The sequence below is a fragment of the Opitutaceae bacterium genome, from assembly GCA_041395105.1.
Classification (GTDB): Bacteria; Verrucomicrobiota; Verrucomicrobiia; order Opitutales; family Opitutaceae; genus B12-G4.
In genome coordinates, this window is sequence record JAWLBB010000003.1 from 286,844 (window position 1) to 344,514 (window position 57,671).

A 57,671-nucleotide genomic window follows, 5' to 3' on the forward strand; every position below is an offset into this window, starting at 1 on the left:
CGGATGCAACCACGGCAGAATCGGGCCGTCTCGTCCTCTACAGCCTTCCCTACCGCAGCGTGGCCGGCGTTTCCGACCCGTTGCGACTCCACTGACTCCATCCGATGGGCACCACCTACCGTTCCATTCAGTGGAATCCCCGGAAACGACTTTACGATCTCGTTGCGGTCGGTGGATTGTGTCTTTATCTCGTCGGATTCATCACGGCCAGCCTGGTTCTTTCAGCCAATGCTGATCCCATGATCGTGACGATACGGGCCTTCGGCTCGGCGGCCTTCATCCTTCTTCATGTCGTTCTCTCCATCGGCCCGCTCTGCCGTCTCCGGCCGGGTCTGTTGCCGCTTCTCTACAATCGGCGCCATCTCGGCGTGATCACCTTCCTCACGGGTCTCATCCATGCGATGCTGGTGACATTCTACTACCATCTGGGAGGACCGACCCACCCCATCCTCAGCATCTTCCTCTCCAGTTCCTTCTCGGGGGACCCCGCCTGGTTGCCTTTTCAACCCTTCGGCTTCGTCGCCCTTGTCATCCTCTTTCTGATGGCGGCGACCAGTCATGATTTCTGGCTGAATCAGTTGAGCGCTCCGGTCTGGAAGTCGCTCCATATGCTCGTCTACGTCGCCTATGCGCTTCTCGTCGTCCACGTCGCCTTCGGCATTCTCCAGAGCGAGCAATCCCCGCTCTTTGTCTGGGCGACGGCGGCGGGCATGACCGGCTTGTTTTCCCTCCACCTGGTCGCCGGCCGGGGGAGCAGAGCGGAGACCGCCCCCAGAGCAGTCCTCCGGACGAGGAGGGTTTTTTCGAGGTGGCCCGTGTGGACGACATCCGGATGGGGCGGGCAAGGATCGTCAGCCTGGCAGGCGAGCGGGTCGCGGTTTTCAAATATCAGGATCCGCAAAGCGGCGCGATTCAGATCAATGCCGTATCCAACGTTTGCCGACATCAGAACGGGCCGCTGGGTGAAGGAAAGGTTGTCGACGGTTGCATCACCTGCCCCTGGCACGGTTATCAGTACTTGCCCCGCAACGGGTGCGCGCCTCCTCCGTTCACCGAGAAGATCCCGACCTTTCGCGTCCGCCTGATCGGGTCTCGCATCCTGGTCGAGGGCGTGCCCCAGCCCCCGGGCACGGATGTCGCGCCCGCTGTCCCATGAAAACCGAAACTCCCGAGGACTCTTTCTATATCGGCTGGCAGACCCGGCCGGCCGCCGGGAATCGGCGCCTCATGGTCGGTGTGGTCGGAGGATGGATCTCGCTCGGCGCCATTCTTTCCGTCGCTTTCGCCGTGGCGCAACGGACTCCGGACGTCGCCGCCTACGCATGGACCCATGTCAGGACCTACGAGGGCCTCCTGCGGGCCTCCCCCTATCCTCATCTTCTGGTCAACCGCCCCGGCAGTGACACATGGTCAGCCTATCCGTTGGTCGGCCCGGCAAAGTTCGGGATCGCCCCGGAATGGTGCGGGAGCGCCGACGGCGATACGGTCCGGATCAATGCCGGTATCATCTACCGAAGCGGCTCCACGGTCCTTGAGGTCGTCTCCGAGCGACCTGTCCCAATCGTCGACGGCCCTGCCCCTTTCGCGACCAAACCGGTCGATTCCGCCTTCGAAGCGGTCACCCTGGTGGGGGAGATCGTCGACCTCAAGTGCTACACCGGTTCCATGAACCCGGGCCGCTTCAAACCACACCGGGCCTGCGCAGCGCTCTGCATTTCCGGTGGAATCCCGCCTGTGCTCGTCGTCGAGACCGCCGACGGCCTCATCCTCACATTCCTCCTGGTCGGCCCTGACGGCGAGATGATCAACGAGGCAGTCCTGCCCCATCTGGCAAGGGCAGTCCGGATCAATGGTCGGGTCCGCGTCGAGAACGGTCTGTGGATCCTCTCAGCGAATCCCGCGAATATCGTTTCTCTCTGAATACCGGTTGCGGCTCTTTCCAAACCGACTTCCTTGCCCGATTCACCGCCATGCTCGTCATCCGCCGTCTCGAGACCCGCACACAGGGGTTCACCGTCATCATGCTGCCTCCGGATTACCACAAGGTGATCCCGACGGACGAACATCAGCACAATGAGATTCTCCGCATCTATAAACAGGACAAACGCTACCTCGATGTGGAAAACGATTTTACCGATTACGACCTGAATCCCGATGTGCCGGCGACTCTTCAGTAGACCCGAAGGCGTGAGCCGCCGGTGTTTCAGCACATCAGGATCGCAGGGTCCCGGTCCAGAACGGAGACGTCGGATTCCCTTCGCGGACTGCCTGGCCGTGATCCTGATCATGTCCGGCACCGCGGCGCACGCTCTCAGCGAAGACAACTGGCGACCATCGCCCGCCGAACAGGTGGCCCAGGGTCGAGCCGAGACGGAACGGGCCATTGAGGCAGATGGGCAGGGCGACCCTGCCCTGGCACTGATACACTGGCGCAATGCCCTCAGCTTCCGCCCGGACCACCCGTCCCTGATTCTCAATGCTGCTGCAGCGGCGGCACAGGCGGGTGAGGCCGAGGACGCCCTTGACGGTATCGACCGTTACGTCTCCATGGGTTTGACCGGGGCCATCGCCGAAGAGCCGGCCTTGGCCTCTCTTTCCGCAACGCGCCGTTTCCACGAGGCCCTCCGCCGACTGGAGTCGAACCGTCAGCCGATCGGCCGACCCGAGGTGGCGTGGACTGTCCCGTTACCGGGGTTTTTCACCGAAGCAATCGCTTTCGATCCAGCCCCGGATGATCTCTATCTTTCGGGTTTCCAGGACGGGAGAATCGTCCGCTTCCACGGCGGTGAAGCGTCCACCGTGCATCAGTCCGATTTGAGCGTTCTCGGCCTGGCCATCGATCTCCCGCGCCGGATTCTCTGGGCGACGGCCTCCGCTCTCCCGGAAGCCCGACCTGCGACCGCGGAAAGGAAAGGGACGTCCGAACTCATCCGCTACGAACTCGATACAGGTCAGGCAACCCGGTATGCCTGCACCCACGAGGGTGAAAACCAATTCGGAGATCTTGGCCTCCTTCCGGATGGAACCGTCCTCATTTCGGATGGACTCCAGAAGGGCATCCTCTCCTTCGATCCACGATCCGGCACCTTCCGGCGCTGGTCGCAGATCGAACTCCCCTCCCCGCAGGGAATCGCGATCTCCGAGGACGGGCAGACCGTCTTTGTCGCCGACTACGCCGCCGGCCTCTTCCGACTCTCCGTTGATGGCGGAGGCTGGGTCCGCCTGGTCGGGGACGATGACCTGACCACCCTCGGATTCGACGGACTCGCCTATCGGCACCCCTTCGTCATTGGCGTCCAGAACGGAGTCCGCCCGCAACGAATTGTCCGGCTTGAGCTCGACACCGACCGGCCCCGAATCATCTCCTGGAAAGTCCTCGCCTCCTCCCTTCCGGAGTTCGACGAACCCACCCAGGGATTCATTCGTGACGATTGCTTTGTCTTCATCGCCAACAGCCACTGGCCGCAACTCGGCCTGGATCCGGATTCCATTGCAGGCCTCTCCCCGCCCCTCATCCTGAGTGTCTCCATCGATTGAATCAGCTTTGGAATTGGACGTGACAACCGGCCCTTATACTTGGTTCGGATATTCCCGATGAGGCCCCCGTCATTCGACATCCGGCGGTCACTGGTTTAGGCTGAAGCCAGGGTGTGCATCGAGATTCCGGATAGGTTTTGACCTGAGAATCAGGCGCGACGCCAACACGTTGCTTCGCGGTTGTCTGGGCGTGACCGGCTCTCAAGGGGCCCTGTCCGGCGAACATGCCCGCGTTCGAAACCAAGAGGATCCCGGGACCATGAAAACCAATCTGTCTGCCGTTTGTTTCCTGGCACTGGCCGGCCTGGTCATGCCATCGATTGCCCATTGTGATACCTTCGTCGTCACGGACGGCGATTTCGCCGATGGCGTCTATGAATTCCGCTACTACTCGAAGAGCCAGACGACGACGGTCAATGGTGTTCAGATCAACCCATCCAGTCTCTTTCTGACCAACGACGGATGGGACCCTCCCCCGAGCACGTCCAAGTCCTTCTGGCATGCCAAGGGGGGATTCTATGATGCGCACGTCGCCGGCTCCTGCACCATGGGCTGGGACCTCCGGCCGGTGACCCGGACCATCGCGAAAGTCGAGATGATGGCCGATGCCCACCTGGCCCAATTCGATCCCTTCAAGGATGATGCCTGGTGCGATCGCCTCTACGGAAGAATTGCGCTCCCCGATACCACGTTCGGCGCGAACACCTATGTGTCGGTCTTCGAATTCGTGGGCGACAATGACCCCGGTCGAAACACCGTCGAAAACGCCGGGTTCGTGGACGACATCTCCGACGTGATCGAGCGGATCGCGCCGGACTGGATGGCGGATCCGAACCTGCTCGAACTCAAGTTCGGTTACCAGCAGCATCCCATCGACGCCAGCCACCCGTCCATCCCCCGTGAACACCTCCAGATTTTTCGCGACAATACGGGAGCCGGGGATGATTCCTTTCTCCTGCGGATAACCCTTGAGGCAAATCCGTCCGCCCTGGTCAATATTTCCACCCGGGGCACCGTCGGCATCGGACCTGAACGCCTGATTGCCGGATTTGTCATCGAAGGTGACACTCCCAAGACCGTGATCATCCGCGGCGTCGGACCCGCCCTGACCGCTTATGGCCTGACCGATGTGCTGCCGGATCCGCGAATTGATCTCTACCGCAAGGATCCCGGGGGCGATGTTCTCCATGAATCCAATGGAGACTGGGAACCCCTCGGGGATCTTGAAGCCAACTTTGCCAAGGTCGGAGCATTCCCGTTTCAGCCCAATTCAAAGGATGCCTGCCTCATGTTGACCCTGCCGCCGGGTGGTTATACGGCGAAGGTCGGTGGCGAAGGCGGTGTGACCGGCGTGGCGCTGGTCGAGGTCTATGAAGTCCCCTGATCTGGGAGGCAGGCAAGCGGGCAAGGCCACTCACCAGACCGAATCCACCCGGATCCGCAGGAAGACCGGATCGTCGGCCAGCGGAAATCTCCAGTGCATATCCTCCTGATCACTTCCCGCAAAGAGGATGGCGGCGTTCCGCCAGGATTTCAAATCCGTAGATGTCTCAACCGTATAGCGGAGCGACGGGCACGAAGTCTCCCAGTCCACGGCCAGCTCGCCATCCCGCGCGTGCAGATCAAACCAGCTGACTTCCTTTCCTGTCGGTACGGTCACCTCCACTACAGGAGGCTCGCTGTTCGCGGGCAGGTGCGGAAACTCGACGACACGTTCATGGGATGCCTCGCCAACGGAGACCCTGACCCGGTAGCTGCCGAAAAAAGCCCGGCAACTGAATACGCCATTTGTATCGGATAGACCCGTTTCCCGGGTATGCCAGTCCTCAAAGAGGAGCCTGCGATGGGCCAGGCCGTTCGGCTTGTATTCACCATCCGTCGCAATCAGCGCGCCGAGCGGCCTCCACATTTCAGGCTCATAAAACCCCCACCGGGTCATCCCGACAGTGGCCGGATGCGCGAAAACCGCTGTCGTGAAGTCCCGGTCATAAGCTGCCTGACCTTCCCGGTCCCGGGTTCCCAGATCGTATTCCGTGATACGGATGGGAAGCCCGAAAACGGCAAAGCGGTCGAGGATTTCCCAAAGAACCGCCGGTGGCGTGGTCGCTTCCGAAGAATGGCCCTGCATCCCAATTCCATCCAGGGGCGCGCCCTGGTCGAGGAGCCACTGGATCAGATTGAAGTAGTGGTCCTGCGCGGCGACATTCCGGCCACCATCGGTCAGGATGGTGTTTTCATTGATATAGAGCTTTGCCTCGGGATCCAGTTCACGGACCTTCCAGAACCAGCCCACCACCGCGTCCATGCCCACGATATCGGTGAAGTCCGACAATTGCCGGAGTTCATTGATGACGTCATATTCCCGGATCCCCCGCGCCTTCATCAGCGGGACGATCTCCTCAAGGTGAGACACGACCAACGCATTGAAGGCGACTGGATCGTCACTCAATGCTTCTAGTTCAGCCGGGGCGAATTGCCACCCCGGATAGATGAGCACATGCCCCCGGGCCGGCATGCCGATCGCCTGCAGCCAGGACGCCATGTCCAGGTATTCTCCACGCCTGACCGGGTCGGCCCATCCCCAGTCCGCCCAATAGACCGGCGTCGTCGCGTAGTTGAAGTTATCCCGCATCCATTCCCGGTACTGATCCCCGGGTGCCGTCTGCTCAAGGGCCAGGCGGCTGAAGAAGGTTCCAAATTGGTAATCGTGCTTCTCCATTTCAATCTCAACCGAAGCCCCTTCGATCGCCTTTCCCGCCAGATCGGTCACCCTCAGCTTGAGATCCCCCATCCGGTTCAAGGCGATCATTTCCGCCGCCCTTGCGCGCCAGGCGGCATTCGACGCCATCCCGTCGTAGGTGATGGTCGAATACGGCAACGCCTCCGGATCCACCTCACCTTCGAGGCGAAGCGCGGCAAAACCCGCGAGATCGAGGGATTGGACGCCGAATCCCAGATGAAGGGAAAGCCGGATCGCGCCCGTCGCCATTCCCTCGGTTGCCTGACCCAGGGCCACGTAGCGGTTCCACTCCCCTGAGGTCAGGCCGCTCACTTCTCCCAGGCTCAACCAGGTCGGCTGACTTCGCTCAATAAAGCCTTTGAAGATCCCGGTGGACTGTTCGGCTCCCGGCGAGGTCCGGGCAAAGAAACTGATCAGAACCCAGTCACCCTCGTTGATCGGCCAGGGATTCGACGCGCTGTGGAGCACAACCCCGTAGGGCTCTTCCGTGTCCGCGAGGACGCCCACCCGCAGGAAGGAGTCAAACTTGGGGTGGTCGATCTCCAGCCATTCCCGGGTATGGAGACCGGCCCCGCCGCTGACCGAGATCGACGCCGCGTTGCTCACCTCGAAAAACGGGGTCGCCGTCACTTCCGGCCCGACCTCGCCAAGAAGATCCGTCAGGTAAACCGGCGGCTCCGCCCGCCCGGCATGCACGGCGAAAAGAAAAAGGAACAGGGCGATCCGGTGTGGAGGACGCCGAATGACAGGAATGGAGGGTTCGTTGTTCATGGTTTGGATCGGGGACGAATTCTACACCGACAGGCGTCCGGAACGAGGTAAAACGAACGGGAACTGTCCAGGAAGAGACAAGGGCTCCGGAGACCATCGGAATCCCTTCCGCCGACTTTCCGCCCCGATGACCAATGCGCGTCCACCGGATTTCATGTTGATTCATGATGATTCCTGGACACTGATCAATGGGGTCCGGTCTTCTCGACGGGTTCGGACTCGAACCATTGGCCCCACTCCCTCCTCAGATTTCCGATTCTTCCAACTCCAGCCCCAATTCCACATGTCGCTTCTCACCGAACTCGCCGCCTTCGATTCCGCCACGGTCCAGAATGCCGCCATCCTTGTCCGCGGTTACGTCCATGCCGATGAGGATTACACCGGTCCCGATCTGCAGCAGTATGTGGCCATCGGCGGGCCCGTCACCGTTGGCTATGCCGTCACCTCGACCTGGACGCCGATCAGTGATCCAGCCGCGAGCGGCGTCCCGACCAACTACAGCGACTACGCCGCCTATTGGGATGCGCTGGCGGCCGTCGGTGCGCCCACCATCGCCGTCCTGCAGGATGTCGACGCGCCGGCCCGGCGCGGTGCCATGATCGGTGATTGCATGGCCACCACCATGAAAGCGATGGGATCCGTTGGCGCGGTGGTCGATGGCTGCGCCCGCGACATACCCGGAGTCACGGAAGCCGGCATCTCCCTCTGGGCGACCGGCCGGGTTCCCGGTCACGGCCCGTTCACCCTGCGCTCCATCAACGAGCCCGTCACGGTCGCCAGGCTGACCATTCGCCCCGGCGATATCCTGATCGGCGACGCCGACGGCATCACCCGCCTCTCACCTGAGATTGCCGCAGATGTTCTCAAGGCCTGCCATGAAGTCCGAGCCAAGGAGGACAAGGTGAAGCAGATCTTCCTTACCCCCGGATTCACAATCGAGTCCTGGCAGAAGAGCCGGTAGTCAATCGGAACCCCACCCGCCGGCCAATATCGGAATCCGGCACTGTTCAGATCGAGTGTCCCCTCTATGTCCAATTCAGTGAACTTCGGCCTGTTCGTCCTGCTCTCCCTTCTGGGCGCCTCCAAGACGATCGGAGACACCCAACCCGACCATCGATCCTATGAACTGCTCCGGGTCATCGAAGTGGAAGGGCGTCAGGGCGTGGCCACGAACGGGACAAACTACTTTGTCGGCGGAAACACCTCGCTCTTTATCTATTCAAAGTCTGGAGAACTGGTGGGCAAGAACGAGACGGCCTTGGATGACCTGCCCCATCCCGGCAATCATATTGGCGACATCTGTTTCCACAACGGAGAGCTCTTTGCCGTAGTGGAATGGTTCGAAGACTTTCAGGGCAAGGATATCCAGGTCGCCGTCTACGATGCCCGCACACTGCTCTACCTGCGGTCGATTCCCTGGGAGCCGGCTTCCGGCCAGATCGAGGTCAGCGGAGTCGCCATCGATGCCGGTGACAACAGCATCTGGCTGACGGATTGGTGAACGGACGCTATATCTACCGCTACGATCTGGATACGGGAGCCTATTCCGGACGGCTCCACCTGCGTGCCCCACCCCAATGGCAGCAGGGGGTGGCTTATCAGGGCGGCTTTCTCTACCTTACGGCCGACGACGGCGATGCCGAAGACGGGGAGGTCGATAATCTCTGGCGCGTTCCCGCCGGAGTCCGCGACACCGCCGCCTACGTCACTCATGAGAAGGCCTTTAGCGAGTTTCGCAAAGTCGGTGAGATCGAGGGAATCACCTTCGACGATGGAACGGGCGAAATGATCGTCCTGGCCAATCGCGGCAAACACATCGTTCTCGGCATGCCCAAGGGCCTCTATCCCGGCTACGATCGGGAAATCCACGAGCTCTATGTCTACGGGATCCGCGCAGCAAACCCGTAGAAACGGGATCTGGTCCTGTCTTTGTGACGTTAACGGCTGATAAGACCGGGATCAACCGCGAACCCCATGCCGAATCGTCGGCGCGGTCCCTGTGTCCCGCCGACTTCCGGACCCTTATCACCGGTATCCGTCGAACGAATAGCCCAAAAATACGATGATCAACCGCGCCTTCCAGGAAGAATGCGGTCGGTTGGAGCAGATCGCTGAACTCAGCGGTCAGATGGAGAAATCCGGTAAAAGCCTTCGGCCAAGTGTGGTTTGGCGGATCCGACGTCGAGATGCCCGATGGGTATCAGGTCATCAACCCGGGACGTCCCACGGAAGCACGCCACAACAGGAAGCCAAAGCGATCCCGAATTCTCTCACGGCAGCGGGTTGGCGTACCACCCTGATCCGGGGCGGCCGCCCGAGCCACCCCGGTCCTACTCGTTCAGGAAATCGTGCCCCGAGAATGTGCCGGCGGCTGCGCCTTCCGGGGAAACCGGTCGACCGTGATTCACTCCCCAGAGGTAATAACCCATGTGAACGACCGGTCCCTGTTCCTTCAGGAGTTCGTCCGGAAAGGCGTCGCGGAATCGACCCTGCCACCAACGCATGATCGGGAAGACCCTGCGGTCGTAGTCCTCGTATTCGTCGATTGCCGCAAAATCCGTCGGCGGCTCCGGATTCCAGGCATAATAGGCTCCGGCAAACAGGCTGATGAACTTCCTTTCCAGTTCGTTGGTGCCCCAGAAGGTGATGTTGATGCCGTCGCAATTCGGACTGCTCCGGGCCTGCTTGCACCAGTACCGCGTGGCGTGAAAAGCGCCGCGGGGCTGGCCCACACTGGCTCCCGCCCCGGCCATCCAGCGCATTTTCCCTTCCCCGGAATACTTTTCGACAGCCGCGTCGATGTTTTCATATTTGGCCTGCCAATACTGCCAGGGTTCGATGATGAAATCCTTCCGGATGCTCTCCGGGATCGGCCGTCCGGCATGATCGGCCCACACCCTCAGGGTCAATTCCTTGCCCTGCTCGCGTGCGACCTCACGGACAATCGTATGGTAACGCTCCACCATCCGCGTCGGGGTGAAGTCCACCGGCAGTTCCGGCCCGGGAAACCACTTTGCCTCGTCCAGCCCCAGATGGATCGTCGCTTTGGCTGGCATGACCCGGGCCACCTGGGTGATCAGCTCCCGCATCAGGGCGAAGGTCTCCTCGCAGATGAGGAACGAGGATCCGCTGTACATGCCCTCCCCGCCCCGCAGCTCCGGGCGGTGGTGGACGAGCGAACCGACGTGACCCCACGCCTCCAGCTCCGGCACGATTTCGACATGATACCTCCCGGCGTAGGCCACCAGCTCGGCCAGTCCTTCAATCGTCAATGCATGCGGATTGTCCCGGCCGAACGGAAGTCCTTCAAACCGCAGACCGCAGATCTCGTCGTCGTAGAGGTGCAGATGCAATTGATTCATCTTCAGGCGGTGGAGAATCCGCACGATCCGCTTCAGCATTTGGAGAGGAAAAACACTGCGCCCCATGTCGACCATGAAGCAGCGTTTCCGGTAGGCGGGGCCGTCCTCGATCAACACCTCCGGCCAGATTCCTCCACGGGAAAGCGCAAGGATCTGCAGGAACGTCTGGAGACCATGGGCCAGGCCAGCCGCCCCACCCGCAACCACGCTGCCCCCGGATGGTTCCAGGACCAGACGACAGGCCTCCGGATCCAGGGCCGGGTCATCGATCGCCAGGTGAACGCCATAGGCGTCGGAACCTCCGGCAAATCCGACAACCCGAAGGTCGCGGAAATCCTCCGCCAGGTAGTCCGGCAGCGGACACCCCGAGAAGGCGATTCGCGAGGGCTTCGGAAACACCCCCTTCAACTCAAGTTTGTGCGGATACGGCCAGAGCCGTTCGAGTGATTTCATGGTTGCGCGTGTCGAGCGAAGCTCGACCCTGTCCGGACACGATCGGCCGGAAAACCCAGGGGGACAACCTCAATCGCACCAACCCGTACGAGAACCCGGCTGGCAAACAAAACGTAGTGCACTACGTATGGTTGTAAAAAACAAACCGTAGTAAACTAGAATGGCGCTTAGTTAAGTGTGCTTATCGATGTCTTGTCTCGGACATCCGTTGCGGCTGGCCGGGGACGTCCAGCCCTACCACGGATGCTCTTATTTCGGGTGGTAGGGCGAGGGCCTCCGGACCCGCCGCCGAAGAGCAGTCAACACCTCGTTGGCTGGTCCGATTCTTTCGCTAACTAAGCGCCATTCCAGCAGGCTACGGTTTGTTTGCGACCGGGAGCGACCGGATGACCCGGCCGGCCTAGAGTTCCTCGTAGATCGAATCGGAGACGATCTCCCGCATCTTGGCGAGGCCCTTCAACCAGGCGGCGTAATCGGCATTCTTGTCCATCGTCTCGTAGTCCGTGGCCAGGGCTGTCATGTCGGCATACTCGATCGAGACGACCACCGAACCCGCCTGCTCGCCGGCATAACGGGCGACCCAGGATCGAACGACGCCCGTACTGCCCGCGTCCTTCAGGATCTTCCTCCCGGCCTCCAGTTCCTTGGCATAGGCCTTGACGTCGGCTGTTTTCACGACGACGACACGGAGGACCGTGGCCTGGGCGATGGAGAAGAAGGGGCAGACACACAAGGCGGCAATCAGGGCGATACGTTTCACATTCATGGGGTAATCCTTTTCTTGGGGGTTTTTCAGTCGGCAGGAAATGACTCGGGAATAGAGTCCAAGCGCCGCAGGCATACGCAGGCTGCCCGTCTCCACGCGGGCTGTCAATCAGGCAAACTTATTGCATCAATAAGAAGAATATCAAAGAACCCCATTCGGTCTATTTCATTGAGAAACCACCGGGCGCACCCATCCTGTCACGAATTCGATTCCCCATGAACAGCACCCGGCGGACACTCCTGGTCACAGCAGCCTTTGTTCTGACCGGGACTCTGCTCATTTTGCTCCGGACATCGCCGGATGAGTCGGAGGTTCCGGCACCGTCCATGATCCCTGCCGGGCAGCCCGAACCCAACGCCACAGCAGCCTCTCCGCCTCCCAAGCACGGGCCCACCGCTCCCGCTTCGGCCGAGCCAAGGTCCGTCACCAGGGCGCTTCTCTCCTTGCCGCCACCCTCTCCGTTGGACGCCCTCCTCTCCCGGTCCACCTTGCTGGGCGAATCCTCCGAGCCCACTCCCGACGGCTCGTTTCGCCGCACCCGCGTCTGGGAAACGGATGGGACCTGGCCATTCATCAGGACCGAAGAAACGGTTTCTATCGGCGACCAGGGCGCAGAACAGATTCGATCTCGCGTCGCCATGGTGGCCGATCATGTCCTGATCCAGTTGGCCGCAGCAAAGCCGGATCCGCAGACCCTGACGGCACTCAGCGAAGCCGGACTCGATCTCTATGACGAAGTGACCCCCGACGGCCTTTTCCGGGCCAGACTTTCCGATTTCCGCGACCCGCTGTCCCTCGGGAGAGCCATCGGTGCCTCCGCCTCCGTCAATCGGGTCGTGCGTTACGTCGAGCCCGATTTCATCGTTCAGGCCAGCCTCGCGCCCTCCGATTCACGGTTCGCCGATCAATGGGCGTTGCAGGCCCATTCCCCGCAACACGGGATTGGCGCCGCCCAGGCATGGGAAGTCCGGACCGATGCGTCCTCCGTCGTCGTCGCGATCATTGACACGGGCATTCGGGCGACCCACGAGGACCTGCGGGATTCCCTCTGGAGCAATCCCGGCGAGTTGTCCGGCAACGGAATCGATGATGACCACAACGGATATGTTGACGACGTCCACGGTGCAAACTTCCTGACCGACAGTGGCAACCCGTCCGACGACAACGGCCACGGCACCCATGTGTCCGGGATCGTCGGCGCGGCGGGAAACAACGGAAAGGGTATTTCAGGCGTGGCGTGGAGGTCGCGGCTCATGTCCCTCAAGATCCTCGACGCCGACGGAATCGGGACCAACTCCGCGGCGATCGAGGCGATTGATTACGCCATCGGAGAAGGCGCCTCCGTCATCAACGCCAGTTGGGGCTCCGACGGCCGAAGCAACGCTCTCGAGTCGGCTATTCTGAGAGCCGATGCCGCCGGGGTCTTCTTCATCGCCTCAGCCGGCAATGAGGCACGCAATATCGACATCACCCCCACCTACCCCGCCGCCTACAGCGCACCCAATCTGATCGCAGTCGCCGCAACCGACAGCAACGGGATGCTGGCAACGTTCTCCAACTGGGGGCCGCAGTCCGTCCTGCTCGGCGCCCCGGGCACCACCATCCTCTCGACCTGGTCCTCCAGCGACAACGCCTACAAGGTGGAAGGCGGAACTTCGATGGCGGCTCCGCATGTCACCGGAACCATCTCCCTCCTGATGGCCGAAGACGCTGATCTTGATGTATCCGGAGTTCGGAGCAGGCTGATCCGGAATTCGATCTCCAACGAATTCCTTGAAGGCAGAACCCTTCTCGGGTTATCCCTCAACGCCGGTGCCACTATTGAGAATGCCGTGCAGACCGAGCCCCACGATGCCTTTGAGGATCCGGCCGTTCTCATCCAGTTTCAGAACACGCGCTCCGCCTACCCGAGTCTCGCCACGACCCAGCCCGGAGAGCCGGTTCACGGTAGGGAAGCGGATCAGGGAACCGTCTGGTACACCTGGACGCCCGCCGTGGCGGCCCGGGTCTCGTTGAGCGTGGTCTCGGAGGTCCCCGATTCCACCGTGGTTGTCTATACCGGCAGCCAACCGGAGAACCTGAACCGAATCGCGGATGCTTCGCCCGGCCAGTCGTCCGAGTTCGATGCCCTCCCCGGAGTGGCTTTTCGCATTGTTCTTTCCGGCGCCCGCAACGCGATCCCCACGCCCTCAACCTTCACCCTGAGTGCCCGGCCTCTGAACGACCCTTTCAGCGGAGCCGGGAAAATCGCCGGCGACTCTTTCGTCCTCTCGGGCTCCACCGAGAACGCGACCCGCGAACCATTGGAACCCGCTTCAAGCGGAAGCGGCCGCACCGTCTGGTGGCAATGGACGCCGTCCGCAACCGGAGTCTATGTCCTGGCCCTCGATGCGGCCGACACGTCCACCCGCTTCAAGCTCTATCGCAGCGAGGGAACCACCCTCGCCGGCCTAATCCCGATCGACCCGGTCGGCACAACGGTTTTTGGCCGCCAGGCCAGCGCCTATGAACTCGTGGGCGGCCAGGCCTATCAACTGCAGGTGGAGTCGATGGGACTTCGCGGAACCGTCTTCTCGCTGGTGGGACAACCTTCTCAGTCTCCGTTCATCGCCAGTCAGCCCGCCGATGCCCAGGTCCGGCCCACCCAGACGCTCACCCTGGAGGTTGTCGCCCTCGGCACCCCGCCGCTCGCCTACCAGTGGGAATTCAATGAAGTGGCGATTCCGGGAGCGACCGGTGCCCGACTCACCGTGCCGGACTTTGGACCCGCCAACGTCGGCCCTTATCGAGTGATCATCGATAGTCCCACCGGCCGGACGACCAGTCGGACCGCATCGGTCGACCTTCTGCCCCCTGACCTGAGAATCCTGAAGCAACCCGCTGATCTGACCGTCGACGAAGGCGGGAATGCCGGATTTGCGGTTCTCGCCGTCGGCGATGGTCAGTTGGCCTACCAATGGTTCAAGGACGGACAACCGATCGAGGGTGCGACCGCGAATCATTTCACCCTCACCGGAGTCGATCCGGCCGACGAAGCCGCATATCATGTCCGGGTGGCCAGTCCCTTTGGTTCGATTCAATCCATGGCGGCCACCCTTCATGTCTCATCCTCGGCAAACCTGGAACCCGTCTGGCGCCTGCCTCGCAGTCCGGGATTCGATCTGAATGCCAGCCACTACGCCGATGGAATCTTCGTCGTCGGAGGACAAGGCGGCCACTACGCACTTTCGGCCGACGGGATCGACTGGCAGAGCGCCACCGTGCCCGAGCCAATGACGATCAACCACATCTTCAGGAACGGCACGAACTGGGTCTTCGTCGGCCCCATTGCGCCCTTCAACGCCACCTATGCCTTGGTGACTCCAGATTTCACCACCTGGGTCCGTCATCAGGTGAGCGGCGGGCCAATCCGAAGTCTGGCCACTGACGGCACGATCATCGTGGCAGCCGGGAGCGATTCGTTCCGATCGGTCGACGCGATTCAATGGACACGCCTGCCTCAGGGAGTCTCCAATATGCACGCCGTCGTCTGGGCCAACCATCGATTCATGGCTGGATTGGAATACTCCGGAGGTGTCTGGACCTCTCCTGACGGAGTGGACTGGACCATGGTCTCGGACCGGAATATAGGAAATTGGAAACTCAAATCCGATGGCGAATGGTTCTACTCCTATACCAGTCGATCCCGCGACGGCATCACTTGGGAGTCCTCTGGGATCGGAGAAAACGACGGCATCGTGGTAGCCAAGGGCATCTACGCACGCGTCGACTTCAACGGCTTTCAGACATCAAATAACGGTATCAATTGGAAGCCGGTCGATACGGGTGATGTACCTTTTTCCGATCCGATACCTCTCTCGGCAGTTACGGATGGCGAAATCGCAATCGTCACGGGGAAACGCGGTCTTCTCGTGACAGGATCGGTTGGAACGACCATGGCCGTTCGGGCACGCCCTGCTCCGTATGGTCGACTCCACCTGGCGGGGAACGCACTCTTCTTCCTCTCCTTCTCACCGGGTGAATCCTCTTTTTCCCTTGATGGCATCGAGTGGACTCCCCTGCCCGTCCAAGGATATCCCGAAGACTATTGGGAGCAGGTCTTTTTTCATCAGGATAAATTCTATCTCGTCAATAATCAGAGAAAGATCTTCGCCGGGCCGTCGCCTTTGGCCCTGACTGAGGTCACCAGAGATTTCGGCCAGTTCGCATGCTCGGCCTTCGGCTCAATCTTCCGGATGAACTTCGATGAGGAGATTGAGCAATCGAGCAATGGAACCACCTGGAACCGTATCCTGGGGAAGCAGGCGCCCTTTGAAGTCGAACGCTCTTTCACGGCCGGCAATCTTCTCTTCATGACCAGCTATTCAGGGGTCTACGCCATCAGGTCGGATGGAACCGCCAGCTACATCGACCAATTGCCGACGACCAACGGAATCGCCCACTCGGGCTCCCTCTACGGCTCAGTCACGGGCATGGGCACCATCGCCCGCTCGTCCGACGGTTTGAACTGGCAGCAGGCGGACCTGATCCGACCATCCGAATACGCCATGGGGATCGCCTGGGGAGGGGGCCGGTTCCTCGTGGCCACCAAGTATGGCAATCTCTACGAATCAACCGACCTGGTCATCTGGTCACCGGTCGGACGGTTCGCCGGAGGCAGCGGACGCCTGCTCTTCTTCAAAGGACGCTTCTGGCTGACCAGTGATCCCGAATCACTCAACCCCCGATTCCCTCAGGATTTTGGCAGTGGTGTTCAGTCGATCGGCTCGCCACCCGGGCAACCTCCGGTCGTCGCGATCGCGGGAACCACCTCCGATCTCGTAGTCCTGCCCCGTTATTCTCATCTCACGGTCGTGCCCACCGCCGCCGATCCGGACGGCGATATCTCCTTCCAGGACCTGACCACCACCGGGTCCGCCTCCTGGCTGCACGACCTTGGGGATGGGGCCTACCGCTTCACTCCTGAAACAACCGGCCAACAGGTCCTCACCCTCAACGCGATTGACGAATCCGGAAACGAGGCCACCACGACCCTTCGCGTACAGGTGAATCCAACCATGCCGATCGTGGAATTGCCGGAGGGTTATCTCGGCCGGATGAATGCGGCCGTTCGCTTCCGAGACGAATGGTGGGCCTTTGGGATCGACGCCCGGGCCGCCCGCAGCGTCAACGGTGTCGATTGGGAGATCTTCGGACTGGACCCGAACATGCGCCTGATGGATGTCCAGCCGATCGCGGACCGCCTCATCGGCGTGACCCGGGATTTCCAGCTGGTCGCCTCGGAAGACGGCATCAACTGGACTGAGGTCCGGGGTCCAGCTCCGAATGGAAGTCTGGATTTCCCCAAACTCGTACCGATCGGGCGGCGGCTCTATTTTCGTGAGACCTTCAACCGGACGTTGACCAGTATTGACGGTATCCAATGGGAGCTTGTCATCGGCATCGACGGCGTGACCAGCGCCGTTTCTGAAAATGGATACATCATCGCCACGGGCTGGGAATCGGGATATGGGTTATCGGTGGATGGTGTCCACTTCTCGCCACTTGACGACTTTCTGCCGATCGGAACCAACCCGATCCTTTCTGTCGCCGCCGGCAACGGCCTCTTCATCCTGACCACCACCGGCCCGGTGGTTCTCAAGTCGACCGAACCAGACCAGGCATGGCTGCCTTCGATCCAACTGCCCGTATGGGGAGTCGGGAGCATGCGGGTGATCTTCACCGGCGGTCGTTTCTACCTGGACTCTCGCTCATCGTCCACCCCCTGGCTCGCCTCGATCGACGGGGTTGACTGGCAGAGTTGTCATGGCTTCCCGGGAACGAGTGTACTCGTCGCCGCCGACAGACTGGTCGCCGCCGGGACCCAGTTCCTGACCACCTCCAGCGATGGCCTCAACTGGACGACCGACCCGGCCCGACCACCCGTTCCCTATGGCGTGCAACTTCTTCCCGGTGAAAACGGCACCCTCGGATTCCGCGAAGGCAGCGCGAGCCAGTTGTGGTCGGACGGCGGGCATACGGCATTCTCGCCCAACGGGATCGATTGGCCGACGCTGGTCGCGTCGAGTGTGTTCTACAGCTCGGCCATCACCCATTTCGGGGGGCTTCATGACAGGCGCTTCCTGCGCGAGAGTAAGCCCGGCGAAGCCACTTCAAACCGGGTCCGGGTTTCATCCGGTTTTGGCCCATGGAGCGACCTCGTGGTGAACGACGCAGCGGCCTGTGCCTTCGCCGTGGGATCTGAAAAGGTCTGGCTGCTGACCGCCGACCGTGGAGTCTGGGAGTCCGACGCATCCGACGAATGGGCGCGGCTCGCAACCTTGCCCGAGTCAGTCGACCCCTACACCGCGTTGATGGCCTACGAAGGTGGGCGGCTCTTCCTTCAGACCATCAGCCAAACGCTTCTGCACTCAACCGACGGGATCACCTGGTCCGAGGCTGTAATTCCCGATGGCTCCGATGTCGAGATCACCGGCATCACCCACGGTTTCGGCCGGTGGGTGGTGACCAAGGGTACCCGGCTTCATTCATCCATTGATCTGGTTTCCTGGAATTCGAGCGAACAATCCGCTTACGGCCCGGCCCGATTTCTCGCCGACCGATTCTATCTGCCGGTGCACGGTGGCTATAAGAAGTCGACCGATGGGTTGGTCTGGACACAAACGAACCTGAACTCGAGGACCACCTATTACCGGGTGGCCCGGATGGCCGGTGAACTGGTCCTGTTGGCGACCAACCCGGATCGTACGGACACCATCGCCGGAGGCCATTTCGATCTGGTGGCAACCGGTCAGTCGGTCTTCTCCGGATCACCGTATGTCTATGACGCGGTCGACTTCGGTACAGACACCTACCTTTTTGGTGCGTCGGGGACCCTCATGCGCGTTTCCCATGTCGATCTGCGACTGGATGAGATGTCCCTCCACAGCGGCGAAATCCGTCCCGGCGCGACTGGCGTGGTCGATGCCCTACTGACCAATCCGACTCAGACCGGAATCCCCCCGGGGCACAGCGCAACCATCGAGATTCTTCTCACCTCGGTGTCCGGAATCGATCGGCTCTCGGATATTCCCGTTGCGCGGATGGACATCGATCTCGCCGCGGGTTTCGCTGCAGGTGAGTTCCGCCTGCTACAGGTTCCGATCCGGATGCCTGATGTCCTGCGTCCGGGCCTTTGGCGTCTCAGGGCATTCATCGACTCCGATATTCATGAGGCCAATCTGCTCAACAATTCCCTGATCGAGTCGGGTCCGCCCCATAACCTGAACGCTCAAACACTGACGACATCGGTGGCCGGCCCCGGCTCTTTTCTCGGCATGGCCCCGGGCGATCGTGTCGTCGCCAGGGATTCCCGGGTCAACCTTGTCCCGATTGCGGGAGACAACGCGTATTTCCTCAGATGGGATGGCGACGTTGAAGGAGGGATCGGGGCCACCACGGTGCAAATGGATCGCGATCGCTCCGTAACAGCGATCTTTTCCAACTACCTCCGAATGGGGATTTCCATCGAAGGGCGAGGAACGGTCGAGACCGACCAGGATCCGGACACCCTGACCATTGGATCCAGCGTGAAACTGACGGCCCTCCCCTCACCCGGTTGGGTCTTCCGAAACTGGTCCGACGGCGTTGAGGTGACCGAGGCGGAAACCTCGGTCACCGTGGGGTCTGACCTTCAGGTTCGGGCGCACTTCGACCGGACCCGTCAAAGCTTCCTCGAAGGCCATTTCACTGAAGCTGAGAGGGCCGACCCGGATCTTTCAGGCGATTTTGCGGATCCCGATCTCGACGGACTGAACAACCTGACAGAGTTTGTCCTGGACCTGGATCCGCGCATGGCCGATTTGCCGCCCCACTACGAGACCTACCGCGACGGCAACGAGATCTCGTTTCTCTTTCCCCGAAACCACTTCCTGGACGGATGGGTCCTTCGGGCCGAAACCTCCACCAACCTCAAGGACTGGACGACCGCAGGCCTGACTGAAAAGATCATCGAATCCGACAACGTCTTTGACTATATCGAAGTTCGTCGGACATCCAACGGATTCAACCCGGTCTTCTTCCGGCTCGAGATCATCTCGCCCACCCAAGCCCAATCCGTGCCTTGAGCCACTCCACACGGGATGGTGGAGAGAAGGGGGCAAGGTTGAATGGCTTGTCATCACGAGATACGCCCCAATGCGATCACGAACGCCTCTTCCTCGGGGTGATGAAGCCGGACCAACTGCCCGGTCGGGTCATCGACGAACTGCGGGCCCTGAAGGCCGAGGGCAAAGTCCGACGAATCGGCATGTCTTGTCACGATCGAAAGTTCATCGGCACCTGCGCGGCCGACGGCGTTTTCGACACCTACATGGTCCGCTACAATGCAGCCCACCGTGGTGCGGAAACGGAGATCTTCCCTCACCTAGGCCCCCACGACCCGGCCGTGATCAGCTACACCGCGACCCGCTGGGGCTTCCTCCTGCGGCGTCCAAAAGGTTATCCGCCAGATGGCCGCATCCCCACCCCGGCTGAATGCTACCGCTTCGTGCTCTCCCGGCCGGAAGTCGACGTCGTCCTGACGGCACCGTCCAACCTCGATCAACTGAAGGAGAATCTGACCGCGTTGGAATCGGTCCTGCTTGATCCCGAGGAGCTGCGATTCATGCAGGAGTTCGGCGATCTTGTGCATCAACAGAATAAGCGCTTTATGGGGGGATGATCGAGAAAGGGTGGTGTGTGAACCTCGGTGATCGACTCTTGTGGACCGGGTTCACGCTATTCGCGGTGGCCTTCTTCCTGACTTATGTGGGGGTCAAGAGTGACCTGCGCACCTTCGCCGCTCATGACGATGCCCTCTTTGTCCATCAGGCGGAGAGCATCGCTTCGGGGCATTGGCTGGGAGACTACCATCCGCTGACCCTGGTAAAGATGCCCGGCTACGCCCTCTTTCTTTCTTTTGTTATCAAGTCCGGCCTGCCCTATCTCTGGGTCCTCTCCGTTTTTCATATCGCCGCGGTGGCCTTTCTCCTGCACCGCAGCCGCTATCTATTTCCCGGAACCGGATGGCTGCTGCTCATCGCCGGCTTCTTCCTCCTTTTCAATCCGATCTTCGCCGGCTCCCTGAGGATCTACCGGTTTCAGCTCACCGCCATTGTCTTCATGGTGTTTCTTGGTTCCGTCGTCGGACTCTACGAACGGGCGCATCGCCGATCTCATTGGGGCGTCGAAATCTTTGGTCTGTTGCTCGCGGCATTGTCGTGGGGACTGCTCTGGTTCTCCCGGGAGGAGAATCTCCTCTACACGGGTTGTCTCGCCGTGGGAATGACCGGTTATCTACTGATCGCCCGATCGCTGGTCAGCCCCTGGTGGAATTTGCGATTCGTGCTATCGGGATTGTTCGGAGTCTTCGGCTTCTGGCTGTTCATAGCAGGGATGAACGTCCACCACTATGGGCGCTTCATCGTCTGCGAAAAGACGGCGTCGCCCTATCCGGACCTCATGCGGACGTTCTTCAGCATCGCGGATCCGGAGTTGGATCCCCGTTTTCTTGGCTCGACCGCATCACGCGAGAAGATCCGCAGGGTCGCCATGGAAGTGCCCGAGTTCCAACTGATGGCCGACAACCTGATCAAGTTCGCTTCGAGTTGGCGTGGAACCTATCTTGATTCGGAAACCCTGACCATTCGCGAGAAACCCGAAGGCGCTCTGACCGTCTCGCATTTCGAGTGGGCATGGATGGATGCAGCCAGCGCCTCCGGGTATTTCCGGGATGGGCTGACCCTTGCCGAACGCTACGGTGAACTGGACGAAGCGCTGACCGACGCCATAGCCGATCATCGACTCAGGGTCGATGAGCCTATCCGTATTCAGGCCGGATCCTACGGACTGACCGGCAGGGATTTGGCAGTGATTTTGCGCCTTATGCCACGGGTCTATCCGGACCTCTTCTTCACGCCTTCGGCCGTTTTGCGGGACTACCGGGACCTCACCGCCAGAGTATCCCGCGATCGGGACGAGAACAAAGACCAGCGGGCGCGTTGGGCGTCCGTCCTTAAGGTGCGCTATTTGGATGAGGGCGACGAGGCTGGTTACCTGGACTGCATTGCCACGCCTGCAAATCGGTTCTGGAACCTGGCGACGGCAGCCTTTGCCTTTATTGCAATACCGCTGATCCATCTCGCCACACCGCTGGCTGGCCTGACCTTGGTCGTCGCAATCTGTCGCAAACGCGGGGACCTGGCGGTGGCGATTGCCGTGATGGCGTCCACTTACCTCGTCCATTACCTCATGTTGACGGCACTGACCGTCGCGAGCGGCAATCACGCGACCACTCGCGGTTATTTCCTGCCCTCCTTTGCCCCCCTGATATTGACTGCATTTGTGTCGATCGGCAGTCTCTGGTCCCTCCGGAAACGTCCCGCCGATCATCCCCGCAAGGTTTGAAACGCCCAGGCTGGCAATTCTTGAAACCGCCACCGGGGTTGTGCCGTATCCACTGATAAGCTGAACCGGAAATCACGATGAACCATCACCTGATTATCGCAGGACTCCTTTCGGGACTCCTGATCTCCCTGTCCGGATGCACCCGCCGGGACGGAAACACCTACCGTCCCCAGGCCCTCGGGCGGATCGGGGGTGCCGACAAGGGCGTCGTGGTCAATGTCCGCCTCGTCAATGTCGAGGGGACCACCAAGACCGGAACCGTCCTCGGCGGCATCACCGGAGCAGCCATCGGCAATGATCTCGGCGGTGGCCACAACGACGCCATCAAGGTCCTGAGCACGGCGGGCGGAGCCATTGTCGGGGGTATCGCCGGCGCCGGCACCGAGGAAATGATCACCCGCACCACCGCCTACGAGTACATCGTGGAGATGGACTCGGGCGTGACCAAGACGATCGTCCAGCGCGACGATGAGCCGATTCATCACGGAGACCGGGTGATTCTCCTGAGCGGACCCGATGCCAAGATCATCCCGGACCCGACGATTTAGGGCCGGCTGGCCTCAATTGCGGGAATTGATTGCTGCCGCCTCCGCCCTCTTGTACTGATCCCGGAAATGATTGGAAAGGCGCTTCGCCAGGCGGATTTCCTCCAGGGGATCCGCCGAGCGCAAGGCGGCCTTTATTGAGGAATTGGTTGTCTCGTAGTCGACCTCGGACAGGTCGGTGAAGATCGCGACTGCTCCGGGTGGCCGACCGTTATCCAGGATGGCCTTCCATGCCCGGATCATTTCATGGTGGGTGTCGAGGCAGACCACCCGCATGACGAAAGCCATTTCCCGAAACAGGTGCCCCGTCCACGAAGCGTGATAAATGAAGTCGTTCTCCGGACCGTAGGGCTCAACCTCCGGATCCGACATGAAGGTACTCGCCTCAGCCGTATACGCGTCCCGCCGCACCGGCAGGCGTCGCAGGGCGAACTGTTGCGGACCGCCGGGCGTGCCAACCCGATAGTTCCAGAGCTTCTGGCCCTCCAGTGACAGGACAAACTCAATGAACGACTCAGCCACTTCCCGATTGGGGGCACCCCGGAGGAGTCCGATCGGATCAACGGAGAAAACGGATCCGCCCGGGGGAGTCAGGTATTGCACCCGCGGCCTGCCCTCGCGGCGGGAGACGGCCTCGGCCTGGTAGCGACCATAGAAATCGATGCACATCCCGGCTGCCGAGTCCCCCTGAAAGACATCGATGGGTGGCTTCTGGGACGAATCCGTGAAATACCGGGCATTGGCTCCGAGGTTCTGCAGGAGCTGGAATCCCCGGACCCATCCTTCCCGCACAGCCTGCGCCTCGACCGCATCGCCAGTCTCTCCTCCGGCCTGAAGCTCAACCAGACGCTCCTGCATGGCCTCCTGCAGCACCATCTCAAAAGCCTTGTTGATGGAACTGCTCTTGGTCGGATCCGCCAGGGCGAGTTCCCCGAAGAGCCGGTCATCGGCCAGGTCCGACCAACGGGTCGGCGCCGCCTCGATCCCGAGCCGAGCATAGACATCCGCATTGTGAATGATTCCGAAACTGGCAAGAACCGCACCGTGCCACCGACCTTCAGGATCGGTGTAGGGTTCGCCGTTGTGCGAAAGCGGGATGATCGCTTCGGAAAACCATTCGGGATGCCGTTCCATCAATCCCGACGGTACGAGCCGACCCGCCGCCGCCTGCCGGATGAAATCGTAACTCCCACCCCCGAAGAAAACATCGAGTCCACAATCCACCTCGGAAGCAAGAAATGCCCGACGGGCGGCTTCTCCCTCGGAATCGTCCTGCGGCGTGTCGTCGGGAATCACCCTGGAGTTGTCGAACGCAGAGAGGACCTCGTTGTTCCAGGAGCGGCCCATCTCCCGCTCCCATAGCAGTCGAAAAGTGGTCTGGTAGCCGCCGGCGAGGTAGCGGGCAATCTCGGCAGTCCCGCCGATGACCCGCCAGTCCACATAAACCGACTTTCCCGTTCGCTCCTGATACCACTCGCGAAATCCACGCCCGAACTCCGTCCGGATGGCTTCATTGTGCGGGGTGATGATGATGAGGGTTTCGTCCGGGTTGGTCAGGTGCTCTTTTTCCTTCCGCATGATGAAGGGGACCGCGATCGTCGTGACAAAAGCCACGATGATGACCGCCCGCAGGAGCCATTCTTTCCGATCAGGGTTCATCGATGCGTTGATGGCGGAGAGATTCTTGGAGTTGGGCAAGACCCCGGACGCCGCCCATCAGCGGGTGAGCACGACGACATCCTCGGGCGAAACCATGGCATGGAGGTCCTGGTCATGGCCGGATTCCACGAAGCGGGGGTTCAGCTCAAAGACCTTGAGCACACCCGGACCGGCATGGAACTCATATTGGGCGACTTCACCGAGGTAGATGGATTCTCCGATCCGGCCGGTGATTGAGTTCGAATCCTTCATCTTCGTGCTCAGTCGAAAGCATTCGGGGCGGATCGAAACGGTAACGGAGGTTCCGACCGTCGGCTCCGCCTTGGGATCGGCCAGGATCCCGTTGAGCGCTCCAAACGGGGTCTCAACCCGGACGCCCTCGTGGTTACGCCCGACGAGGCGGCCGTCGATGAAATTGGTTTCACCGATAAAATCCGCCACCGTCCGGGTGTGCGGGCGACCATAGATTTCCCTGGGGGAACCGACCTGAAGGACCACTCCGTCCTCAAGAACCGCCATCCGGTCGGCAATGGAGAGTGCCTCTTTCTGGTCGTGCGTCACGTAAACCGTGGTCAGCTTGAATTCCTTGCAGACCCGGCGGATCTCCCCGCGCATCTCGAGCCGGAGTCGGGCGTCAAGATTGGAAAGCGGTTCATCCAGGAGCAGACACCGGGGCCGGATGACCAGAGCCCGTGCCAGGGCGACCCGCTGTTGCTGACCGCCCGAAAGCTGGTTTGGGCGTCGGTTGGCGTAGGCACTCATCTGCACGGATTCCAACGCCTCCCCCACCCTGCGCTTCAATTCGGCCTTTTCCACTTTCCGCTCATGGAGCCCGAACGCCACGTTCTCGGCCACGGACATATGGGGCCAGAGGGCGTAGCTCTGGAACATCATCCCGGTGTTGCGTTTATGCGGAGGCAAGCGCGTCACGTCTTCTTCGTCGAAGTGGATCGAACCCGCCTCGGGAATGTAAAAACCGGCCATGCTCCGCAGCAGGGTAGTCTTGCCACAGCCACTCGGTCCAAGGAGAAAGAACAGTTCCCCGGGCTCGATCTTCAGATCGAGATCCCGCAGGGCGGTAACAGTGCCGAAGCGCTTGGTGAGGTGGCTGACGGTTACGGATATCATCCGGATCAAGGAAGGATGCTTCAGGAGAACGCCCCACCTCCGGATGTCAAAACCAATGACGAAGCGAACGCACCTTGGTTCTCACCGGCGGACGCACCGCCCGCCCCGCCAGGCGCAATCTTCACCTCATACCGGCGTCAAATCATTGACCGCACTCAAGACCTCGGCAAGGATGACCCTCTATGCCGAAGACGAAAGCATCCGCCCCTCACCCGGATCTCGAACGCATTCTTGTTTCCCATCTCGCAATCAAGCGCCGCCTCAAGAAGCTTGGGACCGAGATCACGGAAGCCTACGGCAGTCAGGAGATCACGGTTGTCGCCATCATCAACGGCGCCATTTTCTTCACGGCAGACCTTCTCCGCCAGATCCATTCGCCGATCCGCCTCGATTGCCTCCGGGTCTCAAGCTACCGGAATCAGACCCGGTCGACCGGCGCTCCCCGCATTCTGGACACCCTCCTGCTCGACGTGGGTGAACGCCATATCCTCCTCATCGACGATATTCTTGATACCGGCAAGACCCTGTCGGTCGTCGTGGAGCAACTGAAGAAACGAAAACCCGCCTCGATCAGGACCTGTGTGCTCCTCGACAAGAAGGCCCGGCGGGAGGTCGATTTCGAAGCCGATTTCGTCGGGTTCACCATCCCGGACCGGTTCGTGGTCGGTTATGGTCTTGATTTCGCCGAACGCTACCGGAACCTGCCGTCGATCGGCATCCTGAAACCGGACCTTCAGAACCCCCCGGAGTGGAACTAGTGTGTTTTGACTGATTGCTGACCATCTCGGGTTCAAGAGGAAGAGACGCTCTCACAGAGGCACGAAGGCACAGAGGATGAATGAGAATGAAATTGGAACGATCATCATCGACGCTGCCATCGATCTTCACCGAGGGCTGGGTCCCGGACTCCTGGAGAGTATCTACGAAGTGACCTTGGCACGTCGACTGGAGAAAGCGGGACTCAAAGTCGCCCGACAAATCCCTGTGCCAATCGAGTTTGAAGGAGAAAATTTCGACGAAGGCTTTCGGGCCGATTTGATTGTCGAAGGCAAGGTGATCATCGAATTGAAATCGATCGAGAAGATCAATCCGGCACACAAGAAGCAGCTGCTTACCTACCTGAAGCTCACAGGGCTGAAACTGGGATATCTCCTCATCTTCGGCGAGGCGTTAATGAGAAATGGTATCACTCGGACCATCAACGGAAGCCTCGACGATTCGCACTGTGTCTTTGTGTCTCCGTGAGAGAAAAATCCGAACAGGACGTGTCGCTCAACGTCGTTAACCCGCCGCGACTACAGTTTGCGTTCAAGGGAGCGGAACCAAGTGACCGTTTTCCCGCGTTGGTCAGAAGCCCCGTTCGACCATGAATTCGCTCGGAACACTCGCTGCCGATCACTGGGAGGATTACGAGATCCTTCAGACCGGCGACGGCATGAAGAAGGAGCGCTGGGGAGGCATTATTCTCGTGCGGCCCGACCCCCAGGTCATCTGGCCCCTGGCCGCCCGCTCCTGGGGACACTACGACGGACTCTATCAGCGTCAGCCGACCGGTGGCGGCCAATGGGATTTCCGCAAGCGTTTGCCCGAGCATTGGACGGTCCGCTACCGGACCCTTACCTTCAAGATCCGGCCGACCAATTTCAAGCATACCGGCCTCTTCCCCGAACAGGCCGTCAACTGGGACTGGGCCGCTCAACGGATCCGTAACCATTCCGGACCCTTCCGACTCCTCAACCTTTTTGGCTATACCGGAGCCGCCAGCGTGGCCGCCGCCGAAGCAGGCGCCTCGGTCACCCATGTCGACGCCGCCAAAGGAATGGTCCAATGGTGCCGGGAGAATGCCGCCCTGAGCGGACTGGAAGACGCCCCCATCCGCTACCTCGTCGACGACTGCTTGAAATTCGTCGAACGGGAAAAGCGGCGCGGAAGCGTCTACGAGGGCATCGTGATGGATCCGCCGTCCTTTGGACGCGGGAAAGGCGGGGAGATCTGGAAACTCGAAGACGACCTCTGGTCACTCATTCAGCGAACCGTCCCCCTCCTCTCCGACCAGGCGTCGTTCTTTCTCCTCAATACCTATACGACCGGTCTATCCGCGACCATTCTCGGCAATCTGCTGGCGATGAATCTCGCCCCCCGCAAGGGATCCATCTCCGTGGGAGAACTCGGTCTGCCCATCACGGACGGCGGGATCACCCTGCCCTGCGGGACGATCGGTCGATGGGAGTCTCCCGGCAGCCTACAATCTTGAAAAATCCAATTGCAGTTTGGCCGGCAACTGCAATGAGGTTACTCTGAACAGGGTTTCATGACACCCTGGTAATGAATATAGAACTCGATATGCTGCGGCAACCGTCGGACTCATCCTGCGGCCCGACCTGCCTCCACGCCATCTACCGATTCTTTGGACAGGATCACGATCTCCATGCCCTGATCGACGAGATCCACCAATTCGAGGAAGGCGGCACCATCTCGGTTCATCTGGCGATCGATGCCCTGGATCGCGGTTTCCAGACGACCCTCTACACCTACAACCTGCGCATCTTCGACCCTACGTGGTGGAATCTCACCAGGGCCGAGTTTCTGACCAGACTCAAGGAACGGACCCGGCACCTCGAACTCCCCAAGGACATCGAGGCCCACCAGGCCTACGTCGACTACCTTCAGCGGGGCGGCATACTGCGCCTCGCGGACCTGAGTCCTTATCTGCTCGAGCACCTCGTCAGCCGCCGGGAGCCTATCCTGGTCGGCCTGAGCTCCACCTACCTCTACCAGAGCATCCGGGAAACACCCGACTGCAAGGACAACGATATCGCGGGCTGGCCGGTCGGCCATTTCGTGGTCATGACCGGCTACCACGCCGACACGGAGGAGGTCGTGGTCACTGATCCCTTCGGCAAAAATCCCTTCAATCCCCATGGCGTCTACCGGGTTGATGTGCACCGGTTCATCAATGCCGTTCTCCTGGGGATCATGACCTACGATGCCAATCTGCTGATCATCTCCAATACCGCCCATCAGCCATGAAAATCTCGAAGAATCTGATCGTCGTGGACGATCTGAGAGACTGGTCGCCCGACTGGAAGAATTATCCGGTCATTTCGGTCGATGAATACATCTCGAACAACGAGTACACATCTTCCGGCTACCGGATCATCAATCTTTGCCGGCACGACTACAAACTCAGCATGGGCTACTACGTCTCGCTTCTCGCCGAAGCACGGAGCCACCGCTCCATGGCCAGCGCCCGAACGCTCCAGAACCTGACGAGCAAGCGCATGTACACGGAGGGTCTCGAAGAGCTGAACAACGTCATCCAGAAGAGCCTCTCCCGGATCATCCATGAGGACTTTGCCCTGAGCATCTATTTCGGTCAGAATCTGGCCCAGACCCACGCGAAGCTCTCGGAAATCCTCTTCAACCTCTTTCCCTGTCCGCTCTTCAAGGTCCAGTTCACCTACCATGATGATGGATGGGAGATCAGGGAACTGCGTCCCCTCGGGCTCAATCAGGTGCCCAAGTCGCACCTTTTCAAGGTCAAGGAGGCCATGGACGGGTTCCTTTCCAAGCGATGGCGCTCGGAATCGAACCGGGTCAATACCGGCTACGATCTCGCCATTCTTCACGATCCCGAGGAGAAACAGCCGCCGTCGGACACCAAGGCCCTGAAAGCCTTCATCAAGGCGGCGGAAGCGGCCGGGCTCAATGCCGAGCTCATCACCAAGAAGGATTACGCCCGGCTTCTCGAATTCGACGCCCTCTTCATCCGGGAAACGACCAGCCTGGCGAACCACACCTACCGGTTTGCGGTCAAGGCCGAGCGCGAAGGAATGGTGGTGATCGACCACCCCGACTCGATCCGGCGCTGTTGCAACAAGGTCTATCTCCACGAGATGCTCTGCAAGCACCGCATTGCCGTACCCAAGACGGAGATACTCTATGCCCGCAACATCGATCGGGTCATCAAGTCGATCGGGTTCCCGATGGTCGTCAAGATACCCGACAGCGCATTTTCGCTCGGCGTCTTCAAAGTCGCCTCCGAACCCGAGCTGCGCAAGACCCTCCAGAAACTGCTGAAGGAATCGGATCTTGTGCTCGCCCAGGAATTTCTGCCGACCGACTTCGACTGGCGCATCGGGATCCTCGATCGCCAGCCTCTTTTCGCCTGCCGCTACTTCATGAGCAAGGATCACTGGCAGATCTACAACCATGGCAAGAAGGGCGATGATTTCGCGGGGGATTTCGACACCATACCCATCGCCGATGCCCCGGCTGAAGTCGTCGAGACCGCCCTGAACGCGGCCAATCTCATCGGCGACGGTCTTTACGGCGTGGATATGAAGCAGAAGGACGGCCGGGTCTTTGTCATCGAGGTCAACGACAACCCGAATGTCGATTCCGGCATAGAGGACCAGCACCTCGGTCCGGCCCTCTACGAACGCTTCATCCAGAGCCTGCTCGTTCGTATTGAAAAATCCAAACAACGCTGATTCCCGGACCGCATGCGCTCGACCCTTCGACTTTTTCAGAAATACGGACTCGAACTTGAGTACATGGTGGTCAACCGGTCCGACCTCGCGGTCGCGCCGGTGGTTGACCGGATCATGATCCACCAGACCGGAGAGCCGGTCGGCACCTGCGTGGTCGGACAATGCGAGGTCTCCAACGAACTCGCCGCCCACGTCTTTGAGCTCAAGGTCCCGGCCCCGATCGATTCGATCACTCGAGCGGAATCCTCCTTCGTGGATGCGATCCGCGAGACCAACCGGATCCTCTCGGTGGGCGACTGGCAGCTCCTGCCCGGCGCCATGCACCCTCTGATGGATCCCGTCCACGAATCCACCACCTGGGCACACGAAGGGCGCGACATCTACGAGACCTACGACCGCATCTTCGACTGTCACGGCCACGGGTGGTTCAACCTCCAGAGCTGCCATCTCAATCTGCCCTTCGGCGATGACGACGAATTCGGGCTCCTCCACGCCGCCATCATCCTCATCCTCCCTTTCCTTCCGGCCCTGTCGGCCGGGAGTCCCTTCATCGAGGGGAAGGTCAGCGGATTGCTCGACACCCGGCTGGATGTCTATCGGCGCAATCAGCAGCGGTTCCCGTCCATTTCCGGCATGATGGTCCCGGAGCCCGCCTTCACCCGGGCCGATTACGAGCGGATGATCCTCCAGCCGATGTATCGGGAGATTTCACCGGTGGATCCCGAGAGTGTCCTCCAGGAGGAGTGGTTGAACTCCCGTGCCGCCATTGCCCGGTTCGACCGGGGGGCGATCGAGATCCGCCTGCTCGACGTCCAGGAATGCCCCCGGGCCGACATGGCGATCTGCGAGCTGATCGTTCATACTTTGAAGTGGTTGGTCGAACACCGTGACCCCTACCTGAAGAAATGGGCCCTGCGGTCATCGACCGAGAAGCGCCGGGATCAACTCCTCGAGGTGATCAAGGCCGGCCGTCAGGCCGAAGTCGTCCTCCCCGACATCCGGGAGGCCTTCCGCCTTCCCACCCGTGACCACACGGCCGGGGAGCTCTGGGGTCATATCCTGGAGAAGATCGGCATTGAACCTCTCGACCCCGAATACCGGAACGTGATCGAATTCATCCTCACCCATGGCAATCTCGCCGAACGGCAGCTGAAGTTTCATGCCGCGACCAACGGCGCAAGACCCTTTGAGCCGCTCATGCGGGAAATGGGCGCCTGCCTTGAGGAAAACCGCCAGCTGGATCCTTCGAAAAACGTCTGATTCCCTGCCAGGCCGGATTCTTCATCAGGGAGCATTCTCCGCGTCGGCCGCCAACTCCGTGCCCGGCCCGGAAAATCCTCCCGTTCCGTCCTTTCCACCGAGCCGTTCTTTCTCTTTGCTGCGCACCAACATGAGAAAAATCAAGCACACCGTCATCAGCGAAGATCTGGCCACCTACATCGACAAGCACCGGTTCGATGCCGGCGATACGCTTCTCAAGGAACTGCGCGAAGAAACCTGGGCGGCGCTGCCGGACTGGGCCGGGATGCAGATCCCCGGCGACCAGGGTGCGTTTCTGACCAGCCTGGTGGCCGCCATGGGCGCGAGACTCGTGGTCGAGATCGGGACCTTCACCGGAACCAGCGCCATCTGTATCGCCCGGGGTCTCCCGGCGGGTGGCCATCTTCACTGCTTTGACATCAGCGACGAATTCACCTCGATCGCCCGACGCTACTGGAAGAAGGCCGGTCTGGACAACCGGATCACCCTGCACCTGGGTCCCGCCACCGAACTTCTGGGTCAACTGCCCGACCAGGAAATCGACTTTGCCTTTCTCGATGCGGACAAGACCGGCTACGCCGGCTATTTCGAGGCCCTTCTGCCCCGCATGCGGAAGAATGGATTGATCGCCTTCGACAATGCCTTCCGCAGCGGACGCGTCCTCGACGCCAATCCCGATGACGACAGCAAGGCGATCAACGCCCTCAACCAGAAGCTGGCCAGGGATCCTCGAGTCCAGGCCTCCCTTCTGACCATCGGCGACGGCATCCTGCTGGCTCGGAAACTGTAGCTGGGCAAACCCCTCACACGCCTTGATTGCGCAGACTGCGGCCTGCCCCCGGAAAGCGACATCATCGGCTGTCAGCGGGATTTGCCTCTTCTGATCCCTCGATCCGGTACTCTGTTTAAATTCGAGACGCGTCAGTCTCAACTCACCTTGTCTCCCATCCTTGAATCCATCTGGCAGGGCATGATCGGGGCGTCCGCCCTCGAGCAGGTCGGGACCGTGCTCGGGATCATCGGGGTAGGCCTGATGATCAGGCGAAAGATCTGGGCCTTTCCCGTCGGGCTGATCCAGGTGGCCATATTCGGGTGGGTCTGCTTTGAAGGGAAACTTTACTCGGAAACCGTTCTCCAGGGCATCTTCTTCGCCGCCCTCGCCTACGGCTGGTGGCACTGGACGCACCCGGATGGGCGGGAAGTCCAAGAATTGCCCATCCAGCGGCTCACGTCGGTGCAAGCCCTCGCCTGGTCCGCAGGAACCCTCCTGCTCTGGGGCGTCTGGGGAAGCGCCATGGCCCGCCTGACCAATGCCGCCCTGCCCTACTGGGACGGGTTCGTCTTCGCCGCAAGTGTGGCCTCACAATGGCTGCAGGCGCGCAAGGTCCTCGCCAACTGGATCGGCTGGCTGATCGCCAATACCGTGGCCATCGGCGTCTTCTGGACCAAGGAATACTACTGGTTCGCGGTGCTCTATGGGATTTTCTGGTGCATGTCCCTCGGTGGCCTGAAGGCGTGGCTCAAAGCCTGGAAGGAGCAGGAATCCGATGCCTGAAATCCGGCGCATTGTCGTCTTCGGTCCCGAATCGACCGGCAAATCCACCTTGGCGGAAGGTCTGGCTCGGCACTTCGACGAACCATGGTCGCCGGAGTATGTCCGTCAGTATTGGATCGATCATGATGGCGACATCACGGCCGAGAGCCTCGAGGCCATCGGTCGGGGACAACTGGAAGGGGAGTTGGCCGCGGAGCAGAAAGCAAAGCGGATGGTCTTCTGCGACACGGACCTGCTGACCTGCTGCCTCTGGGACGATCTTCTCTTCCCGGGGTATTGTCCGGACTGGGTCAGGACCGAAGGCGATGCCCGGGCCCGGAGTGCCTCGATGTATCTGTTCTGCGAAAACGACCTGCCCTACGTGCCGGATCCCATGCGCAGCTATCCGACCGAGGAGGGTCGTCGCATGTGCCGGGAGCTCTGGCAGCGGACCCTGGAGGAATTGGGGATCGGGTATGTCTTGGTCAAAGGGACTGGGGAAGAACGACTGGAAGGGGCCATTGGTGCCGTGGAAGCGCTGCTTGCCGATTGATTTCTCGCGCGGAGACGCAGAGGAGCAGGGGATTTGGGGGCCGTGGATGAGCCGGCGGGCCATCCCTGCCGGTTGTGACCACAGCCTCTTGAGTATTCAGTCCTCTGCGTCTCTGCGGCTCTGCGCGAGTGGATCGCTGCTCACCCCTTCACTATCCCGTTCCACCGGTCCCAATAGTCCGGAAACGGTGCTTCAACTTCAACCGTCCGTCCGTCGGCGGGATGCCGGAAGCTCAGTTTCCGAGCATGGAGCATGAGCGGTCCCGTCTGGTCGGGGTCGCCGTAGATCGTATCCCCGACCACCGGGCATCCCGCATGGAGGCAGTGCAGCCGGATCTGGTGGGTGCGGCCCGTTTTCGGCAAGACCTGAAGGCAAGTCCGGTCGCCGACCCTCTTCACCACCCGGAATGTCGTCAGGGCCGATTTGCCGTCCCTCTCCCGGCTTTCCCATCGCCCACCGCCAAGCGGGGCCAGCCGGGTCTCGATCCGGCTGAGCCCCTTCTCGGCCAGACTCCTTCGACCACGGCCCGGTATTCCTTGCGCACCTGCTTGTTCTCAAAGAGAAGACCGATCGCACGATTGAACCGGGCCGTCCTGCCCAGAAGGATACAGCCCGTCGTCAGGCGGTCGAGGCGGTGATACAGGGTGGCGGGACGGCCGGCCCAATCCGTCACTCGCCGGACGAGCGAATCCTCGTCCGGGTCCCGGGACTCGCTGATCAGGCCGGACGGTTTGTTCACCACGACCAGATCGTCGTCCTGATAAAGGAGATCGAGAGGCGGGATCGGGGTCATGTGGGTCAGGCTGGAAGAGCTCCAGGAAAAAGGGTGATAGCGCGCTTTCCGGGTTGTAGCCACGGCAATCCCTTGCCGTGTATCCACAGTGATTCGACCCAAGGGACTGGGGCGGTTACACTCTGCATTCGATGTTCAAGAAAGCCTGGCAAACACCGGCCACTCGACACTTTTCCTGATATCATTTGGGTCAGGATGCAACCGGTCTGGCGGAATGTCATCCAAATAGGCTCGTCAAAATGACCGACTGCCCAAAACCCACCTTGTGATGGGCGCCCCCCACCATGAATGAAGCTTCCTTCTCGCCCTCACGAAGGCGAATTGTTTGGGTTCTTCAACTCCAACCCACCGATCCATGAGGCCCGTCATCACCAGTTTTCTCACCCTGATCATCATGCTGATTCCCGCCCCTCTTCCCGGTGCCGATTGGCAACCGGCGACCGCTCCCCTGATGACCCCGTGGTCCGAAAAAGTGGATCCCGGCAATGTGCTGCCGGAATACCCGCGTCCCCAGATGCGGCGCATGGACTGGCAGAACCTGAATGGTCTCTGGGAATTCGAGGAGGCGCTTGTCACAGATCCGCTGCCCGGGGGGCGGACTCTGGCGGAGACCATCCTCGTGCCGTTCCCATGGGAGTCGGCCCTGTCGGGCATCCGGCGCCAACTGGATTCCCGGCGGGCCTTCTATCGGCGGACCTTTGAGATTCCCGCCGGGTGGGCGGGGCAGCGGATTCTGCTGCACTTCGAGGCGGTCGATTGGGAGGCGTCTGTCTTCATCAATGGCCGATTCGCGGGTGAACACCGCGGCGGTTATGATCCCTTCTCTTTCGATATAACCCCCCATCTTTCGACCACCGGCCCGCAGGAAGTCATTGTCCGCGTCTACGATCCCGGCAACGCGGAAGGAATCGCGGTCGGCAAACAGGCCAACGACCGATTCGACAACCCCCAGCGCTACACCTATGCCCCATCGTCGGGCATCTGGTTGCCGGTCTGGCTGGAGCCGGTCCCTGAGCAGTTCATTGCCGATTTCCACGCGACGCCGTCCATCGGTGAGGAATCCCTGGAGGTGACCGTCAGCCCCGATGCCCAAAACGATGACCTGTCGGTCGAAGTCATCGCCCGAACCGGCGCGACCGTGGTGGGGACGGCCATGGGTTCCCCCAACCTGCCCCTCACCGTCCCGGTTCCCCGCCCCCGCCTCTGGTGGCCGAACGATCCTTTTCTTTACGATCTCGACGTGATCCTGAAGAAGAACGGCGAGGAAGTGGATCGGGTGACCGGCTATTTCGGGATGCGCAAGATCTCTCTGGGTGCCGTCCGGGTCAACGACCGCGGCCCGGTCCAGAAACTCTTCCTCAACAATCGCTTTGTCTTTCAGATGGGGCCACTCGACCAGGGCTTTTGGCCCGACGGCCTCTATACCCATCCCACCGACGAAGCCCTGCGATGGGATGTCGAGCAGATCAAGGCTTGGGGATTCAATATGATCCGCAAGCACATCAAGGTGGAATCGCGCAGGTGGTTCTACCACTGCGACCGGGCCGGCCTCCTCGTCTGGCAGGACATGCCGAGCACCTTCAAGAAGCGGACCGAGTCGGAAAAAGCACAGTTTGAACTGGAACTTTCCCGGATGGTTCGGATGCACTGGAACAGCCCCTGCATCGTCAACTGGATCGTCTTCAACGAGCATTGGGGCGCTTACGATGTCGAGCGATTGACCAACTTCGTCATGGCCCTGGACCCCTCCCGCATGGTTACGGGCAACAGCGGGATCGACGCCGGGCAGCCGGATGTCGACTACCAGGTCGGCCATATCAAGGACAACCACCATTACCGCCCTCCTACCAACCCCCACCCCGCTCATAACCGGGCCACGGTCAATGGTGAATATGGCGCCATCGGCTACCTCCTCGAAGGTCATGTCTGGGACGTCGACGGCCCCTGGGTTCACTACAATTACGAAGGCAGGGAGGCCGCCACCGAAGAGTATGTGACATTCGTGGACCAACTCCTCGAGTTCAAGAGCAAGGATGCCCTCTCCGGCGCCGTCTATACCCAGTGGACCGATCTGGAAAACGAGATGAACGGTCTCTACACCTACGACCGCAAGGTTGAGAAGCTCGACCGGGACCGGGTGACCGCCGCCAACCGGTCTCTCTGGGAGGGTGACCTGAAGGGTGTCGAGACGACCAAGGTGGAGTTCACCAACACGACAGATGGCGGCGCGGCCGAGACGCCGGACTGAAAAATATCAGACAGGTTCCGCACTCCAAGGTGACAAAGGAACAAAGGGTACAACTGTCGAATCCGGAGGCCACCGGACCCACCCATCGACCAACCCCTGCTCGATCAATCGAGCAGACTTCCCCGTCCTGAACCCGGTCAATTCGATTGGCCTCCGCATCACGTTGGGATGGACTGGTCCCCACCATGAAAAAGACCCCGAATCCCATCCGCATCGGTTTTGTCGGCGTCGGTCAGATCGCCAAAGCCCACCTGAAGAGGTACGAAGGCATCCCGGGCGCCCAGGTCGTGGCCGCAGCCGACCTCAATGCGGAGGAATTGGCGCGGGTCGCCGCGCTCCATTCGATTCCCGACACCTACTCCGATTTCAGGGAGATGCTCAAACGCGAAGACATCGACGCGGTCGACGTCTGCCTCCACAACAACCTTCATGCCCCGGTCACGATTGCGTCTCTCAAGGCGGGCAAGCACGTCTACTGCGAAAAGCCGATGGCCGGCGCCCTCAAGGACGCCGAGAACATGCTGAAAGCCGCCCAAAAAACCGGACGCAAACTCAGCATCCAGCTCTCAACGGTCTTTTCCCAGGAGTCAAAGGCCGCACGCAGGTTGATCGCCGACGGGCACCTCGGCCGGATTTATCATTCCAAGTCAAGCGGGTGGCGCCGCCGCGGTCGCCCCTTCGTCGACGGATACGGAACCGAAAGCTTCGTCAAGAAGGAGATCGCTGCCGGTGGCGCCCTCTATGACATGGGAGTCTATCACATTTCGCAGATCCTCGATCTACTCGGTGCGCCCGAGATTGCCCGCATATCCGGCAAGATCTACCAGGAAACCTCGATGGACGAAAAGCGCCGGAAATCCAGCGGCTACAATGTCGAGGAACTGGGGCTCGGCCTGGTCAGGTTCGCCAACGGAACCACCATGGAGGTGATCGAAGCCTGGGCCGCCCACCTCAACCCCTTTGAGGGCAGCTACCTGCTGGGATCCGAGGGGGGCATCCGGCTCGATCCGTTCAGCTACTTCAACACCACCGGCGACATGCCGATGAATGCGAGCTTCGATCTGGGAAGCGCCGACTCCCGCTGGCACAGTCTGAATCCGATGGAGACGGCTTACGATTCCCCGCAACACCACTGGATTGCCGCGCTCCAGGGGTTGGTTCCACTGCTTCCGACTGCCGAGATCGCCCTGAAGACCATGTTGATCAGCGAGGGCATCTACCTCTCCGATCGCCTCGGTCGCGAGGTCACCGCCGCCGAAGTCAGCAAGGCCTCCGTCTCGACCGCGATCAAGCTCTGAATCGGGTGGTGTGGCGGGGTCGCTCCGTGGAGCTACGGCCGAGCGCGACTGTCTTGACGGACCGGGAATGGTGCGGCGGCGTCCTGTCGTGCTGTTTCAGAGATATCGGGCCGGCGCCGTTCATTCCGACAAGAAGGGAGTATTGCCATGGGCCGACTCGCGTTCAGAATCGCCGCCATGTCATCCGACTTGCCCCTCCCCGAATCCATCATCGCCCCCTCCGGAAAGGAAGTCTCCTCCAACCAGGTGGATCAGGTCATCGCCCGGTGGTTGACCGGCACCGATCTAGTCGGCAAACGGGTCCTGGTCATTGTTCCGGATGCCACCCGGACCGCTCCGATCGGCACCGTCTTCAAGAGTCTCCACCGCCAGATCGCCGGACAGGCTTCCTGTGTGCATGTGATCGTGGCCCTGGGCACCCACCCCCCCATGAGTCACGATGCCATCTGTGACCGTCTGGAGACCACCCCCGCGGATCGCGAGCGCGACTACCCCGGGGTCAGGCTCTTCAACCATGCCTGGGACCAGGATGCCGCCCTGAAAACCATCGGCACGCTTTCCAGGGATGAGGTCCACGCGCTTTCCGACGGACGGTTTTCCCTGGATGTTGAGGTCCGGGTCAACCGGATGATCGATGATTACGATGACCTGATCATCATCGGTCCGGTTTTCCCGCATGAGGTCGTGGGTTTCTCCGGGGGCAACAAGTACTTCTTTCCCGGTATCAGCGGTCCGGAGGTGCTCAACTTCTTCCATTGGCTCGGTGCGGTCGTGACCACCCCCATGGTCATCGGCAACAAGTGGACGCCGGTCCGCAAGGTGGTGGATCGGGTGGCCGCGATGATTCCCAACCGAAAGCACTGTCTCGCTCCGGTGGTCGACGGCGGTCGCTTCGCCGGCTTTTTCGCCGGAACGCCCGAGGGAGCCTGGGACAAGGCCAGTGACCTCTCGGCCGAACTCAATATCGAATACCGCGACAAACCCTTTCATACCGTGCTCTCCTGCGCCCCCAGGATGTACGATGAAATCTGGGTCGCCGCCAAATGCATGTACAAGCTGGAGCCGGTGGTGGCCGACGGGGGCGAGCTCATCATCTATGCCCCGCACCTCCATGAAGTCTCCGTCACCCACGGCGAGTGGATACGCAAGATCGGGTACCACTGTTGCGACTACATCGTGAAGCAATGGGACCGGTTCAAGGATTTTCCATGGGGTATACTTGCCCATTCCTCTCATGTCTCCGGTCTGGGCACCTATGAAAACGGGGTCGAGAAACTGAGGATCAAGGTGACCCTGGCCAGTCAAATTCCCGCAGACGAGTGCCGGAGGCTCAATCTGCACTACCGGGATCCGGACACGATCAACCCGGATGACTACGCCAACCGCGAGGACGAGGGGATCCTCCTTGTGCGCAAGGCCGGTGAACGCCTCTTCCACCTCCGGCAGAAACCGGCCTGGGCCGGCGGCACGGGTGCCTGAGCCGAGAATCAGGATTGAAAAATGGAATCAGGACGGGGGAACTGAGCCCGAAAATCATTCCGGCAGGACATAGACCTCGGCCAGGACCACCCCCTCCTCGTCGTTGTCCGCGGAAACATGCGCGGTGTAGCCACCCGGCGGCAGCGTGATGAGAATCGCCGTATCGCGGCTGTCCGCGGCCAGCGGGAACGCCGCCACCTCGGCCGCGGCATTCACGATGGCCGTCGCCTGGGTGTCCGCCCAGACTTCGTTCTCGGCCAGAAGGGTATTGTCCGGACTGGAGAAAAGACGCAGTCGCGGGTCCGTAACCGCACCCTGTACATTGAACTCGCTCAAGGTCGGACCAATCCCCCGGATCAGGACCGTGCGCGGGGCCTCCCCACGCAGAACGAATCCCATGATCATGCGGGCCGAATTCCCGACAATCCGCCCGCGGGTCGAGATATTGGTCAGCACGCCTCCCCCGCTCCCGGCGACATCATAGACCTCGACCAGCCCCAGGCCGGTCGTGTCGGCCGAGCCCCGTATTTGCGCGGTGTAGAGCCCGGTCGGCAATTCCTCGAGCAGAACGCCGTCGCGCGTTCCGCTCTCCAGGTCAAAGGCCCCCGCCACCTGCCACTCCATCCGAACCGACGCCGCGTCGGCCAGACTGCCCCAATCATCGTTGACGGCCACCTCCGCATTGCCCTGAAACAAACGCAGTACCGGGTCCGCGAGCACTCCATCCAGATTGAACCCGGCCAGCGAGGGACCGATTCCTCGAATCAGGACCCGTCCAGGCTGCGTTCCTTCGATATAGAAGCCGGCAATGAGAATCCGTCCGCCCGTGCCGACGTTGAGCCGCGTGGATACATTCGCCAGCTGTGCCGGCGCGGCCCCGGGTGCGATCAGCGATAGAAAGGCGGACTGGCTCGTCACCGATCCACCGCCGTTGCCGACCCGCACCCGGTAAATCCCCGCATCGGCCTCGGAAACGCCGCCCAGATTCAGGGTGGGTTCGGTCTTGCCCGGGAGGTCCACGCCGTCCCGCGACCATTGGTAAAGAAGGTTCTCTCCTTCGGCTGTGGCCTCAAAGACCACCGGACTGCCCGCCACGGCACCGACCGAAGCCGGCGGTGTCGTGATCCGCGGCGGTGAGTCCGGGACGACCTCGGCGGCGGCCACCGCGTTGATCGCATTGCGGAAGGTCTGGATCGGTGAATTGAGACTTCCGTAACCATTTCTTACATACACGAGCTCCCATGGCCGATGGCTGGGCGAATCCGTCAATCCGTTGATGATGGCAAAGATCGGCTGGGCGGAGCCGAATCGGTTGGCGACCACCCGGTTGAAGTCATTCCAGACCGCCCCGAGTTTGTATTGGTTGATGAAGGCCTGGGTCTGGCTCTCCTGTCCTGCCTGGAGGTTGAGCGAAACATGAACCAGTTCGACGCCATCCACATTGCCACCACGCTGCTCGAAGTAATCCACCACCTGCGGACCGATCTGAGAGGCGGCCGCCTGGCAGAAGGGGCACCAATGGGCAAACCATTCGAGGAAGATCACCTTGCCCTCCAGGCTGTAGAGGCTGACCGGAAGCCCGGTGGCCCGATCGGTCAGGGTGAAATTGCTCACGGTGTCGCCAACCCGATAGAGCTGGGCCCTGGCCGGAACCAGCGCGGCAACCAGGCCAAGCAGGGCAAACGGGAGGATCATCCGCGATGCGGGAACAGAGAGATTGGAAGCAGACTTCATGACGGGATTTCGTAAGGGTTCAGAAGGTAAAGACGCCGGAGAGCTCGAAGATATTCCAACTCCGGTCACGATAGAGGTTGCTGAAGAAAATGGTGCCCAGACCGGTCTCCTCGTAGTCGGTCCGGTAAGGGGTCCAGGCCAGGCGCCAGCTCAGGTTGCGATGGGTGCCCTTGATACCGATCCCGGCCGACCCGGTGGTCAGGCCCGGAGCGGCCGCCGAGAAGAGGAGCGCGTCTTCGATCTCGCCGTTGTCTTCATAACCGCGGACGGTCGCAAAAACCGTCCAGGTTTCGGAAAGATCGCCCTCCACCGCCAATGAACCGTAGAGAGAACGAAAATCCGGGCCTTCGGTCGCCCCTCCGATCCGACCACGGATCCGCCAGGCTGTGTTGAAGGCCAGATTCGCCGAGAACAGGGCGGACAGCCGCGGGTCCCGGCCGGTGGTTTCCGCGGCCTGCAGTTGCAGGAGAGTACGCAGTCGCGGCGTCAGAACATTCTCGAGGGTCAGACCGATGGACCGGGCCGTGAGAACACTCGGACCGGATACGAGCCCATCGAAATCAATTTCATAGCCGGGGGCGATCACGTCCCTCGCATGGGCAAGATCCAATTGGAGAAACCCGCTCGCCGGCAGGTACTCCCATCGCATGCCGGCCGAAAAACTGACACCATGGGGATCAGGCTCCCTCCAGAGGTCAAATCCCGGAATGTCGCCGAGACCGGAAAACTGCTGCCGGTAGTATTCGGCCAACCAGAGCGAGCGGTAATCGGCGTAACCGTCGTAGGCGCTTCCGGAGATCAGCCCGGTCCATGCCCCTTCAAAGGCGTGGCGGAAACTTCCCTGAACCGCGAGGGTCTGCTCATGGAGATGCGTGCTCTCCCCGTTCAGGTCGAAATCGATCGGCTCGTAGTCCACGCTCATGACATCCTGAACCAGGCGCAGGGTGAACTGGCTGGTCGTCTGACGATCGGCCAGACCGACCACGTAATGGCTGAGCTGGATGTCGGAAGAGAGAACTGCCTCCCCGGCCAGGTCCACTTCCCAACCGTAGGGAAGTCCCCAGCCCTCGGACGGCCTTTCGGCCAGGGCAGCCGGGAGGAATCCGGCCAGAGCGACCACCCAACATACTGTCCGGCGGATTTTCATCGACATGAAGTGCAACCGGCAGCCTGCCCGCCGCCATTGGAGGCCAGTCCGGGCTCAAGCTGCGTGAGGAGAGCCGACTCGGCCGCGAGAACCGGCGAATTGGAATAGAGCATTCCCGGCGAGGAGACCATCGCCTGCCGATAGACGGGCACGCCGGCGCAGCCGGACAGCATCACGCCTGTCACTACAACCAGTCCGCACGCCACCATCTGCCGCCACCAGGGCGGGCATGCATCAGAAAATAAGAAATCGTCGGAGGTAAACATCACGTATGAAGCACCATTTGAGAGTCCAAACCTGAAACTCTATTCCCGAAAAATAATTCAGTCCGGACTCCCGGCGGATTCACTCGCCTTTCGTCCCTTCGCGTTTCAGACTCCCGCCGACCATGAATCGACGTTCCTTCGTTCAGAAATCCCTCGCGGCCGGAACCCTCGCCGCGGTCGGTACCCAGGTCCTGAAGTCTGAAGATCTGCTCAAACCTTCCGGCCAATTCCGTCTCAAGTATGCACCGCACTTCGGCATGTTCGAGAACCATGCGGGCAAAGACCTGGTGGACCAGGTCCGTTTCATGGCGGACCAGGGTTTCTCCGCGATGGAGGACAACGATATGTGGAAGCGGGAGGTCGCGGATCAGGAAAAGGTGGCCCGCGAACTTGACCGGCTGGGCATGACCATGGGGGTCTTTGTCGCCTACGCCGATTTCAAGAACCCGACCTTCACTGCGGGCAAGACGGAGGACAAGGAAATGGTCCTCGGCAGGATCCGGGACTCAATCGAGGTGGCCAAGCGGGTCAATGCCAGGTGGATGACCGTCGTGCCCGGCACGTTTGATCCCGGACTCGAGTGGGGCTACCAGACCTCCAATGTGATCGACCTCCTGAAAGCCTGCGTGGAGATCTGCGAACCCGCGGGAGTCACCATGGTCCTCGAACCGCTCAACCCCTGGACCAACCATCCCGGACTTTTCCTGACCAAGATTCCGCAAGCCTATCAGATCTGTCGGGCGGTCAACAGCCCGTCCTGCAAGATACTCGACGATCTCTACCACCAGCAGGTGACCGAGGGAAACCTCATCCCTAACCTCGATCGCGCCTGGGACGAGATCGCGTATTTCCAACTCGGCGACAACCCCGGGCGAAAAGAGCCGACGACGGGCGAGATCAACTTCAAGAACATCTTTCGTCATCTGCACGCCAAGGGCTATACCGGTATCCTCGGGATGGAACACGGGAAGAGCCTCCCCGGACTGGAGGGTGAGAAGGCACTTCTCGCCGCCTACCGCGCCTGCGACAGTTTCTGAATAGACTCCGGGCAATGGCGACGATCCATCCGCCCTACTCCGGGCCGGTCTCCCGCTCCAGTCGCTCGAGGATGGCCATGGCTTCGTCCCGATTCGCGCCGCACATTTCCGGTCCCGGCCGCAGACTCTGACAGAAGGCGGGGCGTTCGGGCCGTCCGAAAAGTGCGCACCGGTAATCCGGCGTCAAATGCAGACAGCGGACCCCGGCGGGTTTGCCGTGTGGCATTCCCGGCATCGGCGTATGGATCGAGGGCGCGATGCAGCAGGCACCACAACCCGGGCGGCATTCCATCAGGTCGCTCATGGACTCGGCAGGAAGCTCGGCCGTTAGTGCCGGAAGAAATCGACCCACTCGATTTCAATCGGCTGGTTTCCCGAACCGGTCACGCCGGCGGGCAGATCGACTTCATAGCCGCCTTTGGCGCCGTCGTCGCTGCGCTCCGTCCGATAGAGTTTCTCCCCGTTGACCACAAATGATTCGAGTGCTTTCAGATTGAGCTGAAACCGGACCGCATCGGGCCAGTTCCCCTCGAGCGGCCAGATGGTGGCCCGCCCGATGCCAAACTCGCTCGAAATGATGAATACGGTTGCAGGGCCCTCGCGGACGACGTCGATCGAATCCCCCTCTTGGCGGGGACCGGTCAGCCGGCACTCGAACCGGGCATCCGTTCTCTCGCGTGAGCCGCAGCCGGTCGCCAGAATCAGGAATAATGTGCAGAAAATGCCCGGGACGATGGAGTGCATTGCCCCAATCTGCACTGAGCCGCTGAAAAGGCCAATCCTGGAAGCCGATCCATTCAAGCACGGCGCCAGTCGAAAGCCACGGTCAGCAATTCTTCCTTGGCCGCACGCAGCTCCGCATAGGTATCCGGCGCCTTTGCCACCGGTCGCAACCCAGTGATGATGTCCCGTATCCGCAACTTCCCCCGGGCCAGCAGATCCAGCACATTCCGACTGTCCCGCGGCTGCTGATCCCGAGTCAGCAGGAGGCTCAGCTCCCGCCGGAAACATTCCTGGTAGTCGAGGGTGAAATCCGCCGGGTAGCTCCCCTGCAGCAGGAGACGCCCGCCGCTCTCCGGAGAGTCGTCCCACGGCTTGACTCGGACCAACTCCATCGATTGCGGCAAAACGCGTGCCGATCCCGTCACATCAACCACAAGATCGGCGCCGTCCGGAAATACCTCCCGGAAAGTGTTCAGGAGACTACCCTCGACCAGACGGGCGTCGAGGCCGGACTGCCGGGCAAAAGCGACACGTTGCGCTGATACATCGGCGACTACCACGTGTGCCCCGGTCATGGCGTGGAGACGGGCGGAGAGTTGGCCGAGAGGACCCAGGCCGACCACCGCAACCTTTTCATTCGGTCCCGGTCGACTGACCCGAAGTCCGTGATAGGCGATCGCGGCCAGTTTCACCATGGATGCGTCCAACAGGTCGACGCCACCGGGCACCGGGAGAACGGCGGACTCCCTGACCACTGCGTGGCTGATGTGACCGCCCCAGCAGCGTCCACGGTCACTGATGCGCTCCGTGCCATTGCAGCAGACCCGGGTGCCCACCGCAAGCGTCACTCCGGCACCCGTCTCGACGATCACGCCCGAAAGCTGGTAGCCGGGAACAAAGGGGAAAGGCCCTGAACCGGCCTGTTGCCCGGCCAGGCTGCGAAGCTCCGTTCCCGGGCTGATACAGCTGAAATGGGTCTCCACGATAACCTCGCCCACTCCGGGCGCGGGGATGACGGCCTGACCGACCTCGATTTGATCCACTCCCGCAAATAGGACCGCCTGTGTTTTCATCCTGCAGTTGATTGCGGAAAAGTGGGAAAATGACCAGACTCTGGCATGGTCTGATTTAGACCGCCACGCCGGCAGGCACCGGCCGGATCTTGTCTCCCTTCGATTTGCGGCGACAGCGACGAACCATGGATTGACCTTACCTGCGGAACAAATCCAGTATGGGAATACGGCGGATGATTATCGATTGCCACAACCACCTCGGGGCCGATGACGAGCTTTTCCGCTCCGGCGCCCTCCCCTATGGCCAGGATCTGCTGACCATGACCTCGATCGGTCGAGCGGGTGGTGTCACCAATTGGATCGTTTTCCCCTTCGTCCACTACCGGGGACAGCCCGGAACCCTGCTGCCCCCTCCGCCCGGGGAACTTGCGGCCCCCTTTGCCTGGGAAAACCTCCGGCTGGCCGGCGAACTCCGTCATCAACTGCCTGAGCAGGGAAGAGACTGCCTGCAGTTTGCCATGCTCGATCCCGCCCGGAATACCGATCTTCAGATCGCCGCCCTCCGTCGTCTTCGCGACCAGTATCCCATCGCCGGACTGAAAATCCAGGCAACCGTCATCAAGTCGCCGATCGGGGCTTTGCATGATGTCGGTTCCTGCTTCGTCGATCTCGCCGCCGAATGGGACATCCCGTTCATCATTCATACCAGCGTGATCGACAACGACCCCTGGTCCCAGGCCGATGAAATCGCCGGGATCGCCGAATCGCGACCGGATGTTCGCTTCTGCCTCGCCCACTCCTGTCGCTTTGACCGATCGGTCCTGGATCGGATCGCCGGATTGGCCAACGCCTGGTTTGACTGTTCGGCGCACCTCATTCACTGCCAGAGTGTGGTCCGGGAGTTGCCGATCGTCGCACCACCCGGGCGTCGCTTCAAGAGTGATTACCGCGATCCGGTCCGGGTCCTGGCGGATCTCGCCGCGGCCTATCCGGGCAAGCTCATCTGGGGGAGTGATTCGCCCGCTTATCTCTGGATTGAACCGGCCGGCAGCGCCCTTCCCAGCCTGATCGCGACTTATCAGGAGGAAACGGCCTGCCTGCGCGCTCTTCCCGAGGCTGTCATCCGGGAGATCGCCGCGAAAAACACCATGAACTGGCTTGGAACGGCAGAGGGCTCTTTCCCAACCACCGGTTCCGTTAGCTAATTGATTGAAATACCCCAAGACCTGCCTCACTCTGGATCCTGAACCCAGTCGAAACATGGAAAACAACAATCCCGAAAATCAACCGACCGGCTCCACCCCGCCCCCGGCCGCTCCCACCCCCACCATCACCACAGGCCCCTCCACCGAGACTTCCAAGGAGGCACGCAATTTCGGCATGCTCTGTCATATCACCGCGCTGGCAGGCGTGCTTGTTGCCGGGTTCGGAAGCTGGATCGGCCCTCTCGTCATCTGGCTCCTGAAAAAGGATGAATACGCTTTTGTGGACGACCAGGGCAAGGAAGCGCTCAACTTCCAAATCACCTGCCTGATCGGCTATGTTGTCGGCTTTGTTCTCATGCTCGTAGTCATCGGCATCGCCGTCATCTTCGTTGTCAGCCTGTATTGGCTCATTTTCACGATCATCGCGGCAGTCAAAGCGAGCGAGGGCGTGGCCTATCGCTATCCCTTCTGCATTCGATTCCTCAAGTAGGGAGCATACCGGCGGCACCGACCAGCATGCAGGTACTGGGTATCGATATCGGCGGCTCGGGGTTGAAGGGTGCTCCGGTCGATCTTGAAAAGGGGAGACTGTTGACCGAGCGTGTCCGCATCGCTACGCCGCAACCGGCCAAACCGGCGGCCGTCGCCAAGGTCTTTGCCGAACTCGTGGCCGCATTCGATTGGAAGGGGCCCATCGGCGTCGGTTTCCCGGGAATCATGCGGCAGAATACCGCCTGCAGCGCAGCCAACCTCCACACAACCTGGATCGGCCGGGACCTCGGCGAGCTCTTCGGACGCAAGTGCCGCTGCCCCGTCGGAGTCATCAACGATGCCGATGCCGCCGGACTCGCCGAGATCACCTACGGTGCCGGGAAAGGCCGCAAGGGGTCGATCGTTCTCCTGACCCTGGGCACCGGCATCGGCTCCGCCCTCTTCATCGACGGCAGGTTGTATCCGAATTCCGAATTCGGCCATCTCATTTTCAAGGACACCATTGCCGAGAAATTCGCGGCGTCGAGCGTGCGCAAGGCCGAAAAGCTGAGCTGGGAGGAGTGGGGCTCCCGGCTCAATGAATACCTCGTCCATCTCCACCGGGTCATCTTCCCGGATCTCATCATTCTCGGCGGCGGAGTCAGCGCCAAATTCGCGCGCTACAAGAAACAGATCAACTGCGGCGCGGAAGTCGTGCCCGCCCGGTTGAAGAACAATGCCGGCATCATCGGTGCCGCCCTTGCCGCCCCCCGCTGAAGACCTCTCCCCTGAAAACGGGTCGTTCAACAACCCCAAAATACACTAACTGAAATACATGAAAAAATACGGTGCAGAGTTTGTCGGAACATTCTGGCTGGTCCTCGGCGGTTGCGGAAGCGCCGTCCTGGCCGCTGCCTTTCCCGGGGTCGGCATCGGCTTGCTGGGCGTCTCCCTCGCCTTCGGCCTGACAGTCCTGACCATGGCCTACGCCATCGGCCATATCTCGGGTTGTCACCTCAATCCGGCTGTCTCGATCGGCCTCTGGGCCGGAGGCCGCTTTCCGGCCAAGGAACTCGCCCCCTATATCATTGCCCAGGTTCTCGGCGGCATCCTCGCCGGTGGGGTTCTTTACCTGATCGCCAGTGGCAAGGAAGGATTTGAACTCGCCGGGGGCTTTGCTTCAAACGGCTACGGAGCACACTCTCCCGGTGGCTACTCGATGGTCGCCGCGCTCGTCTGCGAGGTTGTCATGACCATGATGTTCCTCCTCATCATCCTCGGGGCCACCGATTCCCGCGCCCCGGCTGGATTCGCCCCCCTCGCCATCGGCCTTGGACTGACCCTGATCCATCTGATCAGCATCCCGGTCACCAACACCTCGGTCAACCCGGCCCGCAGCACGGGTGTTGCCCTCTTCGTCGGCGATTGGGCGACCGCTCAACTCTGGCTCTTCTGGGTCGCCCCGATCATCGGTGCCGTCTTGGGCGCCGTGGTCTATCGCCTGATCGGAAGTTCCAAGGACTGATCGCTTTTCCCCTCGTGTCCTCCAAAGGCGGTGGCGCTTCGGCGTCACCGCCTTACTTTTTGCCGAAACCAACCCAGAGCCGGTTCGACCTGACTACGTGGGTCGGACTGATCATCCTTCGTCCTTCCAGTATTCCTCTACTCCGATCCAACCCCACCGGATTCCCGCCCTCAAGCTTCAAGCTGCCCGTCGTCCGGAATCCCGGGGTCGACCGGATGAGCCGGTTCATCAAGTTCGAGACCCAGGCGCTCAATGACGACCTGCACGGTATGCTCGACCGTCCAGTCGCCCGTATCCAGAACGATCCAGCCGTCCTTGGGCAATGGCTCGAGATAATCATAGATTTCCGGAATCCCGTTGATCAAGACCGCATCCCACGGTCCGCCCCGTTGCCTGATCCGTTCGACCATGGTCGTTCGGTCGGGCATCAGCATGACCCCTCGCCCGCCTCCATTATTCAACATCGGAGCGTAATGATCCGCAAACATATGGGGAACGCAGACATCGTCGATGATGACGTGTACACCCTGAGCCGCGTAGACCCCGGCCATGTGAATGGCGACGGAACGGGCCATTTGAAACTGCCGGATCCCTTCATCCGTTATGCCCTGATCAGGGGTGGCCAGGCCGGTAACCATCATCTCGCGCAGATCATCAACGGAAATCAGCAGGCACCGAGGCAGCCGTTTCGCCACGAGCTTGCTGATGGTGCTCTTGCCCGAGCCGGGCGCACCTGTAATCAAAGTGATGGATTTCATGATTCGCTTCGGACGCCCGCTGCCGCAAATAGAGCCTTCATGATGCTGCCAACCTCTGCCAGCACCGCTTGCGGCGGCAATCCCGCAAATCGGGCCCGGTGCGGATTGAAGGGTTCCGCGATGACGGGTCCGTCATAACCAAGGCGGTCCAGCACGCGCAAGACCGCCGTCGCATCGATCAATCCTGTCTCCAGCGGCATCCGGCGCTCGAGGTCCTGCTGCTCATCCCTTGTTCTTCCGGCCGTGGCGTCGTTGACGTGGACATTCACGACAGGACGTCCCGCCATCGCCGATTCCAGATCTCTCAGTGTTCCCCCGGATGTGTACCAGTGAAAGCAATCGAGAACCAGGCCCAGGTCACGATCCACCGCATCGATCAGCGAAAGCGCTTCTTCAAGGCTCCGGATGAAGGGATAACGAAACGTATCCCGGAGTGTTTTCGGACCGATGAACTCGATCCCCAGGCGAATTCCACGGTCGTTGAGGATCGAAGCCAAATCCCGCAGGCGGACGATATGCCATGCGAGATTCCTGTCGTAGTCCCGGTCGTCACTGCCGGGCCAGACGTGATTGTAGGTCCTGGAACACCCTGCTGCCTCGACAACCGGCAAAACCTCCCGCAGGCGGATCATGCCCGCCCGAAATGAATCATCGTCGACCCGAAGGAAATCACAGGGCAGCGGAAACAGCCCCCACTTCATGCCGGCATCGGCAGCACGACGGGAAAGCTCTCGAGCCTCGTGGACGGACCCGACCGCATGAACCGGAAAATCGATCCCTTCGAACCCGCAGGCAAGTGCCGACGAAAGGAGGAGGTCGGGGTCCATCTTCCCAAGAGCCACCGCATCAGGGTTCAGGCTGATAAACATGCCTCTCAGGCACCTTTCCTGTCGACCAGCCGGCGCATCACGGTGTCCCGTTCCCGCACCTCGATGGTTTCGAATCCGCGGGCGTTGAACATCGACCGCGGGCCGCGGAAATGGCTTGCATCGTCTCCTTCGGGTTTGTTGTGGGGATACCCCTCGATCCACAGCGCACCACGATTGGAAGCGTCCGCAATCACGTGATCCAGCAAGGCCGCGGCGACCCCATGCCGGCGAAACGGAGGAGCAACAACAAAGCACGACACACAGATCACGGTCGCTGGATCGGGTCCGTCGGGATCAACCAGACGGTAGAGTCCACAAACCGAGCGCATCGAGGCATTGACCCAACCGGCCGGATGACCATCGGCGTAGGCGAGATAGCCAAAGGTTGAACCATTCCGGATCCGCTCGACCATGGACGCTCGTTTCGCCCGCCATGGAAGTTCGGGCTGCTCGGGCGTCGATGGTACATGCGGTTCCAGGCAATAACACGAAGCCCAGTCCGGGTTGCCCGCGAAACCTTCGTGGTCGAAAAAACGGAGCCAGTCGTCGACTTGGTTCTCGGTCACCCGGCGCACTGTGACCTCGCCGATCTCGGGCAGCCGTTCCGTGGACCCGGTGAGTCGCTCGTTTGCCTCGGCATAGTTGCGGGCGTAGTTGCGGATCGCCTCTTCCGGATACGACCACTTATGATTCGCGCGACCGTGCGCCGCGAACGCATCGACGACCGTGTCGACGTCATCCCCCTCGACCACCGCACCACAGGCAAAACATCTGGCATTCATGGATTCCGCGCCTTCCGCTGGCTCTCGTAGGCGGCAATGAGATCACTGACGAGAACCCCATCGATGGTCATTCCGGCAACATCGCATTCAACGATCTTCACGTTGGTCAGGTCCACTCCTCGGAAGATGCTGTCACAGAGCATCATCTCTTCAAAGGTAACGGGCCTCTGCCGCTCCTGCTTCCCGTCCTCGTCAGGCGGTGGCCCGATGTGCTTGAACTTGGCCCCGCCCAACTGCGCCGCTGAGACGGTGATATCACTCATATTGATATCGTGCAGCGTCGCGCCGGAGAGATTCACATTTTCAAACTCCGCTTCGACCAGACAGACATCCTCAAAACGTGAGCCGGTCAGGTCGGCGTTCAATGCGTACTGTTTTCCACAGGTGATCGTTGGTTCCATGGTAAGGTTCTTTCTCTGATGAAGGTTTGCGGGCAGATTCGAAGGGCTACGCCTCGGGTGGCAACAGGCCCGGGTGGCGGGTCAGGTCTTGTCGTCACCATCTTCCGTGCCACCCCAGCGCCATTTCGGCGCCACCCCTTTCCGCGAACAGACGGCCACCAGGAGCGCGGTGGAAATCGCCATGCATCCCAGGAAGACTCCGGGCCGCGTTCGCGCAAAAGCCCCGCCGGCTGCCAGGATCACGGCAAAGTAGAGGACAAAAACCACCCAACCCTGCCAGCGAACGGGGAACCCCCAGCCGTAGCCATACCTCTTCGCCGGAAACCACGCTTCGTCTTCTGGGAGGCTCATTTTCTTCGGGGTCTGATTTGCGAATCCAACAGGCAGAACTGCGGATCGGCCGCAAGGTCCGCCAGGCGCTTCCATTTGCCCAAGCACACTGTGGGTCCGGTGTGGACGCTTGGCAACGCCAGACAGGCGCCTCGCCCAAGATTCAACCCCGGAAAGATCATGAGACTCTCCATCGCAGCGGAACCGGCGCCGGCCATTGAAACCCGCGTTGCGGCAACATCGCTCTCGCAAATCACTTCGTGATGCGCTGGCGCTGGCCATTGAAACCCGCGTTGCGGCAACATCGCTCTCGCAAATCACTTCGTGATGTGCTGGCGCTGGCCATTGAAACCCGCGTTGCGGGTTTCAATGGAAGTCATGGGAGGCTTCCGGGGGAAGTTCGAAACTGAGGAGGGGCTCGATCTTCTCCGCCATGATATGGATGACCCCGTCGTGGATCTGCAGGCGCCCGGTGATACTGAGGAAGGGTTCCTGCACAATGATGAGGCGCTCCTTCTCGAACTTGTCCGGCTTGACGATCGCATTGGAGATGCCGGTCTCGTCCTCCAGGCTGACAAAAACAAACCCCTTTGCTGTACCCGGCCGCTGACGACAGATGACCGCGCCGGCCACGGTCACCCGGGATCCGTTGGGCCCATCCACCAGGGATGCGGCCGTCCGGACATGAGGAATGCGTGGCCGCATCGTCTTCATGGGATGCGCACCGGTGGTCAGGGACATTCCCCGGTAGTCGGCCCGCAGACGCTCCAGGTGGGTCATCATCTCCAGGGGGGAAAGTTCGGCGGAACCGGCGACGTAACCGGCCCGGCCCGACTCTTCCGCCACCATCATGGCCGGGGTGAGCAGGTCGTCCGCATTCAGATCGGTTTCGACCGCCCAGAGGGCCGCCCGCCGGTGCCGGCTCAACGCATTGAGTGCCCCCACCGAAGCAAGGGCCCGTCGCTCATGTCGACTGAAACCGGTGCGAAGCAGGAAGTCGTGAGTCGATTTGAACGGTTGCCGCCGACGGGCTTCGAGCATCGCCCGCCCGGAAGCCTCGTGCACACCCTCCACCACGCAGAGTCCAAGCCGGATGGTGGAGTCATCCACCACCGTGCACTCCCAGTTCGAAAGGGTCACGTCAACCGGAAGGGTGCGCACCCCGTGGCGGCGGGCATCCTGGACCAGGGTGGCCGGGGAGTAGAACCCCATCGGTTGATTGTTGATCAGGGCGGCATAGAACTCCGCCGGCCGATGGGCCTTCAGGTAGGCACTGCCATAGGCCAGCAGGGCGAAACTGATGGCGTGCGATTCGGGAAAACCGTAGAGGGCAAAGGAACTGATCGCCGCCGTGATCTCCTCGATCGCCTTGGGCTGGACACCGTTCTTCTCCAGAGCATTGCGCAACTTCACCTTCACCTTGTCCATCCGCTCCTGCGAGCGGTGGAAACTCAGGGCCCGCCGCAACTCCTCCGCCTCCGATCCCGAGAAGTTCGCCATCACCATGGCGATCTTCAGCATCTGCTCCTGAAATAGAGGCACCCCCAGGGTCCGCTCAAGAATCGGCTCCAGCCTCGGATCGATATAATGGACCGGTTGCCGACCGGCCCTTCGCTCCAGGTAGGGGTTGACCATCTTGCCCTGGATCGGCCCCGGCCGGATGATGGCCACCTCGATGACGAGATCGTAGAATGTCTCGGGCTTCATCCGCGGCAGCGTGGCCATCTGGGCCCGGCTCTCCACCTGGAAGACCCCGATGGTGTCGGCTTCCTGGAGCATCTTGAAGGTGGCCGGATCATCTTTCGGAATATGCGCCAGGTCCACCGGGTGCCCCCGGTCGCGGGTGACCTCGATCGCGTCCTGCAGAACGGCCATCATGCCCAGTCCGAGGAGGTCGACCTTGACCATGCCCATGTCCTCGCAATCGTCCTTGTCCCATTGGGCCACGCTGCGATCGGGCATGGCGGCGTTCTCCAGGGGGACCACCGTATCCAGTCGCCCCTGACAGATGATCATGCCGCCGGAATGCTGGCCCAGATGCCGGGGCAGCCCGTAAATCGACTGGTAGAGCCGGACGAGGGCGGCAGCCCGTGGGTGGGTCCCGGCGATGCCGGACTGGCGCAGCTGTTCCTGCAATTCCAGGGTGTGGGGGAAGTCACCATGCGCATAGAGCTTGGAAAAGCGGTCCATCGCTTCCTCCGGCAGGTTGAGCACTTTGCCGACTTCCCGGACCGTGCTGCGCCCCCGATAGGTGATGACATTGGCCGTCATGGCCGCCCCCCGCCGGGTGTAGCGCCGATAAACCTCCTGGATGACCTGCTCCCGCCGGTCCCCGCTCGGCAGATCAAGATCGATATCCGGCCACCCCTTGCGCCCCTCGGAGAGGAAACGCTCGAAAAGCAAGCGCCCCCCGATCGGATCAACCGCCGTGATGCCGAGGCTGTAACAGACCGCGCTGTTGGCCGCACTGCCCCTGCCCTGCACCATGATCCCGCGCTCCCGGCAGAAATTGACGATGTCCCAGACGATGAGGAAATAGCCGCTGAACCCCAGTTTCGTGATCAGGGCCATCTCATGCCGGAGCTGCCGGCGGATCGGCGGGGTCAGGCCGCCATAACGCTGCTCCGCCCCGAACCAGGTGAGCTTGGTCAGGAAACTGTCCATCGACTCCCCGTCCGGGACCGGATAATCGGGAAAGGCGTAGCCGAGATTCTCCAGTGTGTAGTCGAGACGCCCGGCCAGGCGCTCCGTGTTGAGAATCGCCTCCGGGAGATCACGAAAGAGCGCCGTCATCTGCGTGCTGTTCTTGATCTGACGATCGCTGTTCGCCTCGAGCAGGCGGCCGGCCAGGTCCAGGTTTGTTTTCTGGTGCAGGCAGGTGAAGACATCGAGGACCTCCCGGCGATCGGCCGTGGCATAGGCCGGGCCATTAGTCGCGAGCAGGGGCAGGCTCAGACTACCGGCCAGGTCGACCAGGAACCGATTGCGGGCTGTCTCGCCACGCCGGTGGTGCCGCTGCACCTCGACGTAGACATGGTCCGCCCCGAAGGCCCGGGTCAGCCTCCCGATCCGCTCGGCCGCCGCCCTGCCGCCCTCCTCACGCCAGGCCCGGATCACCGGCCCTTCCTCATCGCCGGTCAGGGCGATGACCCCTCCGGCCACTTCGGACAATTCATCCCAGCAGATGCGTCCCTCACCCTTGGGGGCCCGCAGGCGACTCGTGGTGAGCAGGCGGCAGATCTTCCGGTAGCCCTCCGCCGAAGCCACCAGGAGCGGAACCACGCTTCCGTCCTCCAGGGTGAGCTCGCAACCCACGAACGGCCGGATGCCCTCCTCGAGGCAGCGCTGATGGAAGCGCACACTCCCGTAGAAGCCGTTCCGATCGCATAACGCCACGCCGGCCAGACCCACCGCAGCGGCCCTCGCCGCCATGTCCTCCGGACGGGATGCCCCCCGCAGGAAACTGAAGGCACTGCGGGCATGGAGTTCGATGTAGGACATGGAAGTTGCTTCGCAACGGAGATGGAAGAAAGGCGGGTGGAAAACAAAACGTAGTATACTACGTAGCAAAAAACAAAACAAACGGGTGCATGCTACGTTTGGCGCTTAGTTAGCGAAAGAGTCGGATCAGCCAACGAGGTGTTGACTGCTCTTCGACGGCGGGTCCGGAGGCCCTCGCCCTACCAACTGAAATCAGAGCATCCGTGGTAGGGCTGGACGTCCCCGGCCAGCCGCAACGGTTGTCCGAGACAAAACAACGACAAGCACCCTTAACTAAGCGCCATTCGTGCATGCTACGTTTGGTTTGGTGCGGCAACCGCGCTCTGCCGCGGTTCCGTTGATTCAGGATTCTTCCCGACAACATCCCCTGTGCCGGGACAGGTCGGGAACGCCGACAGAGCGGTGCGGCTGCAGTTTTCCCAATGCCCTCCGCCCTCTTCTTCTCCATCTCACATCTGCCATCTCCCATGGATGAAATGGTTTCCGTTTCATCCATACACTCCCTCCAGAAACCAGCGGCCGCCGGCCTCCCGGGCGAGCCGGTAGACGCCGCCCGCGACCAGTTCCACGTCCCATTCCTCGCAGGCCCATTGCCGGGAAGCCTCCCACCAGTCACCCGACAACCGCCAGGGCCCCCGACACTCCCGAATCCGACCATGCACCTCCGGGCTGAAGAGTGCATCCGGAACGCCATCACACAAATCCACCTCGGCAGGTCGGGCCGGCCGGTAGCGCCGCAGGGGCAGGCCGAGCGGGGGCAGTGGCGAGAATTCCCCGGTCTCCTCGCCCACCACCGTGGCCAGCGGCTCCAGGCGAAAGGCATCGGGCCGGTGGGTATCCTCGATCCGGGGAGTCCCCACCCGGTCCGGACCGGTCACCGCCATGACCCGGGCCAGGGTTTCGGCAAATTGGTGAGAATCTCGCAGGTCCGCCTCGAACAATCCCTGCTGGCGCGCCCGCGGATGCCCCGGCCGGATCCTCAGATGGACGGCGGTGATCGGATGTTCCGTCCGCACCTGGTCCAGATGGGTGTGGAGCATCCGGAAAAGAATCTCCGCCTTGCGGGTCGGCTCCGGCAGGCGAAACCAGCGCCGGTAAATCGAGTCATCAACCAGTTTGAGGTAGAGCCCGAGGGATTCGGCCACCAGTCCGGAGGCCTCCAGCCTCAGAACCAGGGTATCGATGAACCGCCGGAGGAGAAAGACGAGCGGTTCGAGCGTCTCCAGTTCATGCTCCAGCTCCAACGTCTCCTCAAAGGTCTCGGGCAGCGTCACCAGCCGGAGAACTCTCTCCCGGCGGCCGGAAGCCCGGTCCCAGAGATCCAGGCCGGCTTCACCCAGGCGTTGGCCGATCTCGGGGCGCGGCAGGGCAGTCAAGGCCCCCAGGGTACGAATCCCCCACTGATCAAGGACTCCGGCCAGACCGGGAGGCGGTTCAATCATGGCGAGCGGGATCCGCTCGAGGAAGGGGTCCCCCGGATCAACCCGAAGAACCGGACAGGCGCAACGCGCCGCAAATCCGGCCCGGTCCGGGGTATCGGATATACCCACGCGGAGCGCCAACCCCATCATCTCCAATCGATGAACCAACCGGCCCGCCCGGGCCTCCAGCCGGGTCAGATCAACCCCGTCCAGGCCGATCGTACAGAGCCCCTCACCGGTCGCCTCGACCCGGGGGGAAAGGGTGAAGGCGGCATCGAGCAGAACCCGGGCGGTCGCCGCCTCGGCCGGAGGTGAGCGGTAGTGGAGATCGAGACTCCCGCAACGGGCCAGCCCCTGGGTGGCGGTCAGGCCGGGCTCGACCCGGAAAGCCCTGGCCGCAGCTGAAACCTGGAGGATCGGCGCCTTGCGCGATTCATCGGCCAACAGCGCCACCGGACGCCCGACCAGCGCCGGCCGGGCCCGCAGGAACGCCTGCAGGGCAAAATCAGGAATCAATAGAACGGCAAACATGTGAGTTGCTTCGCAACGGAGATGGAAGATCGGGAAAAGAAGAGTCAGGAGTGATGCACGGGATGAAACAGTTTCGCTTGATGCATGAATTCATTTTCAGAAGCCCGATCTCTGCACCTCTGTGCGAGAACCCAAATCTCACTCCATTGGTTGACCAGGCTTTCGGATTCATTCATCGCGCAGTGACGCAGAGGCGCGGAGAAGAAAAAAGGGAATGAAGATTCATGAGTGGTGAACTGAAGGAAGTGGCTGTCGGTTACGGTTGATTCCAAAATTTACTTCGGCTTTCTGACTTCAGCCCGCCGCTTCCGCGGGCTGTGCGGCTTGCCGCCGCAGATTCAGTTCCGGGGCCAGGATGGTCAGCAGGTCCCGGCGGGGATGGTCGAGGGCGGCCAGTGAAAGGGGATGATCGAGCTGCAGACGGATCCGGGCGCTGGAAACCAGGGCATGCGGGGTCATCACCACCAGAGCCATCTCCGTCGTCTCCACCACCCGCTGGAAACGAAACCAGACCGTGGACTGGATGCGCCGCAATTCCCGATCCGGAGCATCCCGCAGGTCGATGACAAGAGCCGCCATATTATTGTCCCGGGCCAGCAGATCGGCCGCCCGGAGGGCCGGAGTCACTCCACCGCTGCGCACCCAGAGCAGATGCCTGAGGAGATCCGGCTCGGTCGATTGGGGATCAAAACCATCCATCGCATCCACCAGCGCCAGGAAGCGATGCTTCTTGCGGACGGCCCCCAGGAGGGCGGTCAGCATCAGCTGCCCCCCGGCCCCGGCCCGCGCCTCCACCACTTCGGAAACAGCCCCCCGGGGCAGTCCGCCCCCCAGCGGACCATCAATCCCCGGAATCCCGGTGGCCAGCCCTGCCACAACCGCCGGCTCCCAACGGGGAAAGCGTTGCTGGAGC

The 57,671-nt window shown here is 61.2% G+C and carries 51 protein-coding genes (2 of these 51 running past the window's edge); 30 read left to right on the top strand and 21 right to left on the bottom strand.

Annotation, left to right across the window (positions count from 1 at the left end; genetic code table 11):
* From R3F07_12775 to R3F07_12800, 6 genes are all read left to right on the top strand, one after another.
* Window positions 1–95, top strand: the end of a protein-coding gene (locus tag R3F07_12775; protein MEZ5277248.1) for a hypothetical protein. 433 nt of this gene lie to the left of the window's left edge; 95 of the gene's 528 nt are visible here — the last part of the coding sequence; its start codon lies off the left edge, out of view; the stop codon is at window positions 93–95.
* A gap of 9 nt (window positions 96–104) precedes the next feature.
* A complete protein-coding gene (locus R3F07_12780) occupies window positions 105–1,085 on the top strand; it encodes a ferric reductase-like transmembrane domain-containing protein (protein MEZ5277249.1) in 981 nt (326 codons plus the stop codon).
* A gap of 67 nt (window positions 1,086–1,152) precedes the next feature.
* Window positions 1,153–1,920: a hypothetical protein gene (locus R3F07_12785; protein MEZ5277250.1), complete on the top strand. Its 768-nt coding sequence runs from the start codon at window positions 1,153–1,155 to the stop codon at window positions 1,918–1,920.
* 50 nt (window positions 1,921–1,970) lie between these two features.
* Window positions 1,971–2,177 carry a hypothetical protein gene (locus R3F07_12790; protein MEZ5277251.1) on the top strand — a complete coding sequence of 69 codons (207 nt, stop codon included), beginning with the start codon at window positions 1,971–1,973 and terminating at the stop codon, window positions 2,175–2,177.
* A gap of 109 nt (window positions 2,178–2,286) precedes the next feature.
* A complete protein-coding gene (locus tag R3F07_12795; protein MEZ5277252.1) occupies window positions 2,287–3,537 on the top strand; it encodes a hypothetical protein in 1,251 nt (416 codons plus the stop codon).
* Between the two features lie 259 nt (window positions 3,538–3,796).
* Window positions 3,797–4,921: a hypothetical protein gene (locus R3F07_12800; protein MEZ5277253.1), complete on the top strand. Its 1,125-nt coding sequence runs from the start codon at window positions 3,797–3,799 to the stop codon at window positions 4,919–4,921.
* A gap of 30 nt (window positions 4,922–4,951) precedes the next feature.
* On the opposite strand, the gene R3F07_12805 is transcribed toward R3F07_12800, so the two are convergent.
* On the bottom strand, window positions 4,952–7,048 hold the full coding sequence (locus tag R3F07_12805) for an endo-1,4-beta-xylanase (GenBank protein ID MEZ5277254.1): 2,097 nt from the start codon (window positions 7,046–7,048) through the stop codon (window positions 4,952–4,954).
* A gap of 283 nt (window positions 7,049–7,331) precedes the next feature.
* Here R3F07_12805 and R3F07_12810 point away from each other — a divergent pair, with 283 nt between their 5' ends.
* The 3 genes from R3F07_12810 to R3F07_12820 all read left to right on the top strand — a co-directional run bounded on the left by R3F07_12810 (window position 7,332) and on the right by R3F07_12820 (window position 8,956).
* Complete coding sequence (locus tag R3F07_12810; GenBank protein ID MEZ5277255.1) at window positions 7,332–8,009, top strand: RraA family protein; 678 nt, start codon at window positions 7,332–7,334, stop codon at window positions 8,007–8,009.
* Between the two features lie 66 nt (window positions 8,010–8,075).
* A complete protein-coding gene (locus R3F07_12815) occupies window positions 8,076–8,549 on the top strand; it encodes a hypothetical protein (GenBank protein ID MEZ5277256.1) in 474 nt (157 codons plus the stop codon).
* Window positions 8,546–8,956: a hypothetical protein gene (locus R3F07_12820; protein MEZ5277257.1), complete on the top strand. Its 411-nt coding sequence runs from the start codon at window positions 8,546–8,548 to the stop codon at window positions 8,954–8,956. The genes R3F07_12815 and R3F07_12820 overlap by 4 nt, the downstream gene beginning before the upstream one ends.
* Before the next feature lie 422 nt (window positions 8,957–9,378).
* Here the strand turns inward: R3F07_12820 and R3F07_12825 are convergent, their stop codons facing one another.
* Window positions 9,379–10,863: a family 20 glycosylhydrolase gene (locus R3F07_12825; GenBank protein ID MEZ5277258.1), complete on the bottom strand. Its 1,485-nt coding sequence runs from the start codon at window positions 10,861–10,863 to the stop codon at window positions 9,379–9,381.
* A 400-nt stretch (window positions 10,864–11,263) separates the two neighbouring features.
* A complete protein-coding gene (locus R3F07_12830) occupies window positions 11,264–11,629 on the bottom strand; it encodes a hypothetical protein (protein ID MEZ5277259.1) in 366 nt (121 codons plus the stop codon).
* Between the two features lie 215 nt (window positions 11,630–11,844).
* Here R3F07_12830 and R3F07_12835 point away from each other — a divergent pair, with 215 nt between their 5' ends.
* The 4 genes from R3F07_12835 to R3F07_12850 all read left to right on the top strand — a co-directional run bounded on the left by R3F07_12835 (window position 11,845) and on the right by R3F07_12850 (window position 22,602).
* Window positions 11,845–19,734: a S8 family serine peptidase gene (locus tag R3F07_12835; protein MEZ5277260.1), complete on the top strand. Its 7,890-nt coding sequence runs from the start codon at window positions 11,845–11,847 to the stop codon at window positions 19,732–19,734.
* A 47-nt stretch (window positions 19,735–19,781) separates the two neighbouring features.
* A complete protein-coding gene (locus R3F07_12840) occupies window positions 19,782–20,330 on the top strand; it encodes a hypothetical protein (GenBank protein ID MEZ5277261.1) in 549 nt (182 codons plus the stop codon).
* Complete coding sequence (locus tag R3F07_12845) at window positions 20,327–22,054, top strand: hypothetical protein (protein MEZ5277262.1); 1,728 nt, start codon at window positions 20,327–20,329, stop codon at window positions 22,052–22,054. The genes R3F07_12840 and R3F07_12845 overlap by 4 nt, the downstream gene beginning before the upstream one ends.
* A 77-nt stretch (window positions 22,055–22,131) precedes the next feature.
* Window positions 22,132–22,602: a hypothetical protein gene (locus R3F07_12850; GenBank protein MEZ5277263.1), complete on the top strand. Its 471-nt coding sequence runs from the start codon at window positions 22,132–22,134 to the stop codon at window positions 22,600–22,602.
* Window positions 22,603–22,614: 12 nt separating this feature from the next.
* Here the strand turns inward: R3F07_12850 and R3F07_12855 are convergent, their stop codons facing one another.
* Window positions 22,615–24,258 (bottom strand): extracellular solute-binding protein, encoded by a 1,644-nt coding sequence (locus R3F07_12855; protein MEZ5277264.1) that lies wholly within the window; start codon window positions 24,256–24,258, stop codon window positions 22,615–22,617.
* Between the two features lie 57 nt (window positions 24,259–24,315).
* Complete coding sequence (locus R3F07_12860) at window positions 24,316–25,386, bottom strand: ABC transporter ATP-binding protein (GenBank protein ID MEZ5277265.1); 1,071 nt, start codon at window positions 25,384–25,386, stop codon at window positions 24,316–24,318.
* A gap of 182 nt (window positions 25,387–25,568) precedes the next feature.
* Here R3F07_12860 and hpt point away from each other — a divergent pair, with 182 nt between their 5' ends.
* The 9 genes from hpt (at window position 25,569) to R3F07_12905 (ending at window position 33,226) form a co-directional block, all read left to right on the top strand.
* A complete protein-coding gene (gene hpt / locus R3F07_12865; GenBank protein ID MEZ5277266.1) occupies window positions 25,569–26,144 on the top strand; it encodes a hypoxanthine phosphoribosyltransferase in 576 nt (191 codons plus the stop codon).
* 76 nt (window positions 26,145–26,220) lie between these two features.
* Window positions 26,221–26,631, top strand: coding sequence for a GxxExxY protein (locus R3F07_12870; GenBank protein MEZ5277267.1), 411 nt, complete (start codon window positions 26,221–26,223; stop codon window positions 26,629–26,631).
* Between the two features lie 121 nt (window positions 26,632–26,752).
* Window positions 26,753–27,640, top strand: coding sequence for a class I SAM-dependent methyltransferase (locus R3F07_12875; GenBank protein ID MEZ5277268.1), 888 nt, complete (start codon window positions 26,753–26,755; stop codon window positions 27,638–27,640).
* Window positions 27,641–27,711: 71 nt separating this feature from the next.
* Window positions 27,712–28,416, top strand: a complete 705-nt coding sequence (locus R3F07_12880) for a hypothetical protein (GenBank protein ID MEZ5277269.1) — start codon at window positions 27,712–27,714, stop codon at window positions 28,414–28,416.
* Window positions 28,413–29,879, top strand: coding sequence for a RimK family protein (locus R3F07_12885; protein ID MEZ5277270.1), 1,467 nt, complete (start codon window positions 28,413–28,415; stop codon window positions 29,877–29,879). The genes R3F07_12880 and R3F07_12885 overlap by 4 nt, the downstream gene beginning before the upstream one ends.
* Window positions 29,880–29,891: 12 nt before the next feature.
* Window positions 29,892–31,139, top strand: coding sequence for a glutamate-cysteine ligase family protein (locus tag R3F07_12890; protein MEZ5277271.1), 1,248 nt, complete (start codon window positions 29,892–29,894; stop codon window positions 31,137–31,139).
* A gap of 130 nt (window positions 31,140–31,269) precedes the next feature.
* Window positions 31,270–31,929 carry a class I SAM-dependent methyltransferase gene (locus R3F07_12895; GenBank protein MEZ5277272.1) on the top strand — a complete coding sequence of 220 codons (660 nt, stop codon included), beginning with the start codon at window positions 31,270–31,272 and terminating at the stop codon, window positions 31,927–31,929.
* A gap of 147 nt (window positions 31,930–32,076) precedes the next feature.
* Window positions 32,077–32,694: a nicotinamide riboside transporter PnuC gene (pnuC, locus tag R3F07_12900; GenBank protein ID MEZ5277273.1), complete on the top strand. Its 618-nt coding sequence runs from the start codon at window positions 32,077–32,079 to the stop codon at window positions 32,692–32,694.
* Window positions 32,687–33,226 carry an ATP-binding protein gene (locus R3F07_12905; protein MEZ5277274.1) on the top strand — a complete coding sequence of 180 codons (540 nt, stop codon included), beginning with the start codon at window positions 32,687–32,689 and terminating at the stop codon, window positions 33,224–33,226. The genes pnuC and R3F07_12905 overlap by 8 nt, the downstream gene beginning before the upstream one ends.
* Window positions 33,227–33,366: 140 nt before the next feature.
* Here R3F07_12905 and R3F07_12910 read toward each other — a convergent pair whose 3' ends face one another.
* Window positions 33,367–33,588 (bottom strand): hypothetical protein, encoded by a 222-nt coding sequence (locus tag R3F07_12910; protein ID MEZ5277275.1) that lies wholly within the window; start codon window positions 33,586–33,588, stop codon window positions 33,367–33,369.
* A 50-nt stretch (window positions 33,589–33,638) separates the two neighbouring features.
* Window positions 33,639–34,019, bottom strand: a complete 381-nt coding sequence (locus tag R3F07_12915) for a pseudouridine synthase (GenBank protein ID MEZ5277276.1) — start codon at window positions 34,017–34,019, stop codon at window positions 33,639–33,641.
* 355 nt (window positions 34,020–34,374) lie between these two features.
* On the opposite strand from R3F07_12915, the gene R3F07_12920 reads away from it, so the two are divergent.
* The 3 genes from R3F07_12920 (at window position 34,375) to R3F07_12930 (ending at window position 39,044) form a co-directional block, all read left to right on the top strand.
* Window positions 34,375–36,267 (top strand): glycoside hydrolase family 2 TIM barrel-domain containing protein, encoded by a 1,893-nt coding sequence (locus tag R3F07_12920; GenBank protein MEZ5277277.1) that lies wholly within the window; start codon window positions 34,375–34,377, stop codon window positions 36,265–36,267.
* Between the two features lie 185 nt (window positions 36,268–36,452).
* Window positions 36,453–37,565 (top strand): Gfo/Idh/MocA family oxidoreductase, encoded by a 1,113-nt coding sequence (locus R3F07_12925; protein ID MEZ5277278.1) that lies wholly within the window; start codon window positions 36,453–36,455, stop codon window positions 37,563–37,565.
* Window positions 37,566–37,742: 177 nt separating this feature from the next.
* Window positions 37,743–39,044: a lactate racemase domain-containing protein gene (locus R3F07_12930; protein ID MEZ5277279.1), complete on the top strand. Its 1,302-nt coding sequence runs from the start codon at window positions 37,743–37,745 to the stop codon at window positions 39,042–39,044.
* A gap of 54 nt (window positions 39,045–39,098) precedes the next feature.
* Here the strand turns inward: R3F07_12930 and R3F07_12935 are convergent, their stop codons facing one another.
* Genes R3F07_12935 through R3F07_12945 form a run of 3 tightly spaced genes read right to left on the bottom strand, consistent with a single transcriptional unit; the run spans window position 39,099 to window position 42,191 of the window.
* Window positions 39,099–40,778: a redoxin domain-containing protein gene (locus tag R3F07_12935; GenBank protein MEZ5277280.1), complete on the bottom strand. Its 1,680-nt coding sequence runs from the start codon at window positions 40,776–40,778 to the stop codon at window positions 39,099–39,101.
* Between the two features lie 19 nt (window positions 40,779–40,797).
* Entirely contained in the window at window positions 40,798–41,931 is a 1,134-nt protein-coding gene (locus tag R3F07_12940; protein ID MEZ5277281.1) for a hypothetical protein, read from the bottom strand.
* A complete protein-coding gene (locus tag R3F07_12945) occupies window positions 41,922–42,191 on the bottom strand; it encodes a hypothetical protein (protein MEZ5277282.1) in 270 nt (89 codons plus the stop codon). The genes R3F07_12940 and R3F07_12945 overlap by 10 nt, the downstream gene beginning before the upstream one ends.
* A 122-nt stretch (window positions 42,192–42,313) precedes the next feature.
* Between R3F07_12945 and R3F07_12950 the strand changes: the two genes are divergently transcribed.
* On the top strand, window positions 42,314–43,228 hold the full coding sequence (locus tag R3F07_12950; protein MEZ5277283.1) for a TIM barrel protein: 915 nt from the start codon (window positions 42,314–42,316) through the stop codon (window positions 43,226–43,228).
* Window positions 43,229–43,262: 34 nt separating this feature from the next.
* On the opposite strand, the gene R3F07_12955 is transcribed toward R3F07_12950, so the two are convergent.
* Genes R3F07_12955 through R3F07_12965 form a run of 3 tightly spaced genes read right to left on the bottom strand, consistent with a single transcriptional unit; the run spans window position 43,263 to window position 45,024 of the window.
* Window positions 43,263–43,532 (bottom strand): YkgJ family cysteine cluster protein, encoded by a 270-nt coding sequence (locus tag R3F07_12955; protein MEZ5277284.1) that lies wholly within the window; start codon window positions 43,530–43,532, stop codon window positions 43,263–43,265.
* 23 nt (window positions 43,533–43,555) lie between these two features.
* Complete coding sequence (locus R3F07_12960; GenBank protein MEZ5277285.1) at window positions 43,556–43,972, bottom strand: hypothetical protein; 417 nt, start codon at window positions 43,970–43,972, stop codon at window positions 43,556–43,558.
* A gap of 53 nt (window positions 43,973–44,025) precedes the next feature.
* The gene (locus tag R3F07_12965; GenBank protein ID MEZ5277286.1) at window positions 44,026–45,024 is read right to left on the bottom strand and encodes a zinc-binding alcohol dehydrogenase; all 999 of its coding nucleotides are present in this window, start codon (window positions 45,022–45,024) and stop codon (window positions 44,026–44,028) included.
* Between the two features lie 173 nt (window positions 45,025–45,197).
* Here R3F07_12965 and R3F07_12970 point away from each other — a divergent pair, with 173 nt between their 5' ends.
* From R3F07_12970 to aqpZ, 4 genes are read left to right on the top strand one after another with little or no spacing between them, the layout of a single operon-like run.
* Window positions 45,198–46,169, top strand: a complete 972-nt coding sequence (locus R3F07_12970; GenBank protein MEZ5277287.1) for an amidohydrolase family protein — start codon at window positions 45,198–45,200, stop codon at window positions 46,167–46,169.
* A 55-nt stretch (window positions 46,170–46,224) separates the two neighbouring features.
* Window positions 46,225–46,659 carry a DUF4870 domain-containing protein gene (locus R3F07_12975; GenBank protein ID MEZ5277288.1) on the top strand — a complete coding sequence of 145 codons (435 nt, stop codon included), beginning with the start codon at window positions 46,225–46,227 and terminating at the stop codon, window positions 46,657–46,659.
* A gap of 26 nt (window positions 46,660–46,685) precedes the next feature.
* The gene (locus R3F07_12980; protein MEZ5277289.1) at window positions 46,686–47,417 is read left to right on the top strand and encodes an ROK family protein; all 732 of its coding nucleotides are present in this window, start codon (window positions 46,686–46,688) and stop codon (window positions 47,415–47,417) included.
* A gap of 58 nt (window positions 47,418–47,475) precedes the next feature.
* Window positions 47,476–48,165: an aquaporin Z gene (aqpZ, locus tag R3F07_12985; GenBank protein ID MEZ5277290.1), complete on the top strand. Its 690-nt coding sequence runs from the start codon at window positions 47,476–47,478 to the stop codon at window positions 48,163–48,165.
* A 170-nt stretch (window positions 48,166–48,335) separates the two neighbouring features.
* Here aqpZ and R3F07_12990 read toward each other — a convergent pair whose 3' ends face one another.
* The 8 genes from R3F07_12990 to R3F07_13025 form a co-directional block, all read right to left on the bottom strand.
* Window positions 48,336–48,923 (bottom strand): AAA family ATPase, encoded by a 588-nt coding sequence (locus R3F07_12990; protein MEZ5277291.1) that lies wholly within the window; start codon window positions 48,921–48,923, stop codon window positions 48,336–48,338.
* Window positions 48,920–49,792: a sugar phosphate isomerase/epimerase family protein gene (locus R3F07_12995; GenBank protein MEZ5277292.1), complete on the bottom strand. Its 873-nt coding sequence runs from the start codon at window positions 49,790–49,792 to the stop codon at window positions 48,920–48,922. The genes R3F07_12990 and R3F07_12995 overlap by 4 nt, the downstream gene beginning before the upstream one ends.
* A gap of 5 nt (window positions 49,793–49,797) precedes the next feature.
* Window positions 49,798–50,574 carry a GNAT family N-acetyltransferase gene (locus R3F07_13000; protein ID MEZ5277293.1) on the bottom strand — a complete coding sequence of 259 codons (777 nt, stop codon included), beginning with the start codon at window positions 50,572–50,574 and terminating at the stop codon, window positions 49,798–49,800.
* The gene (locus R3F07_13005; GenBank protein ID MEZ5277294.1) at window positions 50,571–50,975 is read right to left on the bottom strand and encodes a pentapeptide repeat-containing protein; all 405 of its coding nucleotides are present in this window, start codon (window positions 50,973–50,975) and stop codon (window positions 50,571–50,573) included. Before R3F07_13005 ends, R3F07_13000 begins: the two co-directional genes overlap by 4 nt.
* Before the next feature lie 81 nt (window positions 50,976–51,056).
* Window positions 51,057–51,326, bottom strand: coding sequence for a hypothetical protein (locus R3F07_13010; protein MEZ5277295.1), 270 nt, complete (start codon window positions 51,324–51,326; stop codon window positions 51,057–51,059).
* A 345-nt stretch (window positions 51,327–51,671) separates the two neighbouring features.
* On the bottom strand, window positions 51,672–54,806 hold the full coding sequence (locus R3F07_13015) for an error-prone DNA polymerase (protein MEZ5277296.1): 3,135 nt from the start codon (window positions 54,804–54,806) through the stop codon (window positions 51,672–51,674).
* Window positions 54,807–55,294: 488 nt separating this feature from the next.
* Window positions 55,295–56,758 carry a hypothetical protein gene (locus tag R3F07_13020; protein ID MEZ5277297.1) on the bottom strand — a complete coding sequence of 488 codons (1,464 nt, stop codon included), beginning with the start codon at window positions 56,756–56,758 and terminating at the stop codon, window positions 55,295–55,297.
* A gap of 294 nt (window positions 56,759–57,052) precedes the next feature.
* Window positions 57,053–57,671, bottom strand: partial view of a hypothetical protein gene (locus R3F07_13025; GenBank protein MEZ5277298.1) — the 3' portion only. 50 nt of this gene lie beyond the right edge of the window; only the last 619 of its 669 coding nucleotides appear in the window; its start codon lies off the right edge, out of view; its stop codon occupies window positions 57,053–57,055.

Excerpts from the sequence above, each read along its gene's own strand:
- R3F07_12780 (MEZ5277249.1), top strand. The coding sequence starts at position 105 with ATGGGCACCACCTACCGTTCCATTCAGTGGAATCCCCGGAAACGACTT.
- R3F07_12785 (MEZ5277250.1), top strand. The coding sequence starts at position 1,153 with ATGAAAACCGAAACTCCCGAGGACTCTTTCTATATCGGCTGGCAGACC.
- R3F07_12790 (MEZ5277251.1), top strand. The coding sequence starts at position 1,971 with ATGCTCGTCATCCGCCGTCTCGAGACCCGCACACAGGGGTTCACCGTC.
- R3F07_12795 (MEZ5277252.1), top strand. The coding sequence starts at position 2,287 with ATGTCCGGCACCGCGGCGCACGCTCTCAGCGAAGACAACTGGCGACCA.
- R3F07_12800 (MEZ5277253.1), top strand. The coding sequence starts at position 3,797 with ATGAAAACCAATCTGTCTGCCGTTTGTTTCCTGGCACTGGCCGGCCTG.
- R3F07_12805 (MEZ5277254.1), bottom strand. The coding sequence starts at position 7,048 with ATGAACAACGAACCCTCCATTCCTGTCATTCGGCGTCCTCCACACCGG.
- R3F07_12810 (MEZ5277255.1), top strand. The coding sequence starts at position 7,332 with ATGTCGCTTCTCACCGAACTCGCCGCCTTCGATTCCGCCACGGTCCAG.
- R3F07_12815 (MEZ5277256.1), top strand. The coding sequence starts at position 8,076 with ATGTCCAATTCAGTGAACTTCGGCCTGTTCGTCCTGCTCTCCCTTCTG.
- R3F07_12825 (MEZ5277258.1), bottom strand. The coding sequence starts at position 10,863 with ATGAAATCACTCGAACGGCTCTGGCCGTATCCGCACAAACTTGAGTTG.
- R3F07_12830 (MEZ5277259.1), bottom strand. The coding sequence starts at position 11,629 with ATGAATGTGAAACGTATCGCCCTGATTGCCGCCTTGTGTGTCTGCCCC.
- R3F07_12835 (MEZ5277260.1), top strand. The coding sequence starts at position 11,845 with ATGAACAGCACCCGGCGGACACTCCTGGTCACAGCAGCCTTTGTTCTG.
- R3F07_12845 (MEZ5277262.1), top strand. The coding sequence starts at position 20,327 with ATGATCGAGAAAGGGTGGTGTGTGAACCTCGGTGATCGACTCTTGTGG.
- R3F07_12850 (MEZ5277263.1), top strand. The coding sequence starts at position 22,132 with ATGAACCATCACCTGATTATCGCAGGACTCCTTTCGGGACTCCTGATC.
- R3F07_12855 (MEZ5277264.1), bottom strand. The coding sequence starts at position 24,258 with ATGAACCCTGATCGGAAAGAATGGCTCCTGCGGGCGGTCATCATCGTG.
- R3F07_12860 (MEZ5277265.1), bottom strand. The coding sequence starts at position 25,386 with ATGATATCCGTAACCGTCAGCCACCTCACCAAGCGCTTCGGCACTGTT.
- hpt (MEZ5277266.1), top strand. The coding sequence starts at position 25,569 with ATGCCGAAGACGAAAGCATCCGCCCCTCACCCGGATCTCGAACGCATT.
- R3F07_12870 (MEZ5277267.1), top strand. The coding sequence starts at position 26,221 with ATGAATGAGAATGAAATTGGAACGATCATCATCGACGCTGCCATCGAT.
- R3F07_12875 (MEZ5277268.1), top strand. The coding sequence starts at position 26,753 with ATGAATTCGCTCGGAACACTCGCTGCCGATCACTGGGAGGATTACGAG.
- R3F07_12880 (MEZ5277269.1), top strand. The coding sequence starts at position 27,712 with ATGAATATAGAACTCGATATGCTGCGGCAACCGTCGGACTCATCCTGC.
- R3F07_12885 (MEZ5277270.1), top strand. The coding sequence starts at position 28,413 with ATGAAAATCTCGAAGAATCTGATCGTCGTGGACGATCTGAGAGACTGG.
- R3F07_12890 (MEZ5277271.1), top strand. The coding sequence starts at position 29,892 with ATGCGCTCGACCCTTCGACTTTTTCAGAAATACGGACTCGAACTTGAG.
- R3F07_12895 (MEZ5277272.1), top strand. The coding sequence starts at position 31,270 with ATGAGAAAAATCAAGCACACCGTCATCAGCGAAGATCTGGCCACCTAC.
- R3F07_12905 (MEZ5277274.1), top strand. The coding sequence starts at position 32,687 with ATGCCTGAAATCCGGCGCATTGTCGTCTTCGGTCCCGAATCGACCGGC.
- R3F07_12915 (MEZ5277276.1), bottom strand. The coding sequence starts at position 34,019 with ATGACCCCGATCCCGCCTCTCGATCTCCTTTATCAGGACGACGATCTG.
- R3F07_12920 (MEZ5277277.1), top strand. The coding sequence starts at position 34,375 with ATGAGGCCCGTCATCACCAGTTTTCTCACCCTGATCATCATGCTGATT.
- R3F07_12925 (MEZ5277278.1), top strand. The coding sequence starts at position 36,453 with ATGAAAAAGACCCCGAATCCCATCCGCATCGGTTTTGTCGGCGTCGGT.
- R3F07_12930 (MEZ5277279.1), top strand. The coding sequence starts at position 37,743 with ATGTCATCCGACTTGCCCCTCCCCGAATCCATCATCGCCCCCTCCGGA.
- R3F07_12935 (MEZ5277280.1), bottom strand. The coding sequence starts at position 40,778 with ATGAAGTCTGCTTCCAATCTCTCTGTTCCCGCATCGCGGATGATCCTC.
- R3F07_12940 (MEZ5277281.1), bottom strand. The coding sequence starts at position 41,931 with ATGTCGATGAAAATCCGCCGGACAGTATGTTGGGTGGTCGCTCTGGCC.
- R3F07_12945 (MEZ5277282.1), bottom strand. The coding sequence starts at position 42,191 with ATGTTTACCTCCGACGATTTCTTATTTTCTGATGCATGCCCGCCCTGG.
- R3F07_12950 (MEZ5277283.1), top strand. The coding sequence starts at position 42,314 with ATGAATCGACGTTCCTTCGTTCAGAAATCCCTCGCGGCCGGAACCCTC.
- R3F07_12955 (MEZ5277284.1), bottom strand. The coding sequence starts at position 43,532 with ATGAGCGACCTGATGGAATGCCGCCCGGGTTGTGGTGCCTGCTGCATC.
- R3F07_12960 (MEZ5277285.1), bottom strand. The coding sequence starts at position 43,972 with ATGCACTCCATCGTCCCGGGCATTTTCTGCACATTATTCCTGATTCTG.
- R3F07_12965 (MEZ5277286.1), bottom strand. The coding sequence starts at position 45,024 with ATGAAAACACAGGCGGTCCTATTTGCGGGAGTGGATCAAATCGAGGTC.
- R3F07_12970 (MEZ5277287.1), top strand. The coding sequence starts at position 45,198 with ATGATTATCGATTGCCACAACCACCTCGGGGCCGATGACGAGCTTTTC.
- R3F07_12975 (MEZ5277288.1), top strand. The coding sequence starts at position 46,225 with ATGGAAAACAACAATCCCGAAAATCAACCGACCGGCTCCACCCCGCCC.
- R3F07_12980 (MEZ5277289.1), top strand. The coding sequence starts at position 46,686 with ATGCAGGTACTGGGTATCGATATCGGCGGCTCGGGGTTGAAGGGTGCT.
- aqpZ (MEZ5277290.1), top strand. The coding sequence starts at position 47,476 with ATGAAAAAATACGGTGCAGAGTTTGTCGGAACATTCTGGCTGGTCCTC.
- R3F07_12990 (MEZ5277291.1), bottom strand. The coding sequence starts at position 48,923 with ATGAAATCCATCACTTTGATTACAGGTGCGCCCGGCTCGGGCAAGAGC.
- R3F07_12995 (MEZ5277292.1), bottom strand. The coding sequence starts at position 49,792 with ATGTTTATCAGCCTGAACCCTGATGCGGTGGCTCTTGGGAAGATGGAC.
- R3F07_13000 (MEZ5277293.1), bottom strand. The coding sequence starts at position 50,574 with ATGAATGCCAGATGTTTTGCCTGTGGTGCGGTGGTCGAGGGGGATGAC.
- R3F07_13005 (MEZ5277294.1), bottom strand. The coding sequence starts at position 50,975 with ATGGAACCAACGATCACCTGTGGAAAACAGTACGCATTGAACGCCGAC.
- R3F07_13010 (MEZ5277295.1), bottom strand. The coding sequence starts at position 51,326 with ATGAGCCTCCCAGAAGACGAAGCGTGGTTTCCGGCGAAGAGGTATGGC.
- R3F07_13015 (MEZ5277296.1), bottom strand. The coding sequence starts at position 54,806 with ATGTCCTACATCGAACTCCATGCCCGCAGTGCCTTCAGTTTCCTGCGG.
- R3F07_13020 (MEZ5277297.1), bottom strand. The coding sequence starts at position 56,758 with ATGTTTGCCGTTCTATTGATTCCTGATTTTGCCCTGCAGGCGTTCCTG.